Source organism: Paraburkholderia sp. A1RI_3L, from assembly GCF_048957895.1.
Classification (GTDB): domain Bacteria; phylum Pseudomonadota; class Gammaproteobacteria; order Burkholderiales; family Burkholderiaceae; genus Paraburkholderia; species Paraburkholderia kururiensis.
Genome location: NZ_JARCHA010000001.1, coordinates 1 through 57,671 on the forward strand (window position 1 = coordinate 1; position 57,671 = coordinate 57,671).

Annotated in this window: 44 protein-coding genes, 2 tRNA genes and 3 rRNA genes; 15 read left to right on the forward strand and 34 right to left on the reverse strand. The window is 63.2% G+C overall.

All coding sequences use genetic code 11. The annotated features are described in order from the left end of the window. Both PXJ20_RS00005 and PXJ20_RS00010 read right to left on the reverse strand, forming a co-directional pair. A partial coding sequence (locus PXJ20_RS00005) for a DEAD/DEAH box helicase (RefSeq protein WP_421057402.1) occupies nt 1-602 on the reverse strand: 602 nt, incomplete at its 3' end. A 577-nt stretch (nt 603-1,179) separates the two neighbouring features. Continuing rightward, nucleotides 1,180-1,572: a helix-turn-helix transcriptional regulator gene (locus tag PXJ20_RS00010; protein WP_421029888.1), complete on the reverse strand. Its 393-nt coding sequence runs from the start codon at nt 1,570-1,572 to the stop codon at nt 1,180-1,182. A gap of 480 nt (nt 1,573-2,052) precedes the next feature. On the opposite strand from PXJ20_RS00010, the gene PXJ20_RS00015 reads away from it, so the two are divergent. The 7 genes from PXJ20_RS00015 to yacG all read left to right on the forward strand — a co-directional run bounded on the left by PXJ20_RS00015 (nt 2,053) and on the right by yacG (nt 8,987). After that, nucleotides 2,053-3,378 (forward strand): HlyC/CorC family transporter, encoded by a 1,326-nt coding sequence (locus tag PXJ20_RS00015; protein ID WP_421030949.1) that lies wholly within the window; start codon nt 2,053-2,055, stop codon nt 3,376-3,378. 247 nt (nt 3,379-3,625) lie between these two features. Continuing rightward, nucleotides 3,626-4,849, forward strand: coding sequence for a GspE/PulE family protein (locus tag PXJ20_RS00020; RefSeq protein WP_421030950.1), 1,224 nt, complete (start codon nt 3,626-3,628; stop codon nt 4,847-4,849). Next, the gene (locus tag PXJ20_RS00025) at nt 4,846-6,072 is read left to right on the forward strand and encodes a type II secretion system F family protein (protein WP_421029889.1); all 1,227 of its coding nucleotides are present in this window, start codon (nt 4,846-4,848) and stop codon (nt 6,070-6,072) included. Before PXJ20_RS00020 ends, PXJ20_RS00025 begins: the two co-directional genes overlap by 4 nt. A gap of 28 nt (nt 6,073-6,100) precedes the next feature. Beyond that, nucleotides 6,101-7,036, forward strand: coding sequence for a prepilin peptidase (locus PXJ20_RS00030; protein WP_421029890.1), 936 nt, complete (start codon nt 6,101-6,103; stop codon nt 7,034-7,036). Between the two features lie 36 nt (nt 7,037-7,072). Next, entirely contained in the window at nt 7,073-7,699 is a 627-nt protein-coding gene (gene coaE, locus PXJ20_RS00035) for a dephospho-CoA kinase (RefSeq protein WP_421029891.1), read from the forward strand. A gap of 227 nt (nt 7,700-7,926) precedes the next feature. Then, nucleotides 7,927-8,682: a cell division protein ZapD gene (gene zapD, locus PXJ20_RS00040; RefSeq protein WP_017777111.1), complete on the forward strand. Its 756-nt coding sequence runs from the start codon at nt 7,927-7,929 to the stop codon at nt 8,680-8,682. Between the two features lie 104 nt (nt 8,683-8,786). After that, the gene (yacG, locus tag PXJ20_RS00045; RefSeq protein ID WP_199543786.1) at nt 8,787-8,987 is read left to right on the forward strand and encodes a DNA gyrase inhibitor YacG; all 201 of its coding nucleotides are present in this window, start codon (nt 8,787-8,789) and stop codon (nt 8,985-8,987) included. 71 nt (nt 8,988-9,058) lie between these two features. On the opposite strand, the gene PXJ20_RS00050 is transcribed toward yacG, so the two are convergent. From PXJ20_RS00050 to secA, 4 genes are all read right to left on the reverse strand, one after another. Beyond that, nucleotides 9,059-9,493 (reverse strand): NUDIX domain-containing protein, encoded by a 435-nt coding sequence (locus PXJ20_RS00050; RefSeq protein ID WP_017777112.1) that lies wholly within the window; start codon nt 9,491-9,493, stop codon nt 9,059-9,061. After that, the gene (locus tag PXJ20_RS00055) at nt 9,490-10,359 is read right to left on the reverse strand and encodes an ATP-binding protein (RefSeq protein ID WP_199543782.1); all 870 of its coding nucleotides are present in this window, start codon (nt 10,357-10,359) and stop codon (nt 9,490-9,492) included. Before PXJ20_RS00055 ends, PXJ20_RS00050 begins: the two co-directional genes overlap by 4 nt. Before the next feature lie 15 nt (nt 10,360-10,374). Next, nucleotides 10,375-11,616 carry a bifunctional glutamate N-acetyltransferase/amino-acid acetyltransferase ArgJ gene (gene argJ, locus PXJ20_RS00060; RefSeq protein WP_421029892.1) on the reverse strand — a complete coding sequence of 414 codons (1,242 nt, stop codon included), beginning with the start codon at nt 11,614-11,616 and terminating at the stop codon, nt 10,375-10,377. Between the two features lie 165 nt (nt 11,617-11,781). Further along, on the reverse strand, nt 11,782-14,604 hold the full coding sequence (gene secA / locus PXJ20_RS00065) for a preprotein translocase subunit SecA (protein ID WP_421029893.1): 2,823 nt from the start codon (nt 14,602-14,604) through the stop codon (nt 11,782-11,784). Between the two features lie 333 nt (nt 14,605-14,937). On the opposite strand from secA, the gene PXJ20_RS00070 reads away from it, so the two are divergent. Then, nucleotides 14,938-15,408, forward strand: a complete 471-nt coding sequence (locus PXJ20_RS00070; RefSeq protein WP_421029894.1) for a DciA family protein — start codon at nt 14,938-14,940, stop codon at nt 15,406-15,408. A 110-nt stretch (nt 15,409-15,518) separates the two neighbouring features. On the opposite strand, the gene lpxC is transcribed toward PXJ20_RS00070, so the two are convergent. The 18 genes from lpxC to coq7 all read right to left on the reverse strand — a co-directional run bounded on the left by lpxC (nt 15,519) and on the right by coq7 (nt 35,952). Continuing rightward, nucleotides 15,519-16,436 (reverse strand): UDP-3-O-acyl-N-acetylglucosamine deacetylase, encoded by a 918-nt coding sequence (gene lpxC / locus PXJ20_RS00075; protein WP_017777117.1) that lies wholly within the window; start codon nt 16,434-16,436, stop codon nt 15,519-15,521. Between the two features lie 265 nt (nt 16,437-16,701). After that, nucleotides 16,702-17,205: a peroxiredoxin gene (locus tag PXJ20_RS00080; RefSeq protein ID WP_017777118.1), complete on the reverse strand. Its 504-nt coding sequence runs from the start codon at nt 17,203-17,205 to the stop codon at nt 16,702-16,704. Between the two features lie 271 nt (nt 17,206-17,476). Then, nucleotides 17,477-18,670: a cell division protein FtsZ gene (ftsZ, locus tag PXJ20_RS00085; RefSeq protein WP_017777119.1), complete on the reverse strand. Its 1,194-nt coding sequence runs from the start codon at nt 18,668-18,670 to the stop codon at nt 17,477-17,479. Between the two features lie 128 nt (nt 18,671-18,798). Beyond that, on the reverse strand, nt 18,799-20,031 hold the full coding sequence (gene ftsA, locus PXJ20_RS00090) for a cell division protein FtsA (protein ID WP_017777120.1): 1,233 nt from the start codon (nt 20,029-20,031) through the stop codon (nt 18,799-18,801). A gap of 27 nt (nt 20,032-20,058) precedes the next feature. Then, nucleotides 20,059-20,811, reverse strand: a complete 753-nt coding sequence (locus PXJ20_RS00095) for a cell division protein FtsQ/DivIB (RefSeq protein WP_421029895.1) — start codon at nt 20,809-20,811, stop codon at nt 20,059-20,061. A gap of 52 nt (nt 20,812-20,863) precedes the next feature. Then, nucleotides 20,864-21,802 (reverse strand): D-alanine--D-alanine ligase, encoded by a 939-nt coding sequence (locus PXJ20_RS00100; protein WP_277596898.1) that lies wholly within the window; start codon nt 21,800-21,802, stop codon nt 20,864-20,866. Further along, entirely contained in the window at nt 21,799-23,196 is a 1,398-nt protein-coding gene (murC, locus tag PXJ20_RS00105; protein ID WP_413212560.1) for a UDP-N-acetylmuramate--L-alanine ligase, read from the reverse strand. The genes PXJ20_RS00100 and murC overlap by 4 nt, the downstream gene beginning before the upstream one ends. After that, nucleotides 23,193-24,317 (reverse strand): undecaprenyldiphospho-muramoylpentapeptide beta-N-acetylglucosaminyltransferase, encoded by a 1,125-nt coding sequence (gene murG / locus PXJ20_RS00110; RefSeq protein WP_421029896.1) that lies wholly within the window; start codon nt 24,315-24,317, stop codon nt 23,193-23,195. Before murG ends, murC begins: the two co-directional genes overlap by 4 nt. Further along, nucleotides 24,314-25,585 carry a putative lipid II flippase FtsW gene (gene ftsW / locus PXJ20_RS00115; RefSeq protein WP_017777125.1) on the reverse strand — a complete coding sequence of 424 codons (1,272 nt, stop codon included), beginning with the start codon at nt 25,583-25,585 and terminating at the stop codon, nt 24,314-24,316. Before ftsW ends, murG begins: the two co-directional genes overlap by 4 nt. Further along, nucleotides 25,582-27,105, reverse strand: coding sequence for a UDP-N-acetylmuramoyl-L-alanine--D-glutamate ligase (gene murD / locus PXJ20_RS00120; protein WP_277596900.1), 1,524 nt, complete (start codon nt 27,103-27,105; stop codon nt 25,582-25,584). The genes ftsW and murD overlap by 4 nt, the downstream gene beginning before the upstream one ends. Nucleotides 27,106-27,118: 13 nt before the next feature. Then, nucleotides 27,119-28,288: a phospho-N-acetylmuramoyl-pentapeptide-transferase gene (gene mraY / locus PXJ20_RS00125; RefSeq protein ID WP_017777127.1), complete on the reverse strand. Its 1,170-nt coding sequence runs from the start codon at nt 28,286-28,288 to the stop codon at nt 27,119-27,121. Nucleotides 28,289-28,308: 20 nt separating this feature from the next. Continuing rightward, a complete protein-coding gene (locus PXJ20_RS00130; RefSeq protein ID WP_421029897.1) occupies nt 28,309-29,721 on the reverse strand; it encodes a UDP-N-acetylmuramoyl-tripeptide--D-alanyl-D-alanine ligase in 1,413 nt (470 codons plus the stop codon). Then, nucleotides 29,718-31,289: a UDP-N-acetylmuramoyl-L-alanyl-D-glutamate--2,6-diaminopimelate ligase gene (locus tag PXJ20_RS00135; protein WP_421029898.1), complete on the reverse strand. Its 1,572-nt coding sequence runs from the start codon at nt 31,287-31,289 to the stop codon at nt 29,718-29,720. The genes PXJ20_RS00130 and PXJ20_RS00135 overlap by 4 nt, the downstream gene beginning before the upstream one ends. Beyond that, the gene (locus tag PXJ20_RS00140) at nt 31,286-33,169 is read right to left on the reverse strand and encodes a peptidoglycan D,D-transpeptidase FtsI family protein (protein ID WP_017777130.1); all 1,884 of its coding nucleotides are present in this window, start codon (nt 33,167-33,169) and stop codon (nt 31,286-31,288) included. Before PXJ20_RS00140 ends, PXJ20_RS00135 begins: the two co-directional genes overlap by 4 nt. After that, nucleotides 33,166-33,522, reverse strand: a complete 357-nt coding sequence (ftsL, locus tag PXJ20_RS00145; RefSeq protein ID WP_017777131.1) for a cell division protein FtsL — start codon at nt 33,520-33,522, stop codon at nt 33,166-33,168. Before ftsL ends, PXJ20_RS00140 begins: the two co-directional genes overlap by 4 nt. After that, the gene (rsmH, locus tag PXJ20_RS00150; RefSeq protein ID WP_017777132.1) at nt 33,519-34,460 is read right to left on the reverse strand and encodes a 16S rRNA (cytosine(1402)-N(4))-methyltransferase RsmH; all 942 of its coding nucleotides are present in this window, start codon (nt 34,458-34,460) and stop codon (nt 33,519-33,521) included. Before rsmH ends, ftsL begins: the two co-directional genes overlap by 4 nt. 26 nt (nt 34,461-34,486) lie before the next feature. Then, nucleotides 34,487-34,915: a division/cell wall cluster transcriptional repressor MraZ gene (mraZ, locus tag PXJ20_RS00155; protein ID WP_017777133.1), complete on the reverse strand. Its 429-nt coding sequence runs from the start codon at nt 34,913-34,915 to the stop codon at nt 34,487-34,489. Between the two features lie 389 nt (nt 34,916-35,304). Continuing rightward, nucleotides 35,305-35,952, reverse strand: a complete 648-nt coding sequence (gene coq7 / locus PXJ20_RS00160) for a 2-polyprenyl-3-methyl-6-methoxy-1,4-benzoquinone monooxygenase (RefSeq protein WP_017777134.1) — start codon at nt 35,950-35,952, stop codon at nt 35,305-35,307. Nucleotides 35,953-36,285: 333 nt separating this feature from the next. On the opposite strand from coq7, the gene PXJ20_RS00165 reads away from it, so the two are divergent. Beyond that, entirely contained in the window at nt 36,286-37,497 is a 1,212-nt protein-coding gene (locus tag PXJ20_RS00165) for a porin (protein ID WP_199543764.1), read from the forward strand. 278 nt (nt 37,498-37,775) lie between these two features. Here the strand turns inward: PXJ20_RS00165 and PXJ20_RS00170 are convergent, their stop codons facing one another. Both PXJ20_RS00170 and PXJ20_RS00175 read right to left on the reverse strand, forming a co-directional pair. Beyond that, entirely contained in the window at nt 37,776-39,449 is a 1,674-nt protein-coding gene (locus PXJ20_RS00170) for a long-chain fatty acid--CoA ligase (protein ID WP_413212565.1), read from the reverse strand. A gap of 160 nt (nt 39,450-39,609) precedes the next feature. Then, the gene (locus PXJ20_RS00175; protein ID WP_421029899.1) at nt 39,610-41,688 is read right to left on the reverse strand and encodes a molybdopterin-containing oxidoreductase family protein; all 2,079 of its coding nucleotides are present in this window, start codon (nt 41,686-41,688) and stop codon (nt 39,610-39,612) included. A 170-nt stretch (nt 41,689-41,858) separates the two neighbouring features. On the opposite strand from PXJ20_RS00175, the gene PXJ20_RS00180 reads away from it, so the two are divergent. After that, nucleotides 41,859-43,055, forward strand: a complete 1,197-nt coding sequence (locus PXJ20_RS00180) for a M20 aminoacylase family protein (protein WP_421029900.1) — start codon at nt 41,859-41,861, stop codon at nt 43,053-43,055. Between the two features lie 239 nt (nt 43,056-43,294). On the opposite strand, the gene rrf is transcribed toward PXJ20_RS00180, so the two are convergent. The 6 genes from rrf to PXJ20_RS00210 form a co-directional block, all read right to left on the reverse strand. Beyond that, a 5S ribosomal RNA gene (rrf, locus tag PXJ20_RS00185) occupies nt 43,295-43,408 on the reverse strand. Between the two features lie 144 nt (nt 43,409-43,552). Further along, nucleotides 43,553-46,433, reverse strand: a 23S ribosomal RNA gene (locus PXJ20_RS00190). A 292-nt stretch (nt 46,434-46,725) separates the two neighbouring features. Further along, nucleotides 46,726-46,801: transfer RNA gene (locus PXJ20_RS00195), tRNA-Ala, on the reverse strand. A 41-nt stretch (nt 46,802-46,842) separates the two neighbouring features. Beyond that, nucleotides 46,843-46,919 (reverse strand) — tRNA-Ile (locus PXJ20_RS00200). 63 nt (nt 46,920-46,982) lie between these two features. Continuing rightward, nucleotides 46,983-48,513, reverse strand: a 16S ribosomal RNA gene (locus tag PXJ20_RS00205). Together the 16S, 23S and 5S rRNA genes with 2 tRNA genes alongside form the textbook arrangement of a ribosomal RNA operon. Before the next feature lie 466 nt (nt 48,514-48,979). Continuing rightward, nucleotides 48,980-49,756 (reverse strand): enoyl-CoA hydratase, encoded by a 777-nt coding sequence (locus PXJ20_RS00210; RefSeq protein WP_017776103.1) that lies wholly within the window; start codon nt 49,754-49,756, stop codon nt 48,980-48,982. 136 nt (nt 49,757-49,892) lie between these two features. Between PXJ20_RS00210 and paaN the strand changes: the two genes are divergently transcribed. The 5 genes from paaN (at nt 49,893) to paaK (ending at nt 55,643) form a co-directional block, all read left to right on the forward strand. Beyond that, complete coding sequence (paaN, locus tag PXJ20_RS00215) at nt 49,893-51,602, forward strand: phenylacetic acid degradation protein PaaN (RefSeq protein WP_421030951.1); 1,710 nt, start codon at nt 49,893-49,895, stop codon at nt 51,600-51,602. Between the two features lie 115 nt (nt 51,603-51,717). Then, complete coding sequence (gene pcaF / locus PXJ20_RS00220) at nt 51,718-52,920, forward strand: 3-oxoadipyl-CoA thiolase (RefSeq protein WP_413212569.1); 1,203 nt, start codon at nt 51,718-51,720, stop codon at nt 52,918-52,920. Nucleotides 52,921-52,968: 48 nt separating this feature from the next. After that, complete coding sequence (paaG, locus tag PXJ20_RS00225) at nt 52,969-53,760, forward strand: 2-(1,2-epoxy-1,2-dihydrophenyl)acetyl-CoA isomerase PaaG (protein WP_421029901.1); 792 nt, start codon at nt 52,969-52,971, stop codon at nt 53,758-53,760. 1 nt (nt 53,761) lies between these two features. After that, nucleotides 53,762-54,223, forward strand: coding sequence for a hydroxyphenylacetyl-CoA thioesterase PaaI (gene paaI, locus PXJ20_RS00230; RefSeq protein ID WP_126879625.1), 462 nt, complete (start codon nt 53,762-53,764; stop codon nt 54,221-54,223). Nucleotides 54,224-54,338: 115 nt separating this feature from the next. Beyond that, nucleotides 54,339-55,643: a phenylacetate--CoA ligase PaaK gene (gene paaK, locus PXJ20_RS00235; protein ID WP_017776108.1), complete on the forward strand. Its 1,305-nt coding sequence runs from the start codon at nt 54,339-54,341 to the stop codon at nt 55,641-55,643. Nucleotides 55,644-55,712: 69 nt separating this feature from the next. Here paaK and PXJ20_RS00240 read toward each other — a convergent pair whose 3' ends face one another. Together PXJ20_RS00240 and apaG are read right to left on the reverse strand one after the other, a co-directional pair. Then, a complete protein-coding gene (locus tag PXJ20_RS00240) occupies nt 55,713-56,963 on the reverse strand; it encodes a murein transglycosylase A (RefSeq protein WP_126879626.1) in 1,251 nt (416 codons plus the stop codon). Between the two features lie 94 nt (nt 56,964-57,057). Next, on the reverse strand, nt 57,058-57,432 hold the full coding sequence (apaG, locus tag PXJ20_RS00245) for a Co2+/Mg2+ efflux protein ApaG (protein WP_017776111.1): 375 nt from the start codon (nt 57,430-57,432) through the stop codon (nt 57,058-57,060). Between the last annotated feature and the right edge of the window lie 239 nt (nt 57,433-57,671).

Consider the following 57,671-nt stretch of genomic DNA (forward strand, 5'->3'; position numbering starts at 1 on the left):
AGCAGGATGTCCGGCGGGTTCGAGGCCAGCCGCTGCCGTTCCTCGTCGTTTTCTTGGCCCGTGTAGCGTCCAAAAGTCACGGGGGAGTGGCCACCATAGTCGGCCAGGAACTTGCCGAGCTCTTCCAGTTGGCTGTTGGCAAGCGCGTTCATCGGATAGATGATGATGGCGCGCGTGCGCGGCGCGCTTTCCGACGCCTTCGCTTTCAGGATGCCATCGACAATTGGAATGAAGTAGGCAAGTGACTTGCCCGACCCCGTGCCGGTTGTCAGAACGTAGCTTTTGCCACTCTGGGCGAAGCCAATGGCTTCCTCCTGATGCTTGAATAGGGTCAGCGAGACGCCCGGACTCGAGGCCGATTTGCCGGCGCGGAAAATGCGCGCGCACTCGGCATGAAGCCCCCCCGCCTTTACCAGCGTTTCGACGGTGTGCCCGGTCTTGAAGTTCGGGTTGACCTGGACGAGCGGTGCGGGCCAGTAACGCCCGGATTCGTAGGCTTCGTCAACAAACGCCTGGATGTCAGAGGCGCGGATGCGGGTAAAGCTGCGCGTGAAGCTTGCGTAGTCGGAAACGAGTTTTTGGCGGAACTCGAAGACGTCCATATGAGGCCTTTCCCCAATGCGGTGGGCCGAGCCTCAGCGGCATCGCGCTCTGGGAAAGGCCTAGCACCAGTTTATTTCATTCTATTTTGCGGATTCTACCGACAAAACCAGTATGCGAGGTGCAGGAAAGCGCTCGGAACGAGCATGCGTGACAACCGACATGACCCCGTACGCACCACTGCTGCATGGTGGCGATGCACTTCGCCGAGCAGCTATTCAAGGGACAGAATGCGCATGTGAACAATATCGGATAACGCCACCCCGCCGACAGCCGATGAGCCTTTTCATGTAGGCTCAAACTCCATGTCACCGATGTGACAAAGATAATTTGGCCGTGTAAAACGCGTTTTTCCGATTCACACGGCCAACCTTTTGGAATCAACGAGATACGTGCGGGCCGAATACGCATGATGCGTCGCGCGGGCAAACCGGCGGGCGCGCCCATCCTCGCGCTCTTCATCGCCTTCGATACATTCTGACGAAGGGTGTCCCGGTCGAAATTTGCCGGTGCAGATGACCTTACGCTCGGCCACCCGGTAGGCTCGCTGGCGAGCCGGGATAATTGGCGTGCCCCGATTCAACTGTTCAGCGCGGCAAGCAGTGCGGAGTCCCGTTCCTGCACGCGTGTTGTCAGCAGCGACCGGCCAGCCGAGGTCTGTCCCGATTTCTGGGGCTTCCGTGAGACGGTCGCCGCAGGACGCGGTAAGACGGTGCGGATGGCGGCCTCTGCCGGCTGTGTTGTGGCCGCTGGCGCATTCTGTTCGGCTACATCCGTTCTAGCGCACGGAATCCCGAGCGCCTGGTGCAGCCAGCCGTAGAACACGTCCGGGTGCCAGTACGCCCGGCGGCCGAGGTGGACCGGTGCAGGCATGCGGCCATCCTGCACGTAGTGGTCAACGGTGCGCACGGAAACAGACAGGATGTGGGCAGCGTTTTCCTTCGTGATGGGGGTGAACGGAGTCGTCGACATGGTGGCTCGTGAGAGAAACGTAATCCACCGTGTTGCGACCGGTTTTATCCTGACGACGTGACCGGCGAACCGAGCCGATTGCCCGAGTCACACAGCTGTTGTCGCCCTTTTTCGTCGACACCTGCTTCGTCCCGAACGCGCCGATTTCTGCGCCATTTCTGCGCCACTCCGGGCCCGGTTGAAGTTGCGCGCAGTTGCGCGCAGTTGCGCGAATCAAGGCATAACTCATTGATTAAAAAGGAACCATGCGATAGGCTGTTCCGACCACGTGACCCCGTGGACGGCGTTCGGGACGTAGAGGCCGGAGGTTCGAATCCTCTCACCCCGACCAGAATTACTGAAAAACCGCGCACCGTTGCGCGGTTTTTTTTCGCGCGCGATTTCCGGATAGCACAACAGTCTGGCCATCCGGCCAGGCTGGAAGCGTCATCCCCCTCTGATATAGTTTTCCCATCCCTATTTCCTCTTCCCTCTCGACGCGTGGAACAACTCCCCTTATGGGCGCAGATAGGCGCGGTTTTCCTGCTGCTCATCTGCTCCAGCTTCTTCTCCATCTCCGAGACGGCGATGATGGCCATCAACCGTCATCGCCTCAAACATCTGGCAAGCCGGGGCGTCCTCGGTGCAAAGGTCACGCAAGGGCTGCTCGCCCGTACTGACCTGCTGCTCTCGGTCATCCTGATCGGCAACAATCTGTTCAACACCATCATTCCGGTGCTCACCACGTCGATCGCGCTGCATACGTTCGGCCATGACAACGTGGTGCTCTCCATCGCGACCGGCATCGTCGCGTTCCTCATCATCGTGTTTGCCGAAATCACGCCGAAAATTGTCGGCGCCACCTATCCCGAGAAGATCGCGTTGCCGGCAAGTCTGCTCATCGCCCCGTTGATGCGGATCACAAAACCGGTGGTCTGGCTCGTGAACCTCTTCGCCAACAGCCTGCTCAGGCTGCTGCACATCAACACCAAAGGCGCGCGCGAGCAGCGCCTGTCCACCGAAGAGCTGCGCACCATCGTGCTCGAATCCGGCAGCTTCATGCCTACCAAGCACCGCAGCATCCTGCTGAACCTCTTCGATCTGGAAAACATCACTGTCGACGATGTCATGATCCCGCGCCGCCGGATGGAGGCGCTCGATTTCGAAGCACCGCTCGAGGACATCCTTCACCAGCTCGAAACCTGCTACCACAACAAGCTGGTCGTCTACCAGGGCGACATCGACCGTGTATTGGGCATTCTTCACGTGCGCAAAACGCTGGCGGCGCTGCACAACCAGGAACTGGAGCGCGAAACGCTGCGTGAACTGCTCGCGGAGCCCTATTTCGTACCGACCGGCACGCCCGTGTTCCAGCAGCTCCAGTACTTCCAGGAATCGCGGCAGCGCACGGCGCTCGTCGTCAACGAGTACGGCGAACTTCAGGGGCTCGTCACGCCGGAAGACATCATCGAGGAACTGATCGGCGAGTTCACCACGTCCATGCCCCGCAGCGGCGCAGCGCGCGGCGGATGGAACGAGGAAGGCGAATGCATTGTGTCGGGCGCCATGCCGCTGCGCGAGCTGAATCGCTGGTTGCAGATTTCGTTGCCAACCGACGGACCCAAGACGCTCAACGGTCTGATCCTCGAAATTCTCGAGGAAATTCCGGACGGAGACGTCTGCGTGCAGATCGGCGACGTGAAGCTGGAGGTGATGCGAAGCGACGATCAGGCTATCCGCACCGTGAAGCTGTTCAGGCCCGGCGCAAAAGGCCGCATGAAAGGCGGCACGAAAGGCAGCAAGACCATGCAGGCATCGCAGCGTTAGCCATCCGGACGAATGCCGGTCGAACCGTCCGTGACCGATGATGAACCATCATCTTTCGCAGGCGGCACAGCGCCGGTTTTCGATGTCTCCTTCGACGTCCCCTTTTACCTCGCAAACGCAGCACGCCCAATCGGAGCGTTCGCGGCCATACGGGCCGACCTCGCCGCAGGAAGGCCATTTGGTCCCGGCTCCCCTTCCTGGCAGTGTGACCGGCGGCACCGCGAGCGCTCGAACCGCAGCCGGCGCCATCCCAGCAAGCTCGCCAACTCGGGCTCGCCCTGCCGATACGCCGCCCGCGCTCCGCGACACGGACAACACGCCCGCCGTCCGGCTGCTCGCCGATACGCTCGAACAAGCTGCGCAACGCAACGCGTCCGACGTGCACATCGAGCCCTTCGAACACGGCTGGCGTTTGAGGCTGCGCGTCGACGGCGTGCTTCACGAACTCGCGCGACCGCCTGCCCATTTGCGCGATGCGTTCGTTACGCGGGTGAAAGTGCTCGCACGAATGGATATCGCCGAACGGCGCGTGCCGCAGGACGGGCGGCTGCGTCTTGCGCTCACAGGTGAGCGCAACGAAGACTATCGCGTCAACTCGTTGCCCACGCTGTTTGGCGAAAAGCTTGTGCTGCGACGCCTCGATGCGCTTCCTGCCGATCTCTCGCTCGCGGCACTCGGACTCGGTCAGGCACAGCAGCATACCGTGGAAACCGCGATCCGCGCCCCGCACGGCCTTGTGCTCGTGACCGGTCCGACTGGCAGCGGCAAGACGCTCTCCCTGTACTGCTTCCTGCAGATGCTCAACACGGAATCGCGCAACGTGTGCTCGGTGGAAGACCCCGCCGAAATTCAGCTTGCCGGCATCAACCAGGTTAGCGTTCGGGAGAAGGCGGGGCTCACGTTCGCGGTCGCCCTGCGCGCATTTCTGCGCCAGGATCCCGACGTCATCATGGTCGGCGAAATCCGCGACGAGGAAACAGCCGACGTCGCGGTGAAGGCTGCCCAGACAGGCCATCTCGTCCTCTCGACGCTGCATACGAACGACGCACCAGCCGCCATCGCCCGCATGATCGACATCGGCGTGGCGCCCTATAACCTTGCGGCGGCGTTGCGCATGGTGACTGCGCAGCGGCTCGTGCGGCGGCTGTGTGCTGGGTGTCGTATGCCGGCAAAAGATTTGGGGGCGTGGCGAGCGGTGGCCGGTGACCGTGCCGACGACTGCTTGCCCTACTCGCCCTGCGGGTGCGCCGACTGCCACGGCATCGGCTATCGCGGGCGAATCGGCGTGCACGAGGTGATGCCGGTCTCAGACGTCACGCGCGAACTCATCGTTCAACGCGCGGGGAGCCACGAAATCGCGAGGCAGGCTCGCGCCGAACACGTGGCAAGCCTGCGCGAAGCCGCGCTCGCGCGAGTCTGCGACGGCACCACGAGTCTCGACGAAGCGCTCTCCGCCACGGAGGTGGCATGAGCGCCGAACGAGCCGAGGCGAACGCTGTCGTCCGCGAACTGCGCTTTGCGTGGCGTGGCATAGACGCCTCCGGGGCACCGCGGCGCGGCTCGCTTGTCGCGCCAAATGCCGCTCAGGCGCGCGAAGTGCTCAAACGAGACAACGTATTCGCACTCGAACTTGTGATGCGCGGCACCGCGCCGAGACCCAAAGCGGCCCACTCCGACGTTTCGTTGTTCACGCGTCAACTCGCCAGCCTCTTGCGCGCCGGGCTGCCGCTCGCGCCCGCGCTGAATCTGCTCGCGCAGGCGGAAGGTCCGCGCGGCATGCCGCGCATCGCGGCGGCACTTTCACGCGACATTGCCGCGGGCATCGGCTTTTCTGCGGCGCTCGGCCGGCATCCGGCGCAGTTCGGTCCGCTCTACTGCCAACTGGTCGCAGTCGGAGAAGCCTCCGGCGCGTTGCCGGCCGTGCTCGCACGAATCGCAGACGACCGCGAGCGCGCCGCCGCGCAACGCGCCAAGGTGCGCTCTGCGCTGACTTATCCCGTTGCCGTCCTGCTGTTCGCCGTGGCGATCACGGCGGCACTGCTCATATGGGTGGTCCCCACTTTCAAACAGATCTTCGATGGCTTTGGCGCCGCCTTGCCTGCTCCGACCCGAACGGTACTCGCGCTCTCGAACGCCGCAGCGCGCTGGAGCGGTCCGTTGGCGGCGCTCGTTGTCGGCTGCTCCTTCACACTGCGCTGGCTCTTGAGGCGTTCCGACACGGCACGCGTGCGGTTCGGGCGATTCGTGCTCGGCATCCCGATTGCCGGCCCGCTTCTGAAAACCCTCTGCGCCGCTCGCTGGAGCCGCGCGCTCGGAACGCTTCTCGCGGCCGGCACACCGCTTGCCGACGCCTTCGCCTCGCTCTCGCGCGCAAGCGGGAATGCGTTCTTCGACCAGGCAAGCGCCGGCATCGCGAGCCGCCTGGCTCGTGGCGAACGGCTCGCGGCCGCCATGCGTGCGGCGCAGTGCTTCCCTTCCGACGTAGTGCAGCCCGTTGCGGTTGCGGAGGAATCGGGGGCGCTGGATGCCATGCTGCTCGATGTCGCCGCACTCGCCGATCGTCAGGTCGACGAAAAGATCGCCACACTATCGAGCCTCTGCGAGCCGCTCGTTATCGTCGTGCTTGGGGCGCTCGTAGGTGGGCTCGTGATCGCCATGTATCTTCCCATCATTCAACTCGGCAACGTGGTGTAGCATCGCTGCCAGATTCCGTCATCCGTCCATGTCTGCTTTCTTTCCGTTCCTGTCCGATACCGCGCGAAGCGGCTTGACCGGTGTCGCGGGGCATCCGCCCAGCGCACTTGCGCTCGCTTTCGGCGCATTGCCGCAGAGCGTGCAGTTCGGCTTCGCGATCGTCATCGGGCTCGTGATCGGCAGCTTTCTCAACGTCGTCGTGCATCGTCTGCCCATCATGCTGGACCGGGCGTGGCGTGCCGAAGTAACCGATGCAACCGGTCAGCTCTTTCCTGAAGATGGCCTGCCGCCGCGCTACAACCTGTGGCTGCCGCGCAGCGCGTGCCCGCACTGCGGCCACGTGCTGCACGCATGGGAAAACATCCCGGTACTCAGCTGGCTACTGCTGCGTGGACGCTGTTCGAACTGCAAGACACGTGTGAGCGTGCGCTACCCGCTCATCGAACTCGCGAGTGCGCTGTGCGCAGTGGCCGCCCTCGCCGCATTTGGTCCTACCGGCAAGGCGCTGGTCGCCTTCGGCCTGTGCGCTACGCTGCTAGCGGTCAGCGCCATCGACCTCGACCACCAGTTGTTGCCCGACTCGATGACGTTGCCGCTGCTGTGGGCCGGCCTCATCGTCAACCTGAGCAGTACGTTCGTGAGCCTGCACGACGCCGTGATCGGTGCCATTGCGGGCTATCTCGCACTCTGGTGCGTCTACTGGCTGTTCCGGCTGGTGCGTGGCGTGGAGGGAATGGGCTATGGCGACTTCAAGCTGCTGTCGGCGCTCGGCGCGTGGCTCGGGTGGACCGCGTTGCCGCAGATCGTCGTGATTGCCGCTGTTGCGGGCGCAGTGGTCGGACTCATCGCAACGTGGACAGGCCGTATGCGTTTCGAAGAGCCGCTGCCGTTCGGTCCTTTTCTCGCAGCCGGAGGGCTCGCTACCCTGTTTCTCGGCACACCGTTTTATTTCACGCCGTTTTAACTTCGCGTTCTAACTTCGTATTTGGGAGCGTGTTTCATGTTCTCCGTTGGGCTCACCGGAGGGATCGGAAGCGGCAAGTCAACCGTTGCGGATCTGTTCGCGGCACGCGGCGTTCCTGTGGTCGATACAGACTTCATCGCCCATCGCATCACAGCGCCAGGTGGTCTCGCCATGCCACCTATCGTCGCGGAGTTTGGCCCCTCCTTCGCGGCGGCGGATGGGTCGCTGGACCGGGCACGCATGCGTTCGCTCGTCTTCTCGGACGACTCCGCGCGCAAGCGGCTCGAAGCCATCACGCATCCTCTCATTCGCGCCGAGGCGGATCGCGAACGACGCGAAGCGCACGGACCGTACGTAATCGTCGTCGTTCCTTTGCTCGTGGAGTCGGGAGACTGGAAAACACGGGTGGATCGCGTTCTCGTCGTCGACTGCGCCGTCGAAACGCAGATCGAACGGGTCATGAAGCGAAACGGATTCACGCGGGAACAGGTGCTTGCAATCATCGCCCGTCAGGCTTCCCGCGAAGCCCGACTCACTGCCGCGGACGACGTCGTCGTGAACGATGGCTCGTCGATCGATGCCCTGACTGCTCAGGTCGAGACGCTCCATCGCCGGTATCTTGCCCTCGCGAGCGAGCAAGTGCGCAAACCACACCAGCCGTAGAAGCGTGCGGGCGAAGCCAAGTTGGGCGCGTGCAGGAAAGACGCAGTCCATGACAATACGGTGAACGAAGGGCCAGCCCCCACGCAGCGCGATCAACGCATCCTTTCCGGGGCGCGTCACGGCGCCGCGGCAGGTGCCTCGCCATGAAAGTGCGCGATTGCGACGGTAGTCTCACGGCATTAGAATGTCCTGCAATCCTGTCACCGACCACGCCGAGGCGAGCGCGCTTGATTCTTTACGAGTATCCCTTCAACGAGCGAATCCGCACGCTGTTGCGCCTCGAGGATCTGTTCGAGCGCTTCACGTTCTTCCTCACTCAGGAAGATGCACGGGAGCATCACGTTGCGCTCACGACGCTGTTCGAGATATCGGAAGTTGCGGGCCGCGCCGATCTGAAGTCGGATCTGATGAAGGAACTCGAGCGTCAGCGCCAGACGCTGGCACCATTCCGCGGCAACCCCGGCATCGAACAGAACGCGCTTGAGGCTGTGCTCGGCGAGATCGAACAAACGCTCGCAGGACTCGGCCAGATGCAAGGCAAAACTGGCCAGCATCTTGCAGACAACGAGTGGCTCGCAAGCATCCGCAGCCGCACCATCATTCCTGGCGGCACCTGCAAATTCGATCTTCCGTCGTACTACGCCTGGCAGCAGTCGCACCCGGATCAGCGGCGTCAGGACATCGCAAAGTGGGTCACGCCGCTGTTGCCGCTGCGCGATGCGGCCGCCATCGTGCTACGGCTCGCACGCGAGTCGGGCCAAGCGTCGAAGGTAATGGCAATGCAGGGAAGCTACCAGCAAATGCTGTCGGGCCGCTCGTATCAGTTGATGCAAGTGCGCGTGGCACCGGAATTGCGCGTCATTCCGGAAGCAAGCGCGAACAAGTACATGCTGTGGGTGCGCTTCATGGTGCAGGACGGCGACTTGCGTCCACGCGCCGTCGATGTCGACGTGCCGTTTCAGCTGACGTTGTGTAGCCTCTAAGCTACCCGGTGGCCTCACCCACCGGATGAACGGAACGCTGCGATCAGGAAGATGCCCGACGCGCATCGTGTACAGCCCCTCAGCACAATCGAACGTCTAGCCGAATGACTGCCACTGTCGTCAAATGCCCGACTTGCGGAAAGGAAGTCCGCTGGGTACCTGAAAACCGTTACCGCCCGTTTTGCTCGGAGCGCTGCAAGCAGATCGATCTGGGGGCGTGGGCAGCGGAAAAGTACCGGATCGGCGGCAACGAAGAAGAGACGCCGCCGGACGACGCGCCACCCATCGATACACGGCCGCAGTAAGCGCGTGTGGCAGGCGTCCGCCAGAAGCCGGAAGCGCGTGCAGCCACCCACCACGCACTGACTGAATCACCTCACTCCGCCGCAAGCCACTCCAGCACGGGAATCGTCGCCGGCAAGAGCGGCGACACGTCCGCCGGCAGTGTCTGCCAGACGAACGCCTGGCCTTCACGCCCGTGGGGCTCGCCTTCCCATTCAGTGACCTTGCAGAAGTACAGCCGCACGTAAGCATGCGGATAGTCGTGTTCGAGCGTGTGCCACAGGTGAGAGGCCGTCACCTCGATGCCGAGTTCTTCGTGAAGCTCTCTCGCGAGCGCGGCCTCCACCGATTCACCGGCTTCCAGCTTGCCGCCCGGAAATTCCCAGTAGCCCTCGTACGGCTTGCCCGCCGGCCGCTGCGCCAGCAGGTACCGTCCGTCCGGCTTCACGAGCACACCGACCGCGACTTCGGTCACAGGCCGTTGCGCGCCGGCGCCCGCCGCTGCTGCCCCACTCGCCGCGCCCGTCATACCGACGCCTTCCTGCCGGACCAGTCGCGGGCGAACTGCCACGCCACCCGACCCGAGCGCGAACCACGTTCAAGCGCCCAGACGAGCGCGTCGCCGCGCGCCGCCTCGATTTCGGCGTCGTCGCAGCCGAAATGCCGCAGCCAGTGCCCGACGATGGCGAGGTAGTCGTCCTGCTTGAACGGATAGAAGCTGACCCAGAGTCCGAAGCGCTCCGACAGCGAAATCTTTTCCTCGACCACTTCGCCCGGATGGATCTCGCCGTCCGGCATATGCCGGTACGTCTCGTTGTCGCTCATGTACTCAGGCAGCAGATGGCGCCGGTTCGACGTCGCATAGATCAGCACGTTGTCCGATTGCGCGGCAACCGACCCATCCAGCGCGACCTTGAGCGCCTTGTAGCCCGACTCGCCTTCCTCGAACGAGAGGTCGTCGCAGAACACGATGAAGCGCTCGGGCCGCTGCGAAATCAGATCGACGATATCGCCCAGATCATGCAGGTCGTCCTTGTCGACCTCGATCAGGCGCAGGCCGTCCTTCGCATGTGCGTTCAGGCAGGCCTTGATCAGCGACGACTTGCCGGTGCCGCGCGCGCCCGTCAGCAGCACATTGTTGGCGGGCCGCCTGTGGACGAACTGGCGCGTGTTCTGCTCGATCAGTTCCTTCTGGCGGTCGATGTTCTGAAGATCGTCGAGCGCGATGGTGGAAATGGCCGTGACGGGCTGCAGGACGCCGCGCCCCTGGCGTTTGCGCCAACGGAACGCCACTGCGGCGTTCCAGTCCACTTCCGGTGCGAGCGGCGGCAGCACCGCCTCCAGGCGGCCGAGCAGAGCCTCGGCGCGGGTCAGAAACTGTTCGAGCTTGTCCATGGCAAATGTGCGGGATCAGGAACGATAGTCGGCGTTGATGCTGACGTAGTCGTGCGACAGGTCGCAGGTCCAGATGGTGGCCTGCGCGTCGCCGCGGCCTAGCCGCACGCGCACCGCGATCTCGCTCTTCTTCATGACGCGCTGGCCGTCTTCTTCGCGGTAGTCGGGATTGCGGCCGCCAGCGCACGCAACGAGCACGTCGTCCAGATAGACCTCGACCTTTCCGACGTCGAGATCCGCGATGCCGGCATAACCGATGGCGGCAAGAATGCGGCCGAGGTTCGGGTCCGACGCATAGAACGCCGTTTTCACGAGCGGCGAATGGCCGATCGCATAGGCGACCTGGCGGCACTCGCCCACGTTCGCGCCCTCTTCCACCTGGACCGTGATGAACTTCGTCGCGCCTTCGCCGTCGCGCACGATCAGCTGCGCCAGCGCCTGCGCCATTTCCGTCACGGCGTCGCGCAGTGCTACGTACGCGGGCGATTCGGTCGACGTGATCGCAGGCAGGCTCGACTTGCCGGTCGCGATCAGAATGAACGAATCGTTGGTGGAAGTATCGCCGTCGATCGTGATGCAGTTGAACGAGCGGTCCGCCGCGTGCTTCACGAGTGCGTCGAGCACCGGCTGCGCCACGGCGGCGTCGAAGGCGAGGAAGCCCAGCATGGTCGCCATGTTCGGCTTGATCATGCCGGCGCCCTTGCTGATGCCAGAAAGCGTCACGGTATGGCCGTCGATGGTGACCTGGCGCGAGGCCGCCTTCGGCAGCGTGTCCGTGGTCATGATGGCCTGCGCCGCGTCGTACCAGTGCGCCGGACCGCGGTTGGCGAGCGCCTGCGGCAGGCCGGCCTTCAGGCGGTCGATGGGCAGCGGCTCCAGAATCACGCCCGTCGAGAACGGCAGCACCTGCTCCGGCGCAATGCCCGCGAGACGCGCGAGTTCGGCGCAGGTTTCGCGTGCGACCGCGAGGCCAGGCTCTCCGGTCCCTGCATTGGCGTTGCCCGTGTTCACCACGAGCGCGCGAATGCCGCTGCCGCCCTCTCGCACACGTGCGAGATGTTCCCGGCACACCGTCACGGGTGCGGCGCAAAAGCGGTTCGACGTAAACACGCCCGCAACCGTGGCACCTTCTTCGACGGAAATCACCAGCACATCCTTGCGGTTCGGTTTGCGGATGTTGGCCTCAGCCCAGCCGAGCGTCACGCCGGAGACAGGATGAAGTTGTGCGGGATCGATCGAGGGGAAATTGACAGCCATGGTGGCGACCTGTCGGAGAGGCAATGCCGGCGGCAAAGCGTGGCGGGTGAGCCGGCATCGTAGGGTCAAAAAAGGCCCGGACAAAGTCCAGGCCGCCGGAGTCTCAACGGCGCAGCGCGGCATGAGACGAAACGGCGCGCCATGAAGGACGCGCCGCGTTCGCCATCAGCCGATCTTGCCGTGGCACTGCTTGTACTTCTTGCCGCTGCCGCACGGGCAGGGATCGTTGCGGCCCACCTTGGCGACAGCGGGCGCAGCCTTCGGCACGGGGTTGTCCTGCGCGGAGCCGTACTGCATGGCGTGATCGACCATCGACGCAGCGGCGTCCGCTGCAGCCGGCGCCGCAGAAGCCGCGACAGCGGCCGCTTCGGCGAATTCGGCATGACGGAACTCGGCGTTTTCCAGGTGGCTGCTGCCTTCCTCTTCGTACTGCTCCGCCGCCTGTTCGAGCTGCTCCGGCGTCTGGATCTGGACGTTCATCACGATCCGCGTCACTTCATGCTTGACCGCGTCGAGCATGGCCGCGAAGAGTTCGAACGCCTCGCGCTTGTATTCCTGCTTCGGATTCTTCTGCGCATAGCCGCGCAGGTGGATGCCCTGGCGCAGGTGGTCGAGCGCGGCGAGGTGCTCGCGCCAGTGGCGGTCGAGCGTCTGCAGCATGATCGAACGCTCGAAGGCGCTAAACGATTCGCGGCCCACGAGCGCCACCTTGTGCTCGTAAGTTTCGTCCGCGGCGGCGAGTACGGCCTCGAGAATCTCGTCCGCATCGATCGACTGCGACTCGTTGATCATCTCCTGAATCGCGAGGTCGAGCTGCCAGTCGTTACGCAGCGCTTCTTCGAGTTCGGGCACGTCCCATTGCTCTTCGATGCTGCCTTGCGGAACGAACTGCCGGACGAGATCCGTGACCACGCCGTGGCGCATCGCACCGATGGTTTCGGTGATGTCCTGCGCCTCGAGCAGCTCGTTGCGCTGCTGGTAGATCACCTTGCGCTGGTCGTTGGAAACGTCGTCGTATTCGAGCAGCTGTTTGCGGATATCGAAGTTGCGCGCCTCGACCTTGCGCTGCGCCGACTCGATGGAACGCGTGACGATGCCCGCCTCGATCGCCTCGCCTTCCGGCATCTTGAGGCGGTCCATGATGGCGCGCACGCGGTCGCCCGCGAAGATGCGCAAGAGCGGATCGTCGAGCGACAGATAGAAGCGCGACGAGCCCGGATCACCCTGACGGCCGGCACGACCGCGCAGCTGGTTGTCGATACGGCGCGACTCGTGACGCTCGGTGCCGATGATGTGCAGACCGCCCGCCGCCTTCACCTGGTCGTGCAGGGCCTGCCATTCGTCGTGCAGTTGCTGGATGCGGCGCGCCTTTTCGTCGGCCGGAATCGATTCGTCCGCTTCGAGGAACGCCGCCTGCTTTTCGGCGTTGCCGCCCAGCACGATGTCGGTACCGCGACCGGCCATGTTGGTGGCGATCGTGATGCGCTTTGGACGCCCGGCTTCGGCGACGATCGCTGCTTCGCGCGCGTGCTGCTTCGCGTTCAGCACTTCGTGCGGCAGGCCCGCCTTCTGGAGAAGGTTCGACAGCAGCTCCGAATTCTCGATCGACGTCGTGCCGACCAGCACCGGCTGGCCACGCTCATGACAATCGCGGATGTCGCGAATCACCGCGTCGTACCGCTCTTTCGCGGTCTTGTAGATCTGATCCTGCAGGTCGATCCGCTTCGGCGGCCGGTTGGTCGGGATCACGACGGTTTCAAGGCCGTAGATCTCGTTGAACTCGTACGCTTCCGTATCCGCGGTACCGGTCATGCCCGACAGCTTCGCGTACATGCGGAAGTAATTCTGGAACGTGATCGAGGCGAGCGTCTGGTTCTCGCTCTGGATCTTGACGTGCTCCTTGGCCTCCACGGCCTGGTGCAGGCCATCTGACCAGCGGCGGCCCTGCATCAGGCGGCCCGTGAATTCGTCGACGATGATCACTTCGCCGTTCTGCACGACGTAGTGCTGGTCCCGATAGAACAGCGTATGTGCACGCAGTGCCGCGTACACGTGGTGCATCAACGTGATGTTCTGCGGCGCGTAAAGGCTCTCGCCCTCGCCGATGAGGCCCCACTCGGCGAGCAGGCGTTCCGCCTTCTCGTGGCCAGACTCGGTGAGGAACACCTGGCGCGCCTTCTCGTCGAGCGTGTAGTCGCCCGGCTTTTCGACGCCCGTGCCGTCCGCGCGCTCTTCGCCGATCTGCCGTTCAAGCAGCGGCGGCAGCGCGTTCATGCGCACGTAGAGGTCGGTGTGGTCTTCGGCCTGGCCCGAGATGATGAGCGGCGTGCGGGCTTCGTCGATCAGGATGGAGTCCACCTCGTCGACGACCGCGAAATTGAGCGGCCGCTGCACCCGCGCCTCGGTCTCGTAGACCATGTTGTCGCGCAGGTAGTCGAAACCGAATTCGTTGTTGGTGCCGTAGGTGATGTCCGCCGCGTAGGCTTCCTGCTTGAGCGCGTGATCCATCTGCGACAGGTTCACGCCCACGGAGAGCCCGAGGAAGTTGTAGAGCCGGCCCATCCACTCGGCGTCGCGCTGAGCGAGGTAGTCGTTCACCGTGACTACGTGCACGCCGCGCCCGGACAGCGCGTTCAGGTAAGCGGCCAGCGTGGCGACGAGCGTCTTGCCCTCGCCCGTGCGCATTTCAGCGATCTTGCCGTAATGCAGCACCATGCCGCCGATCAGCTGCACGTCGAAGTGGCGCATCTTGAGCACGCGGCGGCTCGCCTCGCGGCACACCGCGAAGGCTTCGGGCAGCAGTTGATCGAGCGACTCGCCATTCGCAACGCGCTGACGGAACTCGTCCGTCTTCGCGCGCAACTGCTCATCGGTCAATTGCTCGATCTTCGGTTCGAGCGCATTGACGGCCGCGACGGTCTTTTGATATTGCTTGATCAGACGCTGGTTGCGGCTGCCAAAAATCTTCTGTAGGAAACCGTTGATCATCGGATCGGTTCTGCGTCGCGGCTTTCGGCCGGGCATGCTTGCCAAATGCACCCGGAGCGGAAGGACCTCGGCGGCTTAAGTCCAGTAGTGAATTCGAATCGGGCATTTTAGCACGCGCCCCTGTCTGCGCCTGTGTCAGGTCTGGGTCGCGGGGCCGGGCCTATTGGCACCGTTCGGCACCGTTCGGGCCGCCGCAAAGGCTTGCCGGACAGCGCCTGCAAGGCCGGTGCCGCGCTACAATCGGGCCACCCGAAAGCTCGACGCTTCAACGCACGCCGCACCGTTCCCGTGCCTCGCTGTGCTGCCGTTCACGTTGCCCACCCAGACAAGGACATGAGCCGATTTTCGCCGTTTTCAAGGCCATCCGCCCCCCGCCTGCCGCAGCCCGTCGCCGAGGTGTTGAGCCGCACGGACGCGTTCGCACCGCTGCGCGCCGGCGTCGAGCAGATTGCGGCAATGGAGCGGGATCTGTCCCGGCTACTGCCGGAGTACCTCGCGGCGAGCGTCGAACCCGGATTCATCAAGGAAGGCGTACTGGTGCTGTTCGCGGCACACAACGCGCTCGCGGCGCGGCTGCGGCACCTGGAGCCACGGCTTCTTTCCGACCTTCAGCAACGGGGATGGGCGGTGGAATCGCTGCGCATCCGCGTGCGGCCGCAGGCCATGAAGGCGCCGCCGCCCGTCAAAGAGGCACGCATGACGCCTGCGGGCGCAACGGCGCTGCACGAGTTGAGCCAGGCGCTGAGCCCGTCGCCGCTGCAGGCCGCGCTGGCCAGAATGGCCGCGCGGCATTTGAAGAAATAGGGAATGGGTTCGCCCGGAGAATGGGCCACATGGCCACACGGGCGGCCACACGGGCGAAGCGAGCGGAAAGAAGCCGGGACGCCTCGGGCAAACGCCCGAAGCGGCGTCCGTCAAGCGAATGCCGTCTGGGCGTCGTAGCCGAAACCGCGCGGTGCCTTCTGCGTATCTTCGAACGTGACGATTTCGTAGGCGTCTTCGTGCGCGAGCAGCTCGCGCAGCAACGCGTTGTTCAGGCCATGCCCAGACTTGTACGCGGTGTACGAAGCCAGCAACGGATGACCGACCACATACAGGTCGCCGATCGCGTCGAGCATCTTGTGTTTGACGAACTCGTCGTCGTAACGCAGCCCGTCGTTGTTCAGGATGCGGTACTCGTCGAGCACGATGGCGTTGTCCATGCTGCCGCCGCGCGCGAGGCCCAGTTCGCGCATCATTTCCACTTCGTGAGCGAAACCGAACGTGCGGGCACGCGCGATTTCGCGGACATACGAGGTGGTCGCGAAATCGACTTCGAGCGCCTGGCCGGTCTTGTCCACGGCCGGATGGCGAAAGTCGATGGTGAACTTGAGCTTGAAGCCGAAATACGGATCGAGCCGCGCGAATTTGTCGCCCTCGCGAATCTCAACCGGCTTCGTGACCTTGATGAACTTTTTCAGCGCAGGCTGTTCCTCGATGCCCGCCGACTGGATCAGGAACACGAACGACGCCGCGCTGCCATCCATGATCGGGATTTCTTCGGCGGTGACATCGACGTACAGGTTGTCGATGCCCAGACCCGCGCACGCCGACATCAAGTGCTCCACCGTGGAGACGCGCGCGCCATCCTTTTGCAGGACCGAGGCCAGCCGGGTATCGCCGATCGCCATCGCGGAGGCGGGGATATCCACCGGCGTGGGCAGATCCACGCGCGAAAAGACGATGCCCGTGTCCGGCGCCGCGGGACGGAGCGTCAGGTCGACCTTGCGGCCCGAGTGCAAGCCGATGCCGACGGTCTTGACGATCGATTTGATGGTGCGCTGCTTCAACATGGTGTCTTATTTTCGATTGAAAATCCCAATCGCGGATTTTAACTCATAGCGTCGATTATACTCCAAACCGTCTGACCCGTCGTTTCACAGGCCGTGACAATCTGTTTCCCGCTATTACGTCCAGCCAAGCGTGACGGGCCGACGACCGGAACGGAGGCGTTTCCGGCCATCGGCCCGCGTTACAGCCCGTCACATCCGCACACGGCACAAGCGTTGGCGGCGCACAACGGCGACCACCACGCGCCTTTGCCGGACGCGGCTGCGGCTAGCTCAACGTGGCGAGAATGCTCGCGGCGTCGCTGACTTCGAACTTGCCGGGTGCTTCGACATGGAGCGTCTTGACCACGCCGTCGTCGACCACCATCGCATAGCGCTGGGAACGAATTCCCATGCCCCGTGCCGACAAATCCTGATCCAGACCGAGCGCTCGGGTGAAAACGGCGCTGCCGTCCGCGATCATGCGCACCTTGCCCGCGGTGTGCTGATCGCGTCCCCACGCGCCCATCACGAACGCATCGTTGACCGACACGCACCAGATTTCGTCGATACCTGCCGCACGCAGCGCGTCGGCCTTCTCGACGTAACCCGGCACGTGCTTCGCCGAGCAGGTCGGCGTGAACGCGCCTGGCAATCCGAAGATCACCACGCGCTTCGCACGCGTTGCTTCCTGCACGTCGAAACTGTTCGGCCCGATCGTGCAGCCCTCGCGCGCATCTTCGACAAACTCGAAGAGCGTCGCATCAGGCAGCCTTTCACCCACTTTGATCATCGCTCGTCCTTCACATCGATGCGCTGCATTCCGTCACGCACACAGCACGCTGTCATCGGCACGGCGGTTCACCTCACGAATGTCGCGCGAACGTCACCGTTTCACGCAGTCGCGTCTGCCTTCGTCCCTCGCAAAAGCGCAGGAGACGGCAACGCGCCGCGCGTCCGGACGGAACGCGGCCTTCGTTTAGCGTTTCGCCGCCACGCCGGCGTGCCGTCAGCAATCACGGCGCGATACTACCGCGCCGCGGCTGAACGTGCTCGCGGGCGTGTCAGTCCGCCTGCTTGCGCAGGAACGCCGGGATGTCGTACGTGTCGACGCCCTTCTCCTGCAGCGCCTGCACGTGCGAAGCCGCGGTGTCCCGCGACGTACGCCAGACCGCCGGCGTGTCGAGCGCGCCGTAGTCCGCCATGTTGCCTTGCTGCGGCGCGTACGAGTGCTGCACGGCCGCGACCGGCTGGTTGTCCGTGCCGGTGCGCAGCAGCGTCATCGGTGCGGATTGCTGCTTCTTGCTCGCGCGGCCAAGGCCCGTGGCCACCACCGTGACGCGCAGCGCGTCGCCCATTGCGTCGTCGTAGACGGCACCGAAGATCACCGTGGCGTCGTCCGCCGCGTAGCTCTTGATGGTGTTCATCACTTCGCGCGTTTCGGACAGACGCAGCGAACGGCTCGACGTGATGTTGACCAGCACGCCGCGCGCGCCCGACAGATCCACGCCTTCCAGCAGCGGGCTCGCCACGGCCTGTTCGGCCGCAAGGCGCGCGCGATCGACGCCGGCCACCGTGGCCGTGCCCATCATCGCCTTGCCCTGCTCGCCCATCACCGTCTTCACGTCTTCGAAGTCGACGTTCACGAGACCATCGACGTTGATGATTTCGGCAATGCCGGCCACCGCGTTGTTCAGAACGTCGTCCGCGCACTGGAAGCACTTGTCCATCTCGGCGTCATCGCCCATCACCTCGAACAGCTTGTCGTTCAGAACGACGATCAGCGAGTCGACGTGATCCTCCAGTTGCTGCGAACCTGCTTCTGCCACGCGCATGCGCTTGCCGCCTTCGAATTCGAACGGCTTGCTCACCACGCCCACGGTCAGAATGCCCATCTCTTTCGCGATCTGGGCGACCACGGGTGCCGCGCCCGTGCCGGTGCCACCGCCCATACCGGCCGTGATGAACACCATGTGCGCGCCGCGCAGCGCGTCGGCAATCCGCTCGCGAGCTTCTTCGGCTGCCGCGCGGCCCATCTCCGGCTTCGCGCCGGCGCCAAGACCGGTCATGCCAAGCTGGATCACGGACGGTGCACGCGAGCGCGACAGCGCCTGGGCGTCCGTGTTCATCACGATGAAGTCGACGCCTTGCACGCCGCGGTTGATCATGTGCTGCACGGCGTTGCCGCCAGCGCCACCAACACCCACCACCTTGATGATGGTGCCGTTGGTTTCCGTTTCCAGCATCTGGAATTCCATGTTGCCTCCGTCAAGAAAAAAATGCTGCCACTCGGCCGTTATCCGGCAGGAGATCGGGCAACCTCCTGTCGCGCGCCGGCCGCCGGCACCAGCGCGTATTTCTGAAACCTTTGCCTCGCCCCTTCGCTTCAGAAGTTGCCGAGGAACCAATCCTTCATGCGCGTGAACACCTGGCTCATCGAGCCCGATTGCACCGCCACCTTGCGCCCGCGCATACGCTGCGCGCGCCCTTCCACGAGCAGGCCCATCGCCGTCGAGTAACGCGGATTGCGCACCACGTCCGCCAGGCCGCCCGCGTATTCCGGCACGCCGATGCGCACGGGCTTGAGGAAGATGTCCTCGCCCAGCTCGACCATGCCCGGCATCATCGCGGCGCCGCCCGTCAGCACGACGCCCGAGCTCAGCAGTTCTTCGTAGCCCGACTCGCGCACCACCTGCTGCACGAGCGAAAAGAGTTCTTCGACGCGCGGCTCGATCACCGCCGCCAGCGCCTGGCGCGACAGCGTGCGCGGACCGCGCTCGCCGAGCCCCGGCACTTCGATCATTTCGTCGGGATCGGCCAGCGCCTGCTTCGCGATCCCGTAGCTCACCTTGATGTCCTCGGCGTCGGGCGTCGGCGTTCTCAACGCCATCGCGATATCGCTCGTCACCTGGTCGCCCGCAATCGGAATCACCGCGGTGTGGCGGATCGCGCCTTCGCTGAAAATCGCGATGTCCGTCGTGCCGCCGCCCACATCCACGAGCACCACGCCCAGTTCCTTCTCGTCTTCCGTCAGCACTGCGAGCGACGACGCAAGCGGCTGCAGGATCAGATCGTTCACTTCGAGCCCGCAGCGGCGCACGCACTTCACGATGTTCTGCGCCGCGCTCACCGCGCCCGTCACGATGTGCACCTTCACCTCGAGGCGAATGCCGCTCATGCCGATCGGCTCGCGCACATCCTCCTGACCGTCGATGATGAATTCCTGCGTGAGGATGTGCAGCACCTGCTGATCGGTCGGAATGTTGATCGCCTTCGCGGTTTCGATCACGCGCGCCACGTCGGCCTGCGTGACCTCCTTCTCCTTGATCGCCACCATGCCGCTGGAGTTGAAGCTGCGGATGTGGCTGCCCGCAATACCGGTGAAGACGTTCGTGATCTTGCAGTCGGCCATCAGCTCCGCTTCTTCGAGCGCTCGCTGGATAGACTGCACAGTGGCCTCGATGTTCACCACGACGCCCTTTTTGAGCCCCTTCGATTCGCTCTGTCCAAGGCCGATCACCTCGTAGTGGCCCTCGCCCTTCAGTTCGGCGACGACGGCCACCACCTTCGACGTCCCGATGTCGAGGGCGACCAGCAGATCCTTGTAGTCTTTACTCATAGCGTGCTCGTTGCGTGTGATGTCCTGTTACTTCTTGCCCTTGACGGGTTCGCTGATGAAACGCATGCCCGCTGCACGAATCGCGAAACCGTTCGGATAGCGCAAGTCCGCATACTCGATATCCTTCCCCCAGCGTTGCGTCACCGCCTGCCATGCGGCCGTGAGGCGCCGCGTGCGATCTGCGAGCGTGTCGCTGTTGCGCTCGCGGCCCAGCTCCACCTGCATGCCGTTCGACAACTTCACTGTCCACGCGTAGCGCGGCGAGAGTGTCACGTCTTCCGGCGTCGCGCCGATGGGCGCAAACCACTTCTGGAAATCGTGATAGCGCGCGACGACTTCCTGCGCGGTGCCGTCCGGTCCGTCGAAGGACGGCAGGTCCTGATCCAGCTCGCCCTGGTTCGCGGTGAAGAGCTCGCCGTCCACACTCACGAGCTGATCGCTGCCCCACGTTCCCAACGGTTTGTACGCTTCCAGCGTGACAGCCAGCGCATTCGGCCAGACGCGACGCACGCTCGCGTGACGCACCCACGGCATCTGCTCGAACGCCTGGCGTGCCGCGTCCAGGTCCACGGTGAAGAAATTGCCTTTCAGCTTGCCGATCACGCTCGCCCGCACAGTGGGCGCGTTGATGTGCTCGGTGTCGCCGTCGATCCGGATTTCGCGCAACGTGAAGCTCGGGCGCTGCACCAGCCACAGCGCCCCCGCCAGGACGAGCGCCACCACGAACAGCAGGTGCAGCGCGCTGGTGGCGAGGTTGAGCTGGCGAACGTTGTTCCACATGTGCGATGTTGCTTTGTCTGCGTCAAATGTCTGTTGTGCTTCTGCCCACCGCTCACAGCGTGAGCGCGAGCACCTTCACCACCAGTTCCTGATAGCTGATGCCGACTGCGCGCGCCGCCTTCGGTGGCAGCGAGTGATCCGTCATGCCCGGCGCCGTGTTCACTTCGAGGAAGTACGGGTTGCCCGCGCCGTCCATCATGAAATCGGCGCGACCCCAGTCCGTGCAGCCCAGCACCTCGAACGCGCGGCGCGCGAGCACCTTCAAACGCGATTCCAGTTCAGGCGCGAGTCCGCACGGAATCAGATACTGCGTCGTGTCGAGGATGTACTTCGCGTCGTAGTCGTAAAACTCGCCCGCGGGCACGATGTGAATGACCGGCAGATCCAGATCGCCCGCGATGCAGGCGGTGTACTCGCCGCCACCTTCGATACTCTTTTCCACGAGCACGATCTTGTCGTGCTTCGCTGCTTCGGCGATGGCGGCCGGCAGCGCGTCGGCGGTCTTCACCTTGATGACGGCGACGCTCGAACCCTCGCTCGCCGGCTTCACAAAGAGCGGCAAGCCGAGCTTCGCGACGATGGCGGCGGCGCGCGCAGCGTAGTCGTCGCCGCGCATCACGGCTTCGAACGGTGGCGTGGGAATGCCGAGTTGCTGCCACACGAGCTTCGCGCGGAATTTGTCGAGGCCCAACGCCGAACCCAGCACGCCGCTACCCGTGTAGCGGATGCCGTAGAAATCGAGCGCGCCCTGGATCTGCCCGTTTTCGCCATAGCCGCCGTGCAGCGCATTGAAGGCGCGCACAAAGCCTTCGTCCTTCAGCGCCGAAAGCGGCCGCTCGGACGGATCGAACGGATGCGCGTCGATGCCTGCCGCGCGCAAACCCTGCAGCACGAGGCGGCCCGAATTGAGCGACACCTCGCGCTCGGCGGACACGCCGCCAAGCAGCACCGCCACCTTGCCGAACTGTTTCGGATCGATACTGCTCGTCATTTCACACCTTCCGTTGACTGGGCAAGCCGCCCCGGCACGCCGCCAATCGAGCCCGCGCCCATCGTGATCACCACGTCGCCGTCGCGCACCAGCGCCGCGAGCGCCTCCGGCACTTCGTCGACGGTCTCCACGAACACCGGTTCGACCTTGCCCGCCACGCGAATCGCGCGAGCGAGCGCGCGGCCGTCGGCGGCCACGATGGGCGCCTCGCCGGCTGCGTAAACGTCGGTGATCACCAGCGCGTCGACAGTGGACAGCACTCTGACGAAATCTTCGAAGCAGTCGCGCGTGCGCGTGAAGCGGTGCGGCTGGAACGCGAGCACGAGGCGCCGCTCGGGAAAGGCGCCGCGCGCGGCCGCGATGGTCGCCGCCATCTCCACCGGGTGATGGCCGTAGTCGTCGATCAGCGTGTACGTGCCGCCCGCGGCCACCGGCACTTCGCCGTAGCGCTGGAAGCGCCGGCCCACGCCGTTGAATTCGGCGAGCGCACGCTGGATATCGGCATCGGCGACTTCGAGTTCAGTCGCAATCGCAATCGCCGCGAGCGCGTTCTGCACGTTGTGCGTGCCGGGCAGGTTCAGCACGATGTCGAGCGGCGCCCCGTCTTCGCGCATCGCCGTGAAATGCATGCGCCCTTCGTGCGCGACGACGTTCACGGCGCGCACCTGGGCGTCGGCCGCGAAACCGTAGCGGATGATCGGCTTCGAGACGAACGGCAGGATCTCTTTCACGTTCGGGTCGTCGACGCACAGCACCGCGATGCCATAGAACGGCAACCGGTGCGTGAATTCGATGAACGCCTGCTTGAGCCGCGCGAAGTCGTGGCCGTAGGTGTCCATGTGATCCGCGTCGATGTTCGTGATGACCTCGATCACCGGAAAGAGGTTCAGGAACGACGCGTCGGATTCGTCCGCTTCCGCGACGATGAAGTCGCCCGTGCCAAGCCGCGCATTCGCACCCGCACTGATCAGCCGGCCGCCGATCACGAAGGTCGGATCGAGCCCGCCCGCCGCGAGCACGCTCGCCACGAGCGAGGTGGTCGTGGTCTTGCCGTGCGTGCCGGCAATGGCGATGCCCTGCTTCAACCGCATCAGTTCCGCGAGCATCACGGCGCGCGGCACGATCGGAACGTGACGGTGGCGCGCGGCAAGCACCTCGGGGTTGTCGTTGCGCACGGCGCTCGATACCACTACGGCGTTCGCCCCTTCGATGTTCTCTGCGTCGTGGCCAATCGCGATGCGTGCGCCGAGCGCGGCGAGCCGGTCCGTCACCGCGTTGCGGGTGAGGTCCGAGCCGCTCACCTGGTAGCCGAGATTGACGAGCACTTCTGCGATGCCGCTCATCCCCGCGCCGCCGATGCCGACGAAATGAATGTGTTTGACGATGTGTTTCATTGCTTTCCTTCTGGGCTCGCGCCCGCCACGGTCGCGCAGATGCGTGCGACCTGATCGGTGGCATCCGGTTTCGCGAGCGAGCGCGAACGCTCCGCCATCTGCGCGAGACTCTCGCGGGTCTGGCTGCGCAGCCAGTCGGCGAGCTTTTCCGCCGACAAGTCGCGTTGTTGCACGACGAGCGCCGCGCCTTGATCGGCGAGGAACGCTGCGTTGGTGGTCTGGTGATCGTCCACGGCGAACGGGAACGGCACGAACAAAGCCGCGACGCCCGCCGCCGCGATCTCCGCAACGGTCATGGCGCCCGAGCGGCAGACCACGAGATCGGCGTTCGCGTAGGCGTTCGCCATGTCGTCGATGAACGGTACGAGCTGCACGCTCGCGCCGGAAAAGGAATCGGACGACGCATCGGACATGAGGCCTGCCGCCGCGTAATTCGCACGCAGCGCTTCGATATGCTTCGCGCCGGCCTGGTGAACGACCTGCGGACGCTCGCCGGGCGCAAGCAGCGCCAGGGCGCGCGGCACGACTTCGTTCAGCGCCGCGGCCCCGAGGCTGCCGCCTACCACGAGCAGCCGCAAAGGGCCGCTTCGAGCGGCATAGCGCGCCGTCGGTTCCGGCAGGTGCGCGACTTCTTCGCGAATCGGATTACCGGTCCATTCAGCGTGCGGCAATGCATTCGGGAACGCTACGAGCACGCGCCTTGCGAGCTTCGCGAGCACCTTGTTGGCAAGCCCGGCAATCGAGTTCTGTTCGTGCAGCACGAGCGGCCGCCCCGAGAGCGCCGTCATGACGCCGGCCGGAAACGTGATGTAGCCGCCCATGCCGAGCACGACGTCGGGCTTCACGCGACGCAGCACCGTAAGGCTCTGCATACACGCGCGCAGCAGGTTCACGGGAAGCATCAGTTTCGTCTTGAGACCTTTACCGCGCAGGCCGCCGAAACGCACGTACTCCATCGGGATGCCGTACTTCGGCACGAGCGATGCCTCCATGCCCCCAGGGTTGCCGAGCCAGACCACGCGCCAGCCCCACGCTTGCATGCGATGCGCGACGGCGAGGCCGGGGAACACGTGTCCCCCGGTGCCGCCGGCCATCACCATGAGCGTGCGTGGAGTGGTCATACCTTGCCTCCGCGCATCAGTACCCGGTTTTCGTAGTCCACGCGCAGCAGCACGGCCACCGCGACACAGTTGAGCAGAATGCCGGAGCCGCCGTAACTCACGAGCGGCAGCGTGAGCCCCTTCGTGGGCAGCAGCCCGAGGTTCACGCCCATGTTGATGAAGGTCTGTGCGCCGAACCAGATGCCGACGCCCTTGGCCATCAGACCAGCGAACGTGCGGTCGAGCGCGAGCGCCTGGCGGCCAATCTCGAACGAACGCCGCACGATCCAGTAGAAGAGCAGGATCACGATCATCACGCCGACGAACCCAAGTTCTTCGCCGATCACGGCGAGGATGAAGTCGGTGTGCGCTTCGGGCAGGTAATTGAGCTTCTCCACGCTGCCGCCCAGGCCCACGCCGAACCACTCGCCGCGCCCGAACGCGATCAGCGAGTGGGTGAGCTGATAGGCCTTGCCTTGTGCGTAGCGGTCGTCCCACGGATCGAGGTACGCGAAGATCCGCTCGCGCCGCCACGGCGACGCCCACACGAGCAGCGTGAAGGTGCCGACCGCCGTCGCCACGAGACCACCGAACAGCTTGCCGTTCACGCCACCGAGAAACAGCACGCCCATGGCGATGGCCGCGATCACCATGAAGGCGCCCATGTCAGGTTCGAGCAGCAGCAGCGCGCCCACCACGCCCACGGCAAACGCCATCGGCAGGAAGCCTTTGGCGAAGCTATGCATGTATTCCTGCTTGCGCACCGTGTAGTTGGCCGCGTAGATGGTCACGGCCAGCTTCATGATTTCGGACGGCTGCATGTTGGTCACGCCGAGCGGAATCCAGCGGCGCGCGCCGTTCACGCCCTTGCCGACGTGCGGAATCAGCACGATCACGAGGCTCAGCAGCGCGACCAGAAAGAGCTTCGGCGCGTACTTGTCCCACGTGGAAACCGGAATGCGAAACGCGACGATGCCCGCCACCGCCCCCATCACGACGAAGATGATCTGGCGCACGAGGAACGCGTAGTCGCGATACGAGGCGTACTTCGGCGAATCGGGCATGGCGATAGACGCCGAATACACCATCACGACGCCAAGCCCGAGCAGCGCGATCACCACCCACAGCAGCGAATGGTCGTAGTCGAGCATGCGCGAACGTGCGCCGCGTACGCCGTTGACCGCGCTCGCAAGGCCGCCGCGCACGCCGCCCGAACGCGGCACGGCGTTACCGCCCGCGCTGCCGCGCTCCTTGGCAAGCCTCGAACCGAAGCGTTCGGACCAGCTCATATCGTCGTCCCCCGTTCGGCTGCGATGTCCTCGACCGTGCTGCGGAATACTGCGGCACGGTGCGCGTAGTTCTTGAACATGTCGAGGCTCGCGCAGGCGGGCGACAGCAGCACCACGTCGCCGGGTTCGGCGAGCGCCGTGGCGGCACGCGTGGCGGCTTCGAGCGTCGGGTGATCGGAGAGCGCGACGCCGGTGTGTTCGAGCGCCGCGCGAATTTGCGGCGCATCGCGGCCAATCAGCATGACGGCGCGGCACCAGCGTGTGACGGGCGCGACGAGCGGCTCGAAGTCCTGGCCTTTGCCGTCGCCACCGGCGATCAGCACCGTGCGTTGCGCGAGGCCGTCGAGTGCGGCCACGGTCGCGCCAACGTTCGTGCCCTTGCTGTCGTCCACGAAATCGATGCCGTCGATCGACGCAATCAGTTCCACCCGATGCGGCTCGCCGCGGTACTCGCGCAGCCCGTGCAGCAGCGGCGCGCCCGGCAGACCGATGGCGCGGGCGAGCGCATACGCGGCAAGCGCGTTGGCGGCGTTGTGCAAGCCGCGGATGCGCAGCGCGTCCACGGGCATCAAGCGCTTCAGGGCGATGTTGGCCGGCGCGGCCGCTTCCTGCTTGCGACGTCGCGGCGACACAGGTTCGTCGGTCGCGTCGCGATCTTCTGCTGCGACGAGCCATAGCATGCCGTTCTCACGCAGCACGCCGTAATCGCCGTCGCGTTGCGGCTCGTTGACGCCGAACGTGATGACCGGTGCGCTGTCTTTCTGGGACTCTGCGGCCGGGGCGAGCGCCATGACGCGCGCGTCGTCGCGGTTCAGCACACGCACCGTCTGCGGTCCGAAGATGCGGCCCTTCGCGGCGGCGTAGGCGTCGAGCCCGCCGTGCCAGTCGAGATGGTCTTGCGTGATGTTGAGCACCGCCGCCGCGTCCGGCGCGAAGGTGTGCGCCGTTTCGAGCTGGAAGCTCGACAGCTCGAGCACCCAGATGTCGGGCAAGGCGGTGTGGTCGATGGCGTCCGAAAGCTTGTCGAGCGCTGCCGGACTAATGTTGCCCGCCACCGCCACCTTCTTGCCCGCACGCTCGCACAGGATGCCCGTGAGGCTCGTCGTGGTGGTCTTGCCGTTCGTGCCCGTAATGGCGATGACCTTCGGCGCATAGCCGCTCTCGCCGAGCGTCTTCAATGCCTGCGCGAAGAATTCGAGTTCGCCCCAGACGGGAATATCGCGCTCGCGCGCGGCCGCGATGAGCGGCACGAGATCCGGCGCGAGCGGCGAAAGCCCCGGGCTGATGCCGACCAGCTCCACGCCTTCGAGCAATGCCGTCGAAAACGCGCCGCCGACGAAATCGGCGTCCACGCCATGGGCTTCGAGTGCGGCGAGATTGGGCGGCACTTCGCGCGTGTCCGCCACGCGCAGCCGGCACCCGTGCCGCGCGCACCAGCGCGCCATCGCGAGGCCGGATTCTCCGAGCCCCAGCACGAGCACCATCGGCTTTTGCCGATCCCGAAACTTCTCGCCAAACATTGCTTGCTTTCCCTTACCGCAGTTTGAGGGTGGACAGACCGAACAGACACAGCATCAACGTGATGATCCAGAAACGCACCACGACCTGCGTTTCCTTCCAGCCGGACAATTCGAAATGGTGGTGCAGCGGCGCCATCTTGAAGATGCGCCGGCCCTCGCCGTAACGGCGTTTGGTGTACTTGAACCACGTCACCTGAAGCATCACGGAAAGCGTTTCCGCCACGAAGATGCCGCCCATGATGAAGAGCACGATCTCCTGCCGCACGATCACGGCGACGGTGCCGAGCGCGCCGCCCAGCGCCAGCGCGCCCACGTCGCCCATGAAGACCTGCGCCGGGTGCGTGTTGAACCAGAGGAACGCGAGACCCGCGCCGCCCATCGCCGAGCAGAAGATCAGCAGTTCGCCCGCGCCCGGAATGTGCGGAAACAGCAGATATTTCGAGTAGACCGAACTGCCCATCACGTAGGCGAACACGCCGAGCGAGGCACCGACGAGCACGACGGGCATGATGACGAGGCCGTCGAGGCCGTCCGTGAGATTCACCGCGTTGCTCGCGCCCACGATCACGAAATAGGTGAGCGCGATGAAACCCCACACGCCGAGCGGGTAGCTGATCGACTTCAGGAACGGCAGCATGAGGTCGGCGCGCGCAGGCAGGCCCATCGAAAGACCGCTGCGCACCCACGCCATGAAGAGGTCGAACACGCGCACGTTGCTCGCCTCCGACACGCTGAACGCCAGATACACGGCCGCGAAAATGCCGATCACCGACTGCCAGAAATACTTCTCGCGCGACGACATGCCGCGCGGATCCTTGTAGACGACCTTGCGATAATCGTCGACCCAGCCGATCAGGCCGAAGCCGAACGTCACGAGCATGACGATCCAGATGAAGCGGTTCGTGAGATCGCCCCAGAGCAGCGTGGACACCGCAATGCCGATGAGGATCAGCACGCCGCCCATGGTCGGCGTGCCGGACTTCACGAGGTGCGACTGCGGACCTTCCTTGCGCACCGCCTGGCCGACCTTCAGTTGGGTCAGCGTGCGGATCACCCACGGGCCGCAGACGAGCCCGATCAACAACGCGGTGATGGTGGCCATCACCGCGCGAAACGTCAGATAACTGAACACGCGCAAGAAGCTTGCGTCATTCTGCAGCCATTGCGCCAGCGCCAGTAGCATGCTTTCGGTCCTTCCAGTCTTCAATGAGCGCCGGGCGCAGCGCCCGACGCGGGGGTGAGTGGACTCGTCAGGGCGTCCACCACGCGCTCCATCTGCATGAAGCGCGAGCCTTTCACGAGAATCGTTGCGGCCGGGCCGAAGCCGGCCTGCAGCAGGGCGCTCACGAGCGAGCCGACGTCGTTCGCATGCGTTGCGCCGGAACCGTATGCGGCCACCATGTCGCGCGATGCGCCGCCGAGCGCGTAGAGCGCGTCGATGCCGCGCTCCTTCGCGTAGGCGCCCACCTCGCGGTGAAACGCGGGGCCGTTGTCGCCCACTTCGCCCATGTCGCCCATTACGAGCACGCGCGGTGACGGTTGCTGCGCGAGCACGTCGATCGCAGCGCGGGCGGAATCGGGGTTCGCGTTGTAGGTGTCGTCGATCACGGTGGCGCCGGCCAGATCGCCGAGCGCGGCGCGCTTCACCTGGAGCCGGCCCTTGACCGGAACGAACGACTCGAGCCCGCGCCGGATCGCATCGAGCGACACGCCCGAGGCCAGCGCCGCCGCTGCCGCCGCGAGCGCGTTGTGGGCGTTGTGCGCGCCGAGCACTTGCAGCGCGACTTCGACGCGACCTTGCTGCGACTCGATAGCGAGGCGATTGCCGGTGAGCGTGCCGGTCACGGCGGCAGGCGTCTGGCGTTCAGCGGTGTGCAGCGCAAAGTCCATCACGGCGCTGCCCGTTGCGGCAACGCGCCAGATGCTGGCGTAGGCGTCGTCGGCGGGAAATACAGCGATGCCGTCTGGCGAGAGCGCATGAATCACGCTCGCATGTTCGAGCGCGACCGCCTCGACTGTCGCCATGAACTCCTGGTGCTCGCGCTGCGCGTTGTTCACAACGGCCACCGTCGGCGCGGCGATCTGCGCAAGCAGCTGCGTTTCGCCAGGATGGTTCATGCCGAGTTCGACCACCGCGAGACGATGAGCGCTGGAGAGCCGGAACAGCGTGAGCGGCACGCCGATGTCGTTGTTCAGATTGCCCGCCGTCGCAAGCCGCGCGTCCGCACCCACGGCTGCCGCGAAGATGGACGCGATCATTTCCTTGACGGTGGTCTTGCCGTTGCTGCCTGTCACCGCGACGAGGGGCAAGGTGAAACGTTTCCGCCAGCCGTGCGCGAGCGCGCCGAGCGCGACGCGCGTGTCCGCCACGCGCAGTGCGGGCAAACGCCAGTCGCCAGGACTACGCGATACCAGCGCCGCGCTCACGTGGCGCGCCGCGACCTCCGGAAGGAAATCGTGCGCGTCGAAGCGGTCGCCCTTGAGCGCGACGAACAGATCGCCCGGGCCGGCCGTGCGGCTGTCGGTGGCAACCCGCTCGAACGTCACCGAGTCGTCGCCAAGCACAGTGGCGCCAGGGATCAGTTGGGCCGCTTCGCGCAGCGAGAACATCGTCATTCGCCACCTCCGCGGACGTGCGTCGCACGTGCCGCGAGCGCGAGACGTGCGTGATCCTGATCGGAGAAAGCGCGCTTCTTGCCCATGATTTCCTGTGTTGCTTCGTGTCCCTTGCCGGCGAGCACGATCACGTCTTCGCGCGCGGCGCCGCGCACTGCCTGCAAGATCGCGCTCGCGCGGTCTTCGACGCGGCGCGCGGCGTCGGGTTTCGTCATGCCCGCGACGATCTGGTCGATGATCTTCGCCGGGTCTTCGCTGCGCGGGTTGTCGCTCGTGACGACGACGGTGTCGGCGAGGCGCTCCGCAATGCCGCCCATCAGCGGACGCTTGGTCGCGTCGCGATCGCCACCGCAGCCGAACATGCAGACGAGCTGGCCGCCTCGCGCGGCGGCCATGGGACGCAGCGCTTCCAGCGTCTTTTCGAGCGCATCCGGCGTGTGCGCGTAATCGATCACCACGAGCGGCTCGTCGTGATCGACGCGACCGCCAAGACGTTGCATCCGGCCATTCACCGGTTCGAGTTTCGCGATTTCGGCGAGCGCGGCGTCGAACGGCACGCCGGCCCCGAGCAGCGCGCCTAGCACGCCAAGCAGATTGCTGACGTTGAAGGCACCGAGGGTCATCACTTCGACGTCGGCTGCGCCCCAATCGGACGTCGACAGGTGGAACGCCGTGCCCGTCGCGGTGGCGCGCACGTTGCTCGCGGTGAGGAAGGCGTCGGCGACCTGCGCAGCGGCACCGGACGCTTCGCCGGTCGCGGCAATGCCGTAGGCGATGGTGCGCACACGGCCTTGCAAGGCAGCGATGAAGCGGCGGCCCGTTTCGTCGTCGCGGTTGATCACCGCACAGCGCAGCCCCGGCCACGAGAAGAGTCTCGCCTTCGCAGCTTCGTACGCTTCGAACGTGCCGTGATAGTCGAGATGGTCTTGCGTGAGGTTCGTGAAGATCGCGATGTCGAACGCCGTGCCGTTCGCGCGCCCTTGATGAAGCGCGTGCGACGACACCTCCATGCCCACGGCCTGGGCGCCACCGGCGCGCAGTTGTTCGAGGCTGCGCTGGAGTTGGGGCGCGTCCGGTGTCGTGAAGCCAGTGTGTACGAGTTGCCCCGGCATGCCGCTGCCGAGCGTGCCGACAATGGCGCACGGCTTGCCGAGCGCGGTCAGCGCGCTTGCCACCCACTGGCTGCACGAGGTTTTGCCGTTGGTGCCGGTCACGCCGATCATCAGCATCGCGTCGCTCGGGTCGCCGTACCAGCCGCTCGCAATTTCGCCCGCCAGCACGTCGAGTTCAGGTACCGCGAGCGAGGCGACGGCGCTGACCGTACCGTCGAAGCCTTCCGGCTGGTACAGCACGGCAGACGCGCCGCGCTCGATAGCGTTGTCGATGAACGGACGGTTGTCGGCGCCGTCCACGGCGTAGGCTAGAAACACGTCGCCGGGTTTGAGCGCGCGGGTGTCGGCGTGCAGATCGGCGCCGCGTTGCGCATGGGCGCGCAGCCATGCGAGCGCCTCGGCGATCCGCTGATGGGCGGGGTGCTCGGCGCGGTCCCGTTTGTCCAGCGCGATCATCGGACCACCCCCGGACGATTCTTCGCGTTTTCCGCGACCTTCATATGTTTGGCGCCGCCGGCTTCTTTGCCGCCCGCGAGCTTCTTCGCCGCTGCCGCGACAGGTGCAGGTGCGGGCGTGCCGGACTGCGCTTGCTGCGCGGGGTCGTCGGAGACGACTAGCTGCTTCACGGGCATGTTCGGCGGAATGTTGAGCGAGCGCAGCGTATCGCCGACGATGCCCGAAAACACCGGGCCCGACACCTGCCCGCCGAAGTGGCTGCCGGCCGTGGGCTCGTCGATGGAAACCGCCACCACGATGCGCGGATTCGGCATCGGCGCCATACCGACGAACGACGCACGGTACTTGCCGTGGTCGTACCCGTGCGCGCCGTGCTTGTACGCCGTGCCGCTCTTGCCGCCGACGCGGTAACCCGGCACGGCTGCATCCGGCGACGTGCCGCCAGGTGCCGTCACCATCTCGAGCATGGCGCGCACTTCGCGTGCCGTGGTCGGCGCGAACACCTGCGGACCGGAGACCGGCTGATCGCCCGGTGTCCTGAAAATGGACACCGGCAGGATCTGGCCGTCATGCGCAATGGCCGTGTAGGCGCGCGCAAGCTGGAACAGCGAAGCAGAAAGACCATAGCCGTACGACATGGTCGCCTGCTCGATGCGCCGCCAGCTTTTCCACGGACGCAGACGGCCCGCCGCCGCGCCGGGAAACCCGACCTTCGGCGCCTGACCGAGACCGATGCTGGTGTACATGTTCCACATCTCTTCGGGCCGCAGCTGCATCGCGATCTTGGTCGCGCCGATGTTGCTCGACTTCTGGATCACGCCGCCCACGGTGAGCACGCCGAACGCGCTGTCGTCCGTGATGGTGGCGCCGTCCAGCACGAAGCGGCCCGGGCCTGTATCCACCAGTGTAGTCGGCGACACGCGGTGCAGATCGAGCGCGAGCGACACCGTGAACGGCTTCATGATGGAACCGGGCTCGAAGACGTCGGTGAGCATGCGGTTGCGCAGCTGCTCGCCGGTCAGGTGCGAGCGGTCGTTCGGGTTATAGGTCGGATAATTGACGAGCGAGAGCACCTCGCCCGTGCGCACGTCGATCACCATGGCCGCGCCGGCTTTCGCGCGGAATTTCTCCACGGCGGCCTTCAGGTTCGCGTAGGTGATGTACTGGATCTTGCTGTCGATGGAAAGCTCGACGTCCTGACCGTTATGCGGCACGGCCAGTTCGTCGACGTCCTCGACGATATGGCCCATCCGGTCCTTGATGACGCGGCGGCTGCCCGGCGTGCCCGCGAGAATCCTCTGGTCGCCAAGCTCGACGCCTTCCTGGCCCTCGTCCTCGACGTTCGTGAAGCCGATCAGGTGCGCGGTGATTTCGCCTTCGGGGTAAAAGCGCTTGTACTCGTTACGCTGATAAATACCGGGGATATCGAGGTCGGCCACTTTCTGCGCGACGTCGAGCGGCACCTGGCGCTTCACGTAGACGAAGGTCTTGTCCTCGGAGAGTTTGGCGCGCAGCTCCGTCGGCGTCATGCCGAGCAGCTTGCCGAGCGCGGCGAGCTTGTCGGCGCCCAGGTCGTCCGGCACGGATTCGGGAATCGCCCAAATGGCGCGCACGGGCAAGCTCGTTGCAAGCACGAGGCCGTTGCGATCGAGAATCTTGCCGCGTGTGGCCGGCAGTTCGATGGTGCGCTGATAGCGGCTCTCGCCCTGCTTCTGATAGAACGCGTTGCCCGGACCCTGGATCCAGAACGCGCGGCCGGCCAGCGCAACGAACGCCATGAAGAGAAGAAAGACGACGAGCTTCGAGCGCCACATCGGCAGGCGCACCGAGAGAATCGGGTTGGCCGAGAACGCCACGCTACGCTTCGACGACTTCTTCATCGCGTCACCCCGCGGCCGTTCGCCGGCGTGGACGCGGCCCCACCCGGCGCCGATGCCTGCACGGGCGCATCTTCAGCCGTAGCGGCGCCCGGCGCGAGGGTGAGATATTGCGTGCGTCCGGTCGTCACGGGCTGCATCTTGAGCGAATCGGTGGCGATCTGTTCGATGCGCGAAGTCTTCGACAGCGCGCTCTGCTGATATTGAAGCTGTGCGTAATCCTGCTGCAGCTGCCGCTCCTGCGACTGCGCGCGCTGCAGCGCGATGAAAAACTGGCGCTGCTGGTTCGTCGCATTGACGACCGACAGCGCGCACCCCATCACAACGATCAGTAGAAAGATGTTCAGGCGGCTCATGGCGTGACGCGCTCCGCGATGCGCATCACGGCCGAACGGGCCCGCGGGTTCTCGGCAACTTCCGCGTCGCTCGCGAACAGACGGCCCATCAGCTTGAGCGGCGGGCTCGGCAGGTCGACAGCGCGGAGCGGCAGCCGGCGGTCGAGCGCAGGCGCACTCGAATGCGTCTGCATGAACCGCTTGACTATCCGGTCCTCCAGCGAATGGAAGCTGATGACCACGAGCCGCCCCCCTTGCTCCAGCAACGACAATGCAGCCTCTAGAACGACTTGCAGCTCCGCAAGCTCTTGATTGACGTGAATCCGTATAGCCTGAAAGGTGCGGGTTGCCGGGTCCTTGCCCTTCTCACGGGTTTTGACGACGTTAGCCACGATTTGGGCAAGCTCGCGCGTGCTGACGAGAGGCCCAAGACGGTCGGACTCTGCCCGGCGAGCAACAAGCGCCTTTGCAATCTGAAAAGCAAACCGTTCTTCCCCATAGTCTCGTATTACCTCCGTCAACTCCTGCACAGTGGCCCGCGCGAGCCAGTCAGCCGCGGACTCGCCGCGCGTCGGGTCCATCCGCATGTCGAGCGGACCTTCGGCGCGGAAACTGAAACCGCGCTGCGGGTCGTCGAACTGCGGCGACGACACACCGAGATCCAGCAGCACGCCCGACACACGCCCTACCCCGCGTTCCGCCAGAGCGTCACGCAGCGATGCAAAACTGCCATGCACGATTTCGAAACGCGGATCGACAATTTCACCGGCCGTCGCGATGGCCTGCGGATCCTTGTCGAACGCAATCAGACGCCCTTTGTCAGCGAGCTTGGCGAGCACCGCCCGGCTGTGGCCGCCACGCCCGAACGTACCGTCCACATAGATGCCGTCGGTGCGCGTTACGAGCGCGTCGACCGCTTCGTCCAGCAGCACCGTGCGATGCTGCAATCCATTTCCCATCGCGGATGCCATCGAGTCACCCGCGGTCAGAATGTGAAATTCTTCAGCGCGTCGGGCATGCCCTGCGCCATCGCCGCAGCTTCCTTCGCGGCGTAAGTCTGGGCATCCCACAACTCGAAGTGACTGCCCATGCCGAGCAGCATCACTTCCTTTTCCAGCGCGGCAGCAAGCCGCAACTCAGGTGATACGAGCACGCGGCCCGCGCTGTCCAGTTCGACATCCGAGGCATTACCGAGGAAGATGCGGCGCCACCAGTGGGCGTCCATGGGCAAGGCAGCGACTTTCGCGCGAAACACTTCCCATTCGGGGCGTGGAAACAGCAACAGGCAGCCGTCCGGGTGCTTGGTCACCGTCACCCGTCCTTCTGCCTGTTGTTGCAGCGCTTCCCGATAGCGCGACGGAATCGACATCCGTCCTTTCGCATCGAGCGTCAGCGCCGACGCCCCCTGGAACACTTCGCTCTCCCCTCATCGCGGTGCCGCGCACCGCCCGCCTGATCTCAAAAATCTACCGGAAGATGCCCGAGGAATCACACAAAAATACACTTTCTCACACTGTCTCCCACTTTAGAGGAACGCCCTGGACGGGTCAAGGGAGAAGGACTGTTTTTTGACGAAATTTATTAGTTAGAACAAGGACTTAGCGGCACTTGTTCAAGCACGGTAAAAGCAAAAAATCGTTACGAATGAATGAGCTACTGCAGACTGTGAAGGTAATACCTGAAAAGTGCGGGGGAAAGGCGTGATTGGAGGGCGAGCGGGAGAGATGGTGATGCGAAGCGAGAGAGGCGTTTCAGGCAAGGCGGGGTGGAACGGCATTGAGAGGCCGTCCCACCTGAAATGGATCATAGATAGTAGGCAGTACGCGTCATTACTTTCGATGCGGCTCTCATGATCGCGCGAGCCGGAAACGGCAGTTCGACGCCGCCTGCGTCGGTGGCGGCCTTTGCGTGCGCAACCTCGTCGGTGCGCATCTGCTCAACGATGGCTCGAGACTCGCGGTCGGCTTCCGGAAGCTTGTTCAGATGGCTGTCGAGATGCTGCTCGACCTGACGCTCTGTCTCCGCCATGAATCCGAGGCTTACCTTGTCGCCGAAACACCCGGCGACGAAACCGATCGAGAGTGCCCCGGCGTACCAGAGCGGATTGAGCAAGCTGGGACGAGAGTCCAGCGCTTCCAGACGCCGGGCGGTCCATGCAAGGTGGTCTTCCTCCTCGCGCGCGGCGCGTTCGAACGCGTCTTTCAGCTTAGGCGATGACGTGGCGAGCTTCTGCGCCTGGTATAGGGCCTGGGCGCATACCTCCCCGACGTGGTTCACCCGCATGAGCCCCGCGGCATGGGTGCGCTCGGCCGGAGAAAGGTCTACTGGCTGCGCCCCCTCTCCAGATTGTTCTTCGGTAGGCGGCAACGGAGTGGGACGGCTCATTCGCGATACCCCGGCCATGGTTCGCAGGCCTCGATCAAACTCCGTAATCAATTCATCCAGCGTCATTCAATCCCTCCATCCGACTTCTGCGTCCGGCCATTGGCATACCTCGCGTCTGCATCCGGAAGAAATACGTAGTAGCCCGAAGCCAACCGGCCCACTTCTTCCGCTCCGCACGCGACAGATCCAGGGTAAATCCTATGGCAAATATGCAATTCTAGACCATGTTGCGTAAACGAAACATGGACTTGCAGCGCACCCCGCTTTTTCTTTGTCCACGTTAGGCGTTTTGTTACATTACGGGCAACTTCTCGCGAAGTTAGATGGCAAGGCCGCAACGCAAGACAAATATTTGCCCTGCCCATATAACGATTTCGGTAATCCCTTGGAGATCTCTCAATGAAAAAGTCGCTTCTCGCGCTCGCAGCCCTTGGCGCGTTCGCTGGTGTTGCTCACGCACAGAGCAGCGTCACGCTGTACGGCATTATTGATGAAGGTTTCAACATCAATACGAACGCCGGCGGCAAGCACCTTTACAACCTGTCCAGCGGCGTCATGCAAGGCAGCCGTTGGGGTCTGCGCGGCACGGAAGATCTGGGCGGTGGCCTGAAGGCGATCTTCGTGTTGGAAAACGGCTTCGACATCAATAGCGGCAAGCTCGGCCAAGCCAACAAGGGCAGCACGCAAGGCCTCGAGTTCGGTCGCCAGGCTTATGTCGGTCTGTCCAGCCAGTTCGGCACCGTTACGCTCGGTCGCCAATACGACTCGGTGGTGGATTTTGTTGGTCCCCTGGAAGCCGGTGACCAATGGGGCGGATACATCGCAGCTCACCCCGGTGACCTCGATAACTTCAACAACGCCTATCGTACGAACAACGCGGTCAAGTTCACGAGCGCTGACTACGCCGGCTTCAAGTTCGGCGGCCTGTACAGCCTCGGCGGCGTTGCCGGCGACTACAGCCGCAACCAGGTGTTCTCGTTTGGCGCTGGTTACACCAACGGTCCTCTGGTTCTCGGTGCAGGCTACCTGAACGTGCGTAATCCGAACGTCGGCTTCTTCGGCGACAACGGCGCAAGCTCGACTGTGGCGAGCACGACCAACTACATTTCGTCGCCGGTCTACTCGGGCTACGCTTCAGCGCACACGTACCAAGTCATTGGCGCAGCTGGTGCATACACGTTCGGCGCGGCCACCGTTGGCTTGACGTACTCGAATATTAAGTTCCTGGGTCTCGGCGACACGACGTCGGGCCCGAACGCAACGGGTTACCGCGCGGGCGAGACGGCAACGTTCAACAACGCTGAAGTCAACTTCAAGTATCAACTGACGCCCGCACTGCTGATCGGCGCAGCATATGACTACACGCGCGGCAGCAGCGTTGCTCTGAGCAACGGTACGGATAACCCGGGCGCCAAGTATCACCAGTTCTCGCTCGGCACCGACTATTTCCTGTCGAAGCGCACGGACGTCTACCTGATCGGCGTGTATCAACACGCGAGCGGCACGGATTCGACGGGTAAGGCACCGGCTGTTGCTGCTATCAACGGCCTGTCCGCTTCGTCGACGCAAAATCAGTTCACGGCTCGCGTCGGTATCCGTCACAAGTTCTAATAAGTCGGAACAAAGTAGTCTGTAGTCTCAAGGCGCCTTCGGGCGCCTTTTTTCGTTTTAGTGTTGCTGATTGGCCGATATCGCCGGACCTTCTGCGCAGACGGGACGATCACTGTGCCCAGAACGGTGCACACAAAAAAGCCCGACAGACTTTACGTCGGTCGGGCTGACGCCGATGAGGCAGCGGGCGGAAGCTAAACCAGACTCGCCCATCAGGTGCTATGTGACTGCTTCGCGCGCAACACCCACGTTTTGGTCACTTGCACTCCTGGAAGACCTCATGCTCTTCCGTCACGCAGTTCCCGCCGCAAGATCTTGCCGACATTACTCTTCGGCAGCTCGGCGCGGAATTCGATGATCTTGGGCCGCTTGTAACCCGTCAGCTGCGTCTTGCAGAACGCGAAAACGTCCGTATCGGTAAGCGCCGGATCCTTCTTGACGATGACGAGCTTCACCGCTTCGCCCGAGTGCGCATCGGGCACTCCCACCGCGGCAACCTCGAACACCCCGGGCAGTTTCGCGACCACGTCCTCGATCTCGTTCGGGTACACGTTGAAGCCGGACACCAGAATCATGTCCTTCTTCCGGTCGACGACCTTCACGAATCCGCGTGCGTCCATGACGCCGACGTCGCCCGATTTGAAGAAGCCATCGGACGTCATTACCTTGGCCGTCTCTTCGGGTCGATTCCAATAACCCGCCATCACCTGAGGGCCGCGGATACAAATTTCGCCAGCCTCGCCGAGCGGCACTTCGTTGCCGGCATCGTCCTGGATCGAAACCTCGGTGGACGGCAGCGGTAGGCCGATCGTCCCGCTGTACTCCGTCACCGTTGCCGGGTTGCAGGTTACGCACGGTGATGTTTCGGACAACCCATAACCTTCGATGATCGGCGTATGGGTGCGCTCGAACCACCGTTTCGCAACAGCTTCCTGAACCGCCATACCGCCACCATTCGCAACGAGCAGATTCGAAAAGTCGAGCTTGTCGAAGTCAGGATGGTTGAGCAAAGCGTTGTAGAGCGTGTTGACCGCCGGAATCGTCGTAATCGCGTAGCCCTGCAGTGCCTTGATCGTGCCCGCTATGTCGCGAGGATTCGGAATCAGGACGCCGAGGCCGCCCGTCCGGATGGTCAGCAGGCCACACACCGTCAGCGCAAATACGTGATAGAGCGGCAGCGCGACGACAGTAATGAACTGCTCGATGTCAGGCCGCTGGCGGCGCGCCACATCCAGCCATGCATGCGACTGCAGCACATTCGCAATGATGTTCCGATGCAGCAGAGTCGCCCCCTTCGCCACGCCGGTCGTGCCGCCCGTGTATTGGAGAAACGCGACGTCCTCCGCGCTCTGCTCCACGCGCTTGAAGGTCTGTCGGCCGCCCGCGCGCACGGCGTCATTGAAACGCACGTGACCCGGCAGCGCCCACTCCGGCACCATCTTCTTCACCCGACGCACAACGAAGTTCACGAGCGCGCCTTTCGGCCCCAACAGATCGCCCATCGTCGCAACGACTACGTGCTTCACCGCGGTATTGCGGATAACCGCCTGCAGCGTAACCGCGAAGTTCTCGAGGATGATGATGGCTTCGGCGCCGCTGTCCTTGAGCTGATGTTCGAGTTCGCGCGGCGTATAGAGCGGATTGACGTTCACCACGACGTAACCCGCGCGCAGGATCGCGGAGAGCGCGACCGGATACTGCAACACGTTGGGCATCATGACGGCGATGCGCGCGCCACGCACAATGCCGCGCGACTGAAACCAGGCACCGAGGGCGCGTGACAGGTCGTCGAGCTGTCCGTAGGTGATCTGCTTGCCCATGCAGGCAAACGCGCTCTTCGCGCGATACTGCCGAAAACTTTCCTCCAGCAAGTCCGTAATGGACGCGTACTGGCTCGGATCGATCTCGGCTGGAACGCCGGGCGGATAGGACTTTAGCCAGACTTTTTCCATGCCGCGTCTCCTCCTGAATTTTCGAATGGTCGTGCTAAAAAATGGCATCCTAGCACGGGGACAGTGGCGGTTTCGAAGCCGGGCAGGCAGTTAGATTTCGCCCTCGAATACGTTTGGGCGGACGTTGAGGCAGGCGCATAACAACGGGACGCTGCCACTCTCAGGCGCGCTCCACTTCGACGAGGCAGTCGTAGAACGTTGCCGAGCGGCCCAGATCCGTCAACGCCTGGCTCGTAACCTGGTTGGCGTTGCAGCCATCCGGCGCCAACTTTTTCCACCAGATCGACAGGCCGACAACGACACCCTCGCGCGCCCGGTCCGTCACGCGGGCGCGGGCATGCAGCACGCCGCGGTCGTTGAAGATACGCAACTCGTCGCCTTCGGCGATACCCCGCGCCGCGGCATCCGCAGGATGGATGTCGAGATGGGGCGAGCCTTCGGTGGAGCGCAAGCTCTCGACGTTGACGAACGTACTGTTCAGAAAGTTGCGCGCTGGCGGCGAAATCATGGCGAGCGGATAGCGGGCTGCGAGCTCCGGCGAGCCGTCGGCCGATTCGTGGGGTGGCAGATAGTCCGGCAGCGGATCGATACCTTCTTTTGCAAGACGATCGCTAAAGAATTCGCACTTGCCGGAAGGTGTTCGGAAGCCACCGTTGGCAAAAGGCGCATCGGGCAAGGCGAGTTCGACCCAACCCGTTGTCTTTAACGATTCCCAGCTCACGCCCGTGAGAGCAGGATCGTCCCAACGGTAGGCGACTGCGGCCACGGCTTCGTCGCTGTCGTAGAGCGCCGGCTCCGTGAGCTTCATGCGGCGCGCGATGCCGCGGAAGATCTCCGTATTCGCGCGAGCCTCGCCGACCGGCGGGATCGCCGGAAGATTCGCCATCACGTAGGTGTGGCCGTACGACTTGTGAATGTCGAGGTGCTCTAGCTGCGTCGTGGCCGGAAGCAGCAAATCGGCGTAGTCCGCCGTATCGGTCTGGAACTGCTCGAGCACGATGGTGAAGAGGTCCTCGCGGGCGAAACCCTTCGCGACCCGCGCGGAGTCCGGCGCGACCGCGACCGGATTCGAGTTGTAGACCACGATCGCTTCTACCTTCGGCCCGAATTCCCCGTCACCAGGATGCAGCAGCGTGTTGCCGATCTCGTTCATATTGACGACACGCGGCAGTTTCGATGGCCAGCCCGGCATCAGATCGGGACGCTCCAGCGCGTGGTTATTGACCGGCGACCAGCCCGACGACGAAAGCAACAATCCACCCGCGCGATGCCGCCATGCACCCGTGAGCGACGGCAGGCACGCGATTGCGCGCACCGCGTTGCCTCCCCCGCGTACGCGTTGGAGCCCATAGTTCGCGCGGATAGCGGCTCGTTTGGTCGACCCATAGACGCGCGCGAGGTCAATGACCGTTTGCTCCTCGATACCGCACACACGGGCAGCGCGATCCGGTGTCCACTTGAGGGCGCGGGCCTTCAGTTGCTCGAATCCGTGTGTGTGCTCGCCGATGTACGCGTGATCGAGCCGGTCTTCGGTGATCAGCACGTGCATCATACCGAGCGCGAGCGCGGCGTCCGTGCCCGGCTTGAGCTGGACGTGCTGATGGCATTTTTCGGCGGTCAGCGAGCGGTAGGGGTCGATCGCAATGAGCTTCGCGCCGTTGCGCTTCGCCTCCTGCATGCGTGTCCATACATGCAGGTTCGACGCGATAGGATTACCGCCCCAGATCAGGATGACCTCGGCTTCCGAGAAGAACTCGCTGTGCATGCCGATGCTGGCGCCATAGGTATAGCGCAAACCGGCCGCACCGGCAGCCGAGCAAATGGTGCGGTCCAGCCGCGACGCCCCGAGCTTGTGAAAGAAGCGCTGGGCGATACTCTCTCCCTGCACGAGTCCCATCGTGCCCGCGTAGCTGTATGGAAGAATCGCTTCGGGCGCCCGGGCCGCAATTTCGGAGAGCCGGGCTGCAGCGATCGAGTAAGCCTCGTCCCAACTGACCGGCTCGAAACGACCTTCCCCCTTGCGGCCGACCCGCTTCATTGGCACCGTCAAGCGATCACGGTGATGGACGCGCTCCGCGTATCGACTCACCTTCGTGCACAGCACGCCTTGTGTGGGCGGATGATCCGGATCGCCCACCACCTTGATCGCGCGCCCATTTTCGACGGTGACCCGCATCGCGCAGGTATCGGGGCAATCATGAGGACAAACGGCGCGGGCAAATTCTGCTGGAGCATTCATATGGACGGACCCGGAAGGTATTGCGAATACCGAAGCGATGATTTTATTACGTTCTGCTCGCGTGCCAGATCAGCCACAAGGGGGATTCCGGCGGAAAAATCGGTGGGGCGTAGAATGGTCCGATCTGTCGCGGCGCCAGCCGCGCTTCACGAGACATCAAGACGAAAGCCATGAGATTGATCCCCGAAATCGAGGCCGCGCGCGGCGAAATTCAAACCCTTCGACGAACGATTCACGCTCACCCCGAGCTGCGCTACGAGGAGACACGGACAGCCGACCTCGTTGCAAACAGATTGACCGAGTGGGGCATCGAGGTTCACCGTGGCCTAGGCAAAACGGGGGTAGTGGGCGTCCTGAAGCGCGGTAACGGAACGCGCTCTGTTGGACTGCGAGCCGATATGGACGCCCTGCCGATACATGAACTCAACAGTTTCGCGCATCGGTCTCGCAACGAAGGGAAGATGCACGCCTGCGGACACGACGGGCACACCGCGATGCTGCTAGGCGCGGCTCGCCACCTCGCAAAACATGGTGAGTTTGATGGAACGATCGTGTTTATCTTTCAACCGGCCGAAGAAGGCGGAGCCGGCGCACAGGCGATGATCGACGACGGCTTGTTCATCAAGTTTCCCGTCGATGCGGTGTTCGGCATTCATAACTGGCCCGGCCTACCAGAAGGACATTTCGGCGTGAGGGAAGGACCGATCATGGCGTCGAGCAACGAGTTCCGCATCGACATCAAGGGCGTTGGGTCTCACGCGGCACTTCCGCACAACGGCCGCGATCCTGTGTTCGTTGCGGTACAGATCGCCAACGGTCTGCAAAGCATCGTCACGAGAAACAAGAAGCCGCTCGACACGGCAGTGCTTTCAATCACTCAAATCCATGCTGGCGACGCCGTCAACGTTGTTCCAGATGACGCGTGGCTAGCCGGCACAGTCCGAACGTTTACGACCGAAACGCTGGATCTGATCGAAACGCGCTTGCGGAAGATCGCGGAAAGTACGGCAGCAGCGTACGACTGCGACGTGACGATAAGCTTCCATCGCAACTATCCGCCTACGGTGAATAGCAGCAAAGAAACTCAATTTGCCGCCAGCGTAATGACAGAAGTGGTTGGGGCAGAAAATGTCGAAAGCAACGTAGAGCCAACCATGGGTGCTGAGGACTTTTCCTTCATGTTGCTCGCCAAACCCGGTTGCTATGCATTCCTCGGGAATGGAGACGGCGGGCATCGGGAAGCAGGACATGGCGTCGGGCCTTGTATGCTGCACAACGCGAGCTACGACTTCAACGACGCACTGCTTCCGGTAGGCGCGACCTATTGGGTGCGGCTAGCCACACAGTTTCTATTGCAATGCGAGTGAGTAAGCGCTCAGCGTGTGTGAACGTTCCGGACCGATTTAACTGCTAATAGTGCCTCAAGGACCTAAGCGACCTACGAGGCGCGGATGGTTTCGCCTTGGTATGGGCTTGCTGGGGCTGGAGATGCGGGAGGTTTTGGGGCTGCCAGTGGGGATTGGTCGAGGCGTGGTTCAGGAGGGAAGCGCTGGCCCAAAGCAGAAGACCCCGCCATATGGGTGGCGGGGTCTTTGCGGGGTAAGGAGCCTGACGATTACCTACTTTCACACGGGCAATCCGCACTATCATCGGCGTGGAGTCGTTTCACGGTCCTGTTCGGGATGGGAAGGGGTGGGACCGACTCGCTATGGTCATCAGGCATGACGGGTTGCTGCGTCGCGTGGGCGGGGCCGGTATGAGGCCCGGCTGCGGCGCAGCCAATCGGGAAGCAGCGTATGTAACTGTGGGGTTGTGACTGGGCACAACGCGCAACTGTAGCGGTGTGCTGAAACACACCGGTTATAGGATCAAGCCTTACGGGCAATTAGTACCGGTTAGCTTAACGCATTACTGCGCTTCCACACCCGGCCTATCAACGTCCTGGTCTTGAACGACCCTTCAAGGGGCTCGAAGCCCCGGGGAAGTCTCATCTTGAGGCGAGTTTCCCGCTTAGATGCTTTCAGCGGTTATCTCTTCCGAACATAGCTACCCGGCGATGCCACTGGCGTGACAACCGGTACACCAGAGGTTCGTCCACTCCGGTCCTCTCGTACTAGGAGCAGGCCCCCTCAAACTTCCAGCGCCCACGGCAGATAGGGACCAAACTGTCTCACGACGTTTTAAACCCAGCTCACGTACCTCTTTAAATGGCGAACAGCCATACCCTTGGGACCGGCTACAGCCCCAGGATGAGATGAGCCGACATCGAGGTGCCAAACACCGCCGTCGATATGAACTCTTGGGCGGTATCAGCCTGTTATCCCCAGAGTACCTTTTATCCGTTGAGCGATGGCCCTTCCATACAGAACCACCGGATCACTATGACCTGCTTTCGCACCTGCTCGACTTGTCGGTCTCGCAGTCAAGCACGCTTATGCCATTGCACTATCAGCACGATTTCCGACCGTACCTAGCGTACCTTCGTACTCCTCCGTTACGCTTTGGGAGGAGACCGCCCCAGTCAAACTGCCTGCCATGCACTGTCCCCGATCCGGATTCACGGACCTGGGTTAGAACCTCAAACAAGCCAGGGTGGTATTTCAAGGTTGGCTCCACGCAGACTGGCGTCCACGCTTCACAGCCTCCCACCTATCCTACACAGACCGGTTCAAAGTCCAATGCAAAGCTGCAGTAAAGGTTCATGGGGTCTTTCCGTCTAGCCGCGGGTAGATTGCATCATCACAAACACTTCAACTTCGCTGAGTCTCGGGAGGAGACAGTGTGGCCATCGTTACGCCATTCGTGCAGGTCGGAACTTACCCGACAAGGAATTTCGCTACCTTAGGACCGTTATAGTTACGGCCGCCGTTTACCGGGACTTCAATCAAGAGCTTGCACCCCATCATTTAATCTTCCGGCACCGGGCAGGCGTCACACCCTATACGTCCACTTTCGTGTTTGCAGAGTGCTGTGTTTTTATTAAACAGTCGCAGCCACCAGTTTATTGCAACCCCTTCACCCTTCCGGCGCAGGCCGGTCAAGCTACCAGGGCGTACCTTATCCCGAAGTTACGGTACCAGTTTGCCGAGTTCCTTCTCCCGAGTTCTCTCAAGCGCCTTAGAATACTCATCTCGCCCACCTGTGTCGGTTTGCGGTACGGTCAACGTGAAACTGAAGCTTAGAGGCTTTTCCTGGAACCCCTTCCAGTTGCTTCGCTTCCGAAGAAGCTCGCGCCACACCCTTGAATTGCGTGCCCGGATTTGCCAGGGCACCTTCTCCAATGCAGCGACCGGGACTTCCAACACCCGGACAACCTTCCGCGATCCGTCCCCCCATCGCATTTCACGCCGGTGCAGGAATCTTGACCTGCTTCCCATCAGCTACGCATTTCTGCCTCGCCTTAGGGGCCGACTCACCCTACGCCGATGAACGTTGCGTAGGAAACCTTGGGCTTACGGCGAGGGGGCCTTTCACCCCCTTTATCGCTACTCATGTCAGCATTCGCACTTCCGATACCTCCAGCACACCTTCCGGTGCACCTTCGCAGGCTTACGGAACGCTCTCCTACCATGCGAGCAAGCTCGCATCCGCAGCTTCGGTACATGGCTTAGCCCCGTTACATCTTCCGCGCAGGACGACTCGATCAGTGAGCTATTACGCTTTCTTTAAAGGGTGGCTGCTTCTAAGCCAACCTCCTGACTGTTTTAGCCTTCCCACTTCGTTTCCCACTTAGCCATGTTTGGGGACCTTAGCTGGCGGTCTGGGTTGTTTCCCTCTTGACACCGGACGTTAGCACCCGATGTCTGTCTCCCGTGATTGCACTCTTCGGTATTCGGAGTTTGCTATGGCGAGGTAATCCGCAATGGACCCCTCAACCATGACAGTGCTCTACCCCCGAAGGTGATACACGAGGCACTACCTAAATAGTTTTCGGAGAGAACCAGCTATTTCCAGGTTTGTTTAGCCTTTCACCCCTATCCACAGCTCATCCCCTGACTTTTCAACGTCAGTGGGTTCGGCCCTCCAGTACGTGTTACCGCACCTTCAGCCTGGCCATGGATAGATCACCTGGTTTCGGGTCTACACCCAGCGACTGGACGCCCTGTTCGGACTCGCTTTCGCTACGCCTGCCCTATACGGTTAAGCTCGCCACTGAATGTAAGTCGCTGACCCATTATACAAAAGGTACGCCGTCACCCCTTTCGAGGCTCCGACTGTTTGTATGCATGCGGTTTCAGGATCTGTTTCACTCCCCTCCCGGGGTTCTTTTCGCCTTTCCCTCACGGTACTGGTTCACTATCGGTCGATCACGAGTATTTAGCCTTGGAGGATGGTCCCCCCATCTTCAGACAGGATTTCACGTGTCCCGCCCTACTTGTCGTACACCCAGTTCTTCCAACCTGTTTTCGCCTACGGGGCTATCACCCGCTATGGCCGCACTTTCCAGAGCGTTTGGCTAACAGTTCAGATAAAGAGTACAGGCTGCTCCCATTTCGCTCGCCACTACTCTGGGAATCTCGGTTGATTTCTTTTCCTGCGGCTACTTAGATGTTTCAGTTCGCCGCGTTCGCTTCACATGGCCTATGTATTCAGCCACGGATACTCCAGAAGGAGTGGGTTTCCCCATTCGGACATCTCCGGATCAAAGCTTGTTTGCCAGCTCCCCGGAGCTTTTCGCAGGCTACCGCGTCCTTCATCGCCTGTGATCGCCAAGGCATCCACCACATGCACTTGTTCGCTTGACCCTATAACGGGTGTGTCTCTTCCCACACAGGGAACAGACCTCGACCGCTACAGGTTGAGTTTTAGCGTTGTGCCGTATTCCAATGCCATCCTTCGATGGCCCTGAGATACTTTCGATACAATCACAACCCTGACTGACCTACTCACGCCCATCTCACAAGGCGCTTTCGCATCAGTCAAATTACTGCTGCTTCCTGATTGTTAAAGAACGACAGCGACATCAACCTCATGCCGTCTGGCTGGCAGTCGCCAGGGCGCAGTACCCGTGTCTCACCGACACTGCGCGCTGGGGACTGGTGGAGGCAGACGGGATCGAACCGACGACCCCCTGCTTGCAAAGCAGGTGCTCTCCCAGCTGAGCTATGCCCCCCTCACCGACTCCTGCAGGGGACTGCCCGTCACAGACAAAGTTGGTGGGTCTGGTTGGATTCGAACCAACGACCCCCGCCTTATCAAGACGGTGCTCTAACCGACTGAGCTACAGACCCCTGAGTCTGTCATTCATACAGCCGACAAGTGTGAGCGCTCTGACTTTGGACGCGCTGCTCTGGAAAGGAGGTGATCCAGCCGCACCTTCCGATACGGCTACCTTGTTACGACTTCACCCCAGTCATGAATCCTGCCGTGGTGACCGTCCTCCTTGCGGTTAGACTAGCCACTTCTGGCAAAACCCACTCCCATGGTGTGACGGGCGGTGTGTACAAGACCCGGGAACGTATTCACCGCGGCATGCTGATCCGCGATTACTAGCGATTCCAGCTTCATGCAGTCGAGTTGCAGACTGCAATCCGGACTACGATCGGTTTTCTGGGATTGGCTCCACCTCGCGGCTTCGCAACCCTCTGTTCCGACCATTGTATGACGTGTGAAGCCCTACCCATAAGGGCCATGAGGACTTGACGTCATCCCCACCTTCCTCCGGTTTGTCACCGGCAGTCTCCCCGGAGTGCTCTTGCGTAGCAACTGGGGACAAGGGTTGCGCTCGTTGCGGGACTTAACCCAACATCTCACGACACGAGCTGACGACAGCCATGCAGCACCTGTGTTACGGCTCCCTTTCGGGCACCCCCACCTCTCGGCAGGGTTCCGTACATGTCAAGGGTAGGTAAGGTTTTTCGCGTTGCATCGAATTAATCCACATCATCCACCGCTTGTGCGGGTCCCCGTCAATTCCTTTGAGTTTTAATCTTGCGACCGTACTCCCCAGGCGGTCAACTTCACGCGTTAGCTACGTTACTAAGGAAATGAATCCCCAACAACCAGTTGACATCGTTTAGGGCGTGGACTACCAGGGTATCTAATCCTGTTTGCTCCCCACGCTTTCGTGCATGAGCGTCAGTATTGGCCCAGGGGGCTGCCTTCGCCATCGGTGTTCCTCCACATCTCTACGCATTTCACTGCTACACGTGGAATTCCACCCCCCTCTGCCATACTCCAGCGCTGCAGTCACCAATGCAGTTCCCAGGTTAAGCCCGGGGATTTCACATCGGTCTTACAGCACCGCCTGCGCACGCTTTACGCCCAGTAATTCCGATTAACGCTCGCACCCTACGTATTACCGCGGCTGCTGGCACGTAGTTAGCCGGTGCTTATTCTTCCGGTACCGTCATCCACCAGGGGTATTGGCCCCGATGATTTCTTTCCGGACAAAAGTGCTTTACAACCCGAAGGCCTTCTTCACACACGCGGCATTGCTGGATCAGGGTTGCCCCCATTGTCCAAAATTCCCCACTGCTGCCTCCCGTAGGAGTCTGGGCCGTGTCTCAGTCCCAGTGTGGCTGGTCGTCCTCTCAGACCAGCTACGGATCGTCGGCTTGGTAGGCCTTTACCCCACCAACTACCTAATCCGCCATCGGCCGCCCCTTGAGCGCGAGGCCCGAAGGTCCCCCGCTTTCCTCCTCAGAGCGTATGCGGTATTAATCCGGCTTTCGCCGGGCTATCCCCCACTCCAGGATACGTTCCGATGTATTACTCACCCGTTCGCCACTCGCCGCCAGGCCGAAGCCCGCGCTGCCGTCCGACTTGCATGTGTAAGGCATGCCGCCAGCGTTCAATCTGAGCCAGGATCAAACTCTTCAGTTCAAACCTGTTACTGTCTCTGTCCGTCTCCGGACAGGTCGCTCAACTCGGTACTGACAGGTCGTGAATTGCTTCACTTCCTATTCCTTACCGTGTGAGACTCTTGATACCTTTGCTTGCCCGGCAACATAACGTCACCGGGGCACGCCGCCATCAAGCGCCCACACTTATCGGCTGTAAGTTTTTAAAGATCGTTCGCACCGCCACCAGAGTCACTTCCCTCCAGCACCGCCTGCGTCGCTGCATCAGCAGCAGAGAAACGAGATTATGAAGACTTCCGGGTCAGCCGTCAACAGGTTTTTTACCAGTTTTTTACCACTTCCCAACCCGCCAACTTCACCACCATCGCCCGGAACGCCCCGCCACGCGGGCCTTCCCGTCTCCCCGCGCCCCGTTTCCCGGAGCGCGAAAGAGCGAGATTCTAGTCACCTCCCGCGCCCGTGGCAAGCAGTTTTTTTAGGCGGCACCTTTAACGGTGTTTGAACACCGGCTTGCGCTTCTCCACGAACGCCGCCATGCCTTCCTTCTGGTCTTCTGTCGCGAACAACGAATGGAAAAGCCGGCGTTCGAAGTGAACGCCTTCGGCCAGCGTCGTCTCGTATGCCCGATTGACCGACTCCTTCACCATCATCACAGCCTGCAAAGGCATTTCCGCGATCGTGGTTGCCGCCGCCATCGCCTCGTCGATCAACGACGCAGCCGGAATCACCCGCGATACAAGGCCTGCCCGCTCCGCCTCTTCAGCATCCATGAAGCGTGCCGTGAGGCACATGTCCATCGCCTTTGCCTTCGACACAGCGCGCGGCAAGCGCTGTGTGCCGCCCGCACCCGGCATGATGCCCAGCTTGATCTCCGGTTGCCCGAACTTCGCCGTATCAGCAGCAAAAATGATGTCGCACATCATCGCCAGCTCGCACCCGCCGCCAAGCGCAAAACCCGCCACAGCCGCAATGATCGGCTTGCGGATCGATCGCACGCTCTCCCAGTTCCGCGTGATGTAGTCGCCTTTGTAGACGTCCATGAAGCTATACGTGGCCATCATGCCGATGTCCGCACCGGCCGCGAATGCTTTCTCGCTACCCGTCACCACGATCGCGCCAATGCCTTCGTCCGCATCGAAAGTGCGCAGCGCCTCGCCCAGTTCATCCATGAGCGCGTCGTTGAGTGCGTTCAATGCCTTAGGTCGATTCAACGTAACGAGACCCACCCTGCCGCGGGTTTCCACCAGGATGTTTTCGTATGCCATGCGTCCTCCGTTTTCAAAGTGACGCGCGAACAAAACGTTTCGCGCAGAAATTTGATTGATGCTAACATTTGCCAACCAACCGGTCGGTCAATTAATTGACACGGACTCATCTAACGCCTATCTTCTTTCGCCCGCCATGACACACCCGCTCTTCAGCAGACACGAAGCCACGCTTCAAAAGGCGCTGACCGCCATCGGGACACGCGGCTACTGGAGTCCGTTCGCCGAAATGCCCAGCCCCAAAGTGTACGGGGAAACGGCGAGTGCGGACGGTGAAGCGGCATTCAAGGCCCACCTGAATCGGGCCTTCCCGCTGGACCAGCCCTCGACGGGCGATACCGTCGGCAGCGAAGCTTCTCCATTCGGTTTTGCCCTCGGTATTCGTTACCCCCGTTCCGAGCCGGACCAGTTGATCGCAGCGGCCGCCAGCGCACAGAAGAGCTGGCGCGATGCAGGCCCGACGGCATGGGTCGGAGTGAGCCTCGAAATTCTCGTCCGGCTGAATCGCGCAAGCTTCGAAATCGCTCATAGCGTCATGCATACGACCGGGCAAGCCTTCATGATGGCGTTCCAGGCAGGCGGCCCCCACGCACAGGACCGTGCGCTCGAAGCGGTCGCATACGCGTGGGACCAGCTGCGCCGCATTCCGGCCACCGCCTACTGGGAAAAGCCACAAGGCAAGAACCCGCCGCTCGCGATGCACAAGCGCTATACGATCGTCCCGCGCGGCACGGGTCTTGTCCTCGGCTGCTGCACGTTTCCGACCTGGAACGGCTACCCAGGCCTGTTCGCCGACCTGGCGACTGGCAACACGGTCATCGTCAAGCCCCATCCGGGCGCGATTCTGCCGCTTGCCATCACCGTACGCATCGCGCGCGACGTGCTGCGCGAAGCGGGCTTCGACCCAAATGTCGTCACGCTGCTCGCCACGGCTCCCGACGATGGCGCGCTCGTCCAGGCGCTGGCTCAACGCCCCGAAATCAAACTGATCGACTTCACGGGCAGCACGCAAAACGGCACATGGCTCGAGCGGCACGCGCCGCAAGCACACGTCTTCACCGAGAAGGCCGGTGTCAACCAGGTCGTGATCGACTCAGTCGACGACATCAAGGCAGCCACGCGCAACATCGCCTTCTCGCTCGCGCTTTACTCCGGTCAGATGTGTACGGCGCCCCAAAACATTTACATCCCGCGCAACGGCATCCGGACCGCCGAGGGAACGTTGAGCTTCGACGACGCGGCCGCTGCGATAACGTCAGCCGTCGAGAAGCTCGTTGCCGATCCCGCGCGGGCGGTCGAGGTGCTGGGCGCCATCCAGAACGAGGGCGTCAAGCGCCGCATCGATGAAGCGCGCAAGCTCGGCCGCTTGTTGGTGGACAGCCGAGCGCTCGAACATCCTCAGTTTCCCGAAGCCCGCGTCTGCACGCCGCTCGTCCTTCAGCTCGATGCCGCAAAGGACGCCGCAACGTTCACCCACGAATGGTTCGGGCCCATCGCGTTCGTCATCGCCACCGACTCCACCGCGCAGTCGCTCGAACTCGCGGGGTCCATTGCACGCGATCACGGCGCGTTGACGCTCTCCGTATACAGCACCGACGACGCCGTGATCGAAGCAGCGCAAGAGGCTTCGATCGAAGGCGGCGTTGCTCTCTCGATCAATCTGACGGGCGGCGTATTCGTCAACCAGTCTGCGGCGTTCTCGGATTTCCACGGCACTGGGGCCAATCCCGCCGCCAACGCCGCCCTGACCGACGCGGCTTTCGTCGCGAACCGATTCCGCGTCGTTCAAAGCCGGGTTCATGTTGAACCCAAAGCACCGACTGCGGAAGTCGGCAAGACGGCCTAGGCCATCCGGCCGAATAGCCCGCGCGCTACGGGCTCCCTATACAGGCTCCCTAATATGAACGAGCCGACGAACTGGCGCCTTGCCCGGTTCGCGCTCACGCAGGAATGAACCCACGATGACCGACGCCTTCATCTGCGACGCAATCCGCACACCGTTTGGCCGCTATGGCGGCGCCCTCAAGGACGTGCGCGCCGACGACCTCGCTGCCGTGCCCATCAAGGCGCTCATCGCGCGCAATCCCGGCGTGGCATGGCAAACAATCGACGACGTACTGTACGGCTGCGCCAACCAGGCCGGCGAAGACAACCGGAACGTCGCGCGCATGGCAGCGCTGCTTGCCGGCCTGCCGGTCGATGTGCCCGGCGGCACGCTGAACCGGCTCTGCGGGTCGGGCCTCGACGCCGTGGGCAGCGCCGCCCGAGCCATCAAGGCAGGCGAGGCGCAACTCATGATTGCGGGTGGCGTAGAAAGCATGACCCGCGCGCCTTTCGTGATGGGCAAGGCTGCGTCGGCCTTTGCCCGCGAAGCAAAGATCTACGACACGACCATCGGCTGGCGCTTCGTCAATGAGTGGATGAAACGCGAATATGGCGTGGACTCCATGCCCGAAACCGCCGAAAACGTGGCGGTGCAGTTCGGCATCAGTCGCGCCGACCAGGACGCCTTCGCACTACGCAGCCAGCAAAAGGCCGCACGCGCCCAACAAGATGGCACGCTCGCCGAAGAAATCGTCCCGGTCGAAATCCCGCAGAAAAAGGGCGACCCGATACGCGTGAGCCTGGATGAACACCTACGCAGCACGACGCTGGAAGCGCTTGCCAAACTGAAAGGCGTCGTCCGGCCCGACGGTACGGTAACGGCCGGCAACGCGTCGGGCGTGAACGACGGCGCGTGTGCATTGCTGCTCGCCAGCGCCAAGGCCGCCGACCAGTACGGGTTGCGCCGGCGCGCGCGGGTCATCGGTATGGCGACGGCCGGTGTGGAGCCGCGCATCATGGGCATCGGCCCCGCGCCCGCCACCAAAAAGCTGCTCGCCCAAACCGGGCTCTCGCTCGATCAATTCGACGTCATCGAACTCAACGAAGCCTTTGCGTCGCAGGGTCTCGCCGTATTGCGCCTTCTCGGCCTTCGCGATGACGATCCCCGTGTCAATCCAAACGGCGGGGCGATTGCGCTGGGTCATCCGCTCGGGGCATCAGGCGCGCGGCTCGTCACCACCGCCCTTCACCAACTGGAACGCACGGCGGGCCGCTTCGCGCTCTGCACCATGTGCATCGGCGTCGGTCAGGGCATTGCGCTTGCCATCGAACGCATTTAACGGCACCAGGACGCCACAGCCAACGCAGCGGAGACAAGGAGGCAACCGATGTCCTACGAAGCGATCCGCGTCGAATTCGACGCATCCACGCACGTTGCAACGCTCACACTGAACCGGCCGGACAAGCTCAACAGCTTTACGCGGGCCATGCATCTCGAAGTGACAGGCGCGCTCGACGAAGTGATGGGTGCCAACGCTCGCGCACTCATTCTGACGGGCGCGGGCCGCGCGTTCTGTGCCGGGCAGGATCTCGCCGATCTGGACTTCACGCCCGGCGCCATGACCGACCTCGGCGCCCTGATCGAAGAGCACTTCAACCCGCTCGTGAAAAAAATCCAGTCACTGCCGATGCCCGTCGTCGCTGCCGTCAACGGAACCGCTGCCGGCGCCGGCGCGAACCTCGCGCTCGCTTGCGACATCGTGCTGGCCGCAAGATCCGCAAGCTTCATCCAGGCATTCGTGAAAATCGGCCTCGTACCGGACTCGGGCGGCACCTGGTTTCTGCCACAGCGGGTCGGCATGGCGCGCGCGCTCGGGCTCGCCATGACGGGCGAGCGCCTCGGCGCCGAAAAGGCCGAAACCTGGGGGCTCATCTGGCAAGCCGTCGACGACGCCGATTTGCCGTCCGCGGCCATTCGCCTGGCCACAGAACTTGCCCAACAGCCCACGCGTGCCATCGTCGCCACGAGGCAGGCCATGCGGCAGGGCTCGGGGCATACCCTCGAGCAGCAACTGGACCTGGAACGCGACCTGCAGCGCGAACTGGGCAACTCGCACGACTACATGGAAGGCGTACAAGCCTTCATGGAAAAACGCGCGCCGCGCTTCCAGGGCCGCTGACATGTCCTCAATTCATTACCCGCACCCGCCCATGACGCCCGACGAACTCGCCCTCGCCACCGCCCAGTCGATGTACGAAGCCGACGCATGCAGCCGCGCGCTCGGCCTCGAATTGCTGGAAGTACGAGCCGGCTACGCGCGCATGCGCATGACCGTGCGGCCCGACTTCCTCAATGGACATCGCATCTGCCACGGCGGCCTCATCTTCACGCTCGCCGACTCTACCTTTGCGTTCGCCTGCAACTCGTACAACATCAGCACAGTCGCGTCTGGCTGTTCGATTGAATTCCTGCGGCCTGTGCAACCCGACGAAGTCCTGACCGCCGAAGCAACGGAACAGGTGCTGAACGGACGCACGGGCATCTACGACATTCGCGTGACGAACCGCGCGGGCGAAACCGTCGCGATGTTTCGCGGCAAGTCCGCACAGATTCGCGGCCAGGTCATACCGGTTCCCGAATAACGCAGCGAGGCCGAACCGAATCAGCCCATCCAGGCCCGCCGCACACAACGGGCCCTGTGCTGATTGTTTCGCCGCACGAGCCGCCTACTATTCATAAAGCACCCAGGAGACATCGATGACTACCCCGCTGCCGCTCGACCCCATTGAAACGGCGAGCCGCGACGAACTCGCCGCATTGCAGCTGTCGCGGCTGAAATGGTCGCTCGCGCACGCCTACGAAAACTCGCCGGTGTACCGGCGCAAGTTTGACGAAGCAGGGGTACACCCCGCGGAGCTCAAAACGCTCGCCGACCTCGCGCGCTTTCCGTTCACGACCAAGCAGGATCTGCGGGACAACTACCCGTTCGGGATGTTCGCGGTGCCTCAGGATCAGATCGCGCGAATTCATGCATCGTCGGGCACCACCGGCAAACCGACCGTAGTCGGCTATACGGCGCGCGATATCGATACCTGGGCCGGACTCGTCGCCCGTTCGATCCGCGCGGCCGGCGCACGGCGCGGCGACAAGGTGCACGTGAGTTACGGCTACGGGCTCTTCACAGGCGGCCTCGGCGCACACTACGGTGCCGAACGCGCGGGCCTCACGGTCATCCCGTTTGGCGGCGGCCAGACCGAAAAGCAGGTGCAGCTGATTCAGGACTTCAAACCCGACATCATCATGGTGACGCCGAGCTACATGCTCTCCATCGCCGACGAACTCGAACGGCAAGGCGTGGACCCGGCGAAATGTTCGCTGCGCATCGGCATCTTCGGCGCCGAGCCTTGGACCAACGACATGCGCAAGGCCATTGAAGAACGCATGGGCATCGAGGCCGTGGACATCTACGGCCTATCGGAAGTCATTGGGCCGGGCGTTGCGTCGGAATGTGTCGAAACCAAGGATGGCCCGACGATCTGGGAAGACCATTTCTACCCCGAGATCATCGACCCGGAAACAGGCGAAGTGCTGCCCGAAGGCGAATTCGGCGAACTCGTCTTCACCTCGCTCACCAAGGAAGCGCTGCCCATCGTCCGTTACCGCACGCGCGACCTCACACGTCTACTTCCCGGCACCGCGCGCACCATGCGCCGCATGGAAAAGATCACGGGCCGCTCGGACGACATGATGATCATCCGCGGCGTCAACGTATTCCCGACGCAGATCGAGGAGCTGCTGTTGAAGCAGCACGCGCTCGCGCCGTATTACCAGATCGTGCTGACCAAGGAAGGACCGCTCGACGTCATGACGGTCAACGTCGAGCCGTGCCCGGAGACTGCGCCCGACTCCACCGTTCTGCGAGCTGCGAAAGAAGCGCTCACCTACGACATCAAGGCGTTGATCGGCGTGAGCGCGGTGGTCAACGTGCTAGCCGTGAATGGAATCGAGCGCTCGGTTGGAAAGGCGCGGCGCGTAGTGGATAAACGGCACGCCAGCCGCTGAGTGAACCGGCAGACCGGCCGGTGGTGGCCGGTGGTGGTGCAGGCACGGGAAGCGGCAAGCCGCCGGGCTTTACCGCGCCGCCACCGCCGCAGCATCCGCGTTGGGAAACAGCAGCCACATCCTGCCCGTCTGCTTCATCCTGCCGGCCAGGTCGCCGGCCTCGTCGCCAAGGCCCCAGAAGTAGTCGGCCCGCACGCCGCCTTTGATTGCCGTACCCGTGTCCTGCGCAAACACGAGGCGATTCAGCGGCGCGTTAGTCATGGGCCGCGTGGTCTGAAGAAACACCGGTGTGCCGAGCGGGATAGACGAGGGGTCCACCGCGATGGAGCGCTCCGGTGTGAGCGGCACGCCGAGCGCACCCACCGGACCATCGGCACCGCCCTGCGCCATGCCTTCGGCCGAAGGCATCTCGCGGAAAAATACGAAGCGCGGATTGGTATCGAGCAGCGCATCGACGCGAGACGGATTCGCGCGCGCCCAGGCCTTGATGCCCTGCATGGTGGCCTGCGCGGGCGTGATCTCGCCGCGGTCCAACAACCAGCGTCCAATGGACTTGTACGGCTGGTTGTTCGTACCGCCGTAGCCCACGCGCATCACGCTGCCGTCTTCCATCACGATTCGACCGGAGCCCTGCACCTGCAGGAAGAACGCTTCGATGGGGTCGTCGACCCACACCAGTTCGTTGCCGTTCAGGATGCCCGAGCGCTCGAGTTGCGCGCGCGACGGCAGCGCAGCACCCGGCCGCACGCTCGCGGGCCAGCGGTAGAGCGCCGTCTGGTACACGCCGTGACGCGTACGCGAGCCGCGCAGCAGTGGTTCGTAGTAGCCAGTCACGAGACCATCGAGCGTGCCGTCGTTGTTCGAAAACTGGAACGGCGTGAAATACGTTTCGAAGAATTTGCGGGCGGTCGTCACGTCGAGATCGTCGATCTGCGCTGCGGCGGCGCAGACGCGTTGCCAGCGCGAATCGCGCGCGAGCCGCGTGCAGTTCTGCCGCAGCGCAGCCGTCACGCCGATCAGCGAATCGTCCTCCCAGCCTGCCACCTGTTGCCAGGCCACGGGCGTGAGGCGCGTCGCCGCAATCTGGCCGGGGACGATCGCGGCGCCCGTGGGCGGTGCCGTCTTCAGCGGCGGACGCCCGCCGCACGAGGCCAGCAAGACCGCGATCGAAACCGCGCCGGCCCACTGCGCGGCACGCTGGGCAAACCGCATACAATGCCTGCTCTTGATGGAAGCCGCCATGTCCGATCTGTTCGACGAATACCCCATGCTCGTTTTCGCGCTGGAGTCGCTCCTCGCGCTGTTCCTCTTGATCTTCATCGTTGTCTGGACCGCGTCGGGCAAGAAGAAGCATAAGCGCGCCGAGCACGACAAACCACGCAACTAGTCGGCACGCTGCGCTGCGGGCCGCCCTTCAATGCAGCGTGCGCGGCATGCGCAACACGAATTCCGGAACGGTCGCGTCGAACCGTTCACCGTCTTCCGCCACGCAGAAGTACTCTCCGCGCATCGTGCCCACCGGCGTGGCGATCACCGCCCAGCTCGTGTACTCGAACTGCTCGCCAGCCTTGAGCAACGGCTGCTGCCCGACCACGCCAAGCCCCTTCACTTCCTGCACGTGATTGTCGCTGTCGGTGATCACCCAGTGGCGCGCAATCAACTGGGCCGTCACCTGTCCCGTGTTGCGGATGGTGAGCGTGTAAGCGAACGCGTACTGGCGGCGATCCGGGTCCGACTCTTCGGGAAGGTAGCGCACCTGCGCCGATACGCTGAATTCGTACTGGCTCATCCTGATTCCGGTGTGGTGAAGAAGCCGGGAGCGTGCCCGGCGCCGCCTGCCGCAACGTCTTGGCGGGACTGGCCCGGCGGGCTGCGGCGGCAGATTCGATCTGGTTTCGCATTCTGCTTGATGCCGCCACGCCCCGCAACCGGACAAAACAGCGGGCAGAACGGCGAGATAAGCGCGGCAGGCAAGGCCAGCGGCATTTCTACCGCGCTCACCGCCGGGGCCCGCCACGATCCGCCACG

Coding starts and splice junctions, on each gene's coding strand:
- PXJ20_RS00010 (WP_421029888.1), bottom strand. CDS start 1,572: ATGTCGACGACTCCGTTCACCCCCATCACGAAGGAAAACGCTGCCCAC.
- PXJ20_RS00025 (WP_421029889.1), top strand. CDS start 4,846: ATGAGCGCCGAACGAGCCGAGGCGAACGCTGTCGTCCGCGAACTGCGC.
- PXJ20_RS00030 (WP_421029890.1), top strand. CDS start 6,101: ATGTCTGCTTTCTTTCCGTTCCTGTCCGATACCGCGCGAAGCGGCTTG.
- coaE (WP_421029891.1), top strand. CDS start 7,073: ATGTTCTCCGTTGGGCTCACCGGAGGGATCGGAAGCGGCAAGTCAACC.
- yacG (WP_199543786.1), top strand. CDS start 8,787: ATGACTGCCACTGTCGTCAAATGCCCGACTTGCGGAAAGGAAGTCCGC.
- PXJ20_RS00050 (WP_017777112.1), bottom strand. CDS start 9,493: ATGACGGGCGCGGCGAGTGGGGCAGCAGCGGCGGGCGCCGGCGCGCAA.
- PXJ20_RS00055 (WP_199543782.1), bottom strand. CDS start 10,359: ATGGACAAGCTCGAACAGTTTCTGACCCGCGCCGAGGCTCTGCTCGGC.
- argJ (WP_421029892.1), bottom strand. CDS start 11,616: ATGGCTGTCAATTTCCCCTCGATCGATCCCGCACAACTTCATCCTGTC.
- secA (WP_421029893.1), bottom strand. CDS start 14,604: ATGATCAACGGTTTCCTACAGAAGATTTTTGGCAGCCGCAACCAGCGT.
- PXJ20_RS00070 (WP_421029894.1), top strand. CDS start 14,938: ATGAGCCGATTTTCGCCGTTTTCAAGGCCATCCGCCCCCCGCCTGCCG.
- lpxC (WP_017777117.1), bottom strand. CDS start 16,436: ATGTTGAAGCAGCGCACCATCAAATCGATCGTCAAGACCGTCGGCATC.
- PXJ20_RS00080 (WP_017777118.1), bottom strand. CDS start 17,205: ATGATCAAAGTGGGTGAAAGGCTGCCTGATGCGACGCTCTTCGAGTTT.
- ftsZ (WP_017777119.1), bottom strand. CDS start 18,670: ATGGAATTCCAGATGCTGGAAACGGAAACCAACGGCACCATCATCAAG.
- ftsA (WP_017777120.1), bottom strand. CDS start 20,031: ATGAGTAAAGACTACAAGGATCTGCTGGTCGCCCTCGACATCGGGACG.
- PXJ20_RS00095 (WP_421029895.1), bottom strand. CDS start 20,811: ATGTGGAACAACGTTCGCCAGCTCAACCTCGCCACCAGCGCGCTGCAC.
- PXJ20_RS00100 (WP_277596898.1), bottom strand. CDS start 21,802: ATGACGAGCAGTATCGATCCGAAACAGTTCGGCAAGGTGGCGGTGCTG.
- murC (WP_413212560.1), bottom strand. CDS start 23,196: ATGAAACACATCGTCAAACACATTCATTTCGTCGGCATCGGCGGCGCG.
- murG (WP_421029896.1), bottom strand. CDS start 24,317: ATGACCACTCCACGCACGCTCATGGTGATGGCCGGCGGCACCGGGGGA.
- ftsW (WP_017777125.1), bottom strand. CDS start 25,585: ATGAGCTGGTCCGAACGCTTCGGTTCGAGGCTTGCCAAGGAGCGCGGC.
- murD (WP_277596900.1), bottom strand. CDS start 27,105: ATGTTTGGCGAGAAGTTTCGGGATCGGCAAAAGCCGATGGTGCTCGTG.
- mraY (WP_017777127.1), bottom strand. CDS start 28,288: ATGCTACTGGCGCTGGCGCAATGGCTGCAGAATGACGCAAGCTTCTTG.
- PXJ20_RS00130 (WP_421029897.1), bottom strand. CDS start 29,721: ATGACGATGTTCTCGCTGCGCGAAGCGGCCCAACTGATCCCTGGCGCC.
- PXJ20_RS00135 (WP_421029898.1), bottom strand. CDS start 31,289: ATGATCGCGCTGGACAAACGGGACCGCGCCGAGCACCCCGCCCATCAG.
- PXJ20_RS00140 (WP_017777130.1), bottom strand. CDS start 33,169: ATGAAGAAGTCGTCGAAGCGTAGCGTGGCGTTCTCGGCCAACCCGATT.
- ftsL (WP_017777131.1), bottom strand. CDS start 33,522: ATGAGCCGCCTGAACATCTTTCTACTGATCGTTGTGATGGGGTGCGCG.
- rsmH (WP_017777132.1), bottom strand. CDS start 34,460: ATGGGAAATGGATTGCAGCATCGCACGGTGCTGCTGGACGAAGCGGTC.
- coq7 (WP_017777134.1), bottom strand. CDS start 35,952: ATGACGCTGGATGAATTGATTACGGAGTTTGATCGAGGCCTGCGAACC.
- PXJ20_RS00165 (WP_199543764.1), top strand. CDS start 36,286: ATGAAAAAGTCGCTTCTCGCGCTCGCAGCCCTTGGCGCGTTCGCTGGT.
- PXJ20_RS00170 (WP_413212565.1), bottom strand. CDS start 39,449: ATGGAAAAAGTCTGGCTAAAGTCCTATCCGCCCGGCGTTCCAGCCGAG.
- PXJ20_RS00175 (WP_421029899.1), bottom strand. CDS start 41,688: ATGAATGCTCCAGCAGAATTTGCCCGCGCCGTTTGTCCTCATGATTGC.
- PXJ20_RS00180 (WP_421029900.1), top strand. CDS start 41,859: ATGAGATTGATCCCCGAAATCGAGGCCGCGCGCGGCGAAATTCAAACC.
- PXJ20_RS00210 (WP_017776103.1), bottom strand. CDS start 49,756: ATGGCATACGAAAACATCCTGGTGGAAACCCGCGGCAGGGTGGGTCTC.
- paaN (WP_421030951.1), top strand. CDS start 49,893: ATGACACACCCGCTCTTCAGCAGACACGAAGCCACGCTTCAAAAGGCG.
- pcaF (WP_413212569.1), top strand. CDS start 51,718: ATGACCGACGCCTTCATCTGCGACGCAATCCGCACACCGTTTGGCCGC.
- paaG (WP_421029901.1), top strand. CDS start 52,969: ATGTCCTACGAAGCGATCCGCGTCGAATTCGACGCATCCACGCACGTT.
- paaI (WP_126879625.1), top strand. CDS start 53,762: ATGTCCTCAATTCATTACCCGCACCCGCCCATGACGCCCGACGAACTC.
- paaK (WP_017776108.1), top strand. CDS start 54,339: ATGACTACCCCGCTGCCGCTCGACCCCATTGAAACGGCGAGCCGCGAC.
- PXJ20_RS00240 (WP_126879626.1), bottom strand. CDS start 56,963: ATGAAGATCAAGAGGAACAGCGCGAGGAGCGACTCCAGCGCGAAAACG.
- apaG (WP_017776111.1), bottom strand. CDS start 57,432: ATGAGCCAGTACGAATTCAGCGTATCGGCGCAGGTGCGCTACCTTCCC.